General features: G+C 67.7%; 47 protein-coding genes and 3 pseudogenes (1 of these 50 only partly in view). 19 read left to right on the top strand and 31 right to left on the bottom strand.

From position 1 onward, the window contains the following. Window positions 1–79: 79 nt before the first annotated feature. Together WS46_RS03110 and hutC are read left to right on the top strand one after the other, a co-directional pair. Window positions 80–841 carry an SDR family oxidoreductase gene (locus tag WS46_RS03110; protein ID WP_059689260.1) on the top strand — a complete coding sequence of 254 codons (762 nt, stop codon included), beginning with the start codon at window positions 80–82 and terminating at the stop codon, window positions 839–841. 44 nt (window positions 842–885) lie between these two features. Then, complete coding sequence (gene hutC / locus WS46_RS03105; protein WP_059689259.1) at window positions 886–1,623, top strand: histidine utilization repressor; 738 nt, start codon at window positions 886–888, stop codon at window positions 1,621–1,623. A gap of 100 nt (window positions 1,624–1,723) precedes the next feature. Here the strand turns inward: hutC and WS46_RS03100 are convergent, their stop codons facing one another. After that, window positions 1,724–2,578, bottom strand: coding sequence for a phytanoyl-CoA dioxygenase family protein (locus WS46_RS03100; protein WP_059689258.1), 855 nt, complete (start codon window positions 2,576–2,578; stop codon window positions 1,724–1,726). A 31-nt stretch (window positions 2,579–2,609) separates the two neighbouring features. Further along, window positions 2,610–3,413 (bottom strand): ABC transporter substrate-binding protein, encoded by an 804-nt coding sequence (locus tag WS46_RS03095; protein ID WP_059528891.1) that lies wholly within the window; start codon window positions 3,411–3,413, stop codon window positions 2,610–2,612. Window positions 3,414–4,029: 616 nt separating this feature from the next. Between WS46_RS03095 and WS46_RS03090 the strand changes: the two genes are divergently transcribed. Continuing rightward, window positions 4,030–4,896 carry a LysR family transcriptional regulator gene (locus WS46_RS03090; RefSeq protein WP_059689257.1) on the top strand — a complete coding sequence of 289 codons (867 nt, stop codon included), beginning with the start codon at window positions 4,030–4,032 and terminating at the stop codon, window positions 4,894–4,896. Between the two features lie 59 nt (window positions 4,897–4,955). Here the strand turns inward: WS46_RS03090 and WS46_RS03085 are convergent, their stop codons facing one another. The 3 genes from WS46_RS03085 to WS46_RS03075 form a co-directional block, all read right to left on the bottom strand. Further along, window positions 4,956–5,393 (bottom strand): nuclear transport factor 2 family protein, encoded by a 438-nt coding sequence (locus WS46_RS03085; protein WP_257129914.1) that lies wholly within the window; start codon window positions 5,391–5,393, stop codon window positions 4,956–4,958. 106 nt (window positions 5,394–5,499) lie between these two features. Further along, complete coding sequence (locus WS46_RS03080; protein WP_059689255.1) at window positions 5,500–6,684, bottom strand: amidohydrolase family protein; 1,185 nt, start codon at window positions 6,682–6,684, stop codon at window positions 5,500–5,502. Between the two features lie 75 nt (window positions 6,685–6,759). Further along, complete coding sequence (locus WS46_RS03075) at window positions 6,760–7,959, bottom strand: amidohydrolase family protein (protein ID WP_059689254.1); 1,200 nt, start codon at window positions 7,957–7,959, stop codon at window positions 6,760–6,762. A 430-nt stretch (window positions 7,960–8,389) separates the two neighbouring features. Between WS46_RS03075 and WS46_RS03070 the strand changes: the two genes are divergently transcribed. The 3 genes from WS46_RS03070 (at window position 8,390) to WS46_RS03060 (ending at window position 11,678) form a co-directional block, all read left to right on the top strand. Next, window positions 8,390–8,995 carry a glycine zipper 2TM domain-containing protein gene (locus tag WS46_RS03070; protein WP_059528908.1) on the top strand — a complete coding sequence of 202 codons (606 nt, stop codon included), beginning with the start codon at window positions 8,390–8,392 and terminating at the stop codon, window positions 8,993–8,995. Between the two features lie 496 nt (window positions 8,996–9,491). After that, complete coding sequence (locus WS46_RS03065) at window positions 9,492–9,998, top strand: GNAT family N-acetyltransferase (RefSeq protein ID WP_059689253.1); 507 nt, start codon at window positions 9,492–9,494, stop codon at window positions 9,996–9,998. A 321-nt stretch (window positions 9,999–10,319) separates the two neighbouring features. Beyond that, window positions 10,320–11,678, top strand: a complete 1,359-nt coding sequence (locus WS46_RS03060; RefSeq protein ID WP_059689252.1) for an aspartate aminotransferase family protein — start codon at window positions 10,320–10,322, stop codon at window positions 11,676–11,678. Window positions 11,679–11,735: 57 nt separating this feature from the next. On the opposite strand, the gene WS46_RS03055 is transcribed toward WS46_RS03060, so the two are convergent. The 5 genes from WS46_RS03055 to WS46_RS03035 form a co-directional block, all read right to left on the bottom strand. Then, on the bottom strand, window positions 11,736–12,953 hold the full coding sequence (locus WS46_RS03055) for a serine hydrolase (protein WP_059689251.1): 1,218 nt from the start codon (window positions 12,951–12,953) through the stop codon (window positions 11,736–11,738). Window positions 12,954–13,024: 71 nt separating this feature from the next. Next, entirely contained in the window at window positions 13,025–14,221 is a 1,197-nt protein-coding gene (locus WS46_RS03050) for a serine hydrolase (RefSeq protein WP_059689250.1), read from the bottom strand. 64 nt (window positions 14,222–14,285) lie between these two features. Further along, window positions 14,286–15,701, bottom strand: a complete 1,416-nt coding sequence (gene hydA / locus WS46_RS03045) for a dihydropyrimidinase (protein WP_059689249.1) — start codon at window positions 15,699–15,701, stop codon at window positions 14,286–14,288. 10 nt (window positions 15,702–15,711) lie between these two features. After that, window positions 15,712–16,440 (bottom strand): aspartate/glutamate racemase family protein, encoded by a 729-nt coding sequence (locus tag WS46_RS03040; RefSeq protein WP_059689248.1) that lies wholly within the window; start codon window positions 16,438–16,440, stop codon window positions 15,712–15,714. 51 nt (window positions 16,441–16,491) lie between these two features. Beyond that, the gene (locus WS46_RS03035) at window positions 16,492–17,790 is read right to left on the bottom strand and encodes an MFS transporter (protein WP_059689247.1); all 1,299 of its coding nucleotides are present in this window, start codon (window positions 17,788–17,790) and stop codon (window positions 16,492–16,494) included. A 172-nt stretch (window positions 17,791–17,962) separates the two neighbouring features. On the opposite strand from WS46_RS03035, the gene WS46_RS03030 reads away from it, so the two are divergent. Further along, on the top strand, window positions 17,963–18,676 hold the full coding sequence (locus tag WS46_RS03030; protein ID WP_059689246.1) for a GntR family transcriptional regulator: 714 nt from the start codon (window positions 17,963–17,965) through the stop codon (window positions 18,674–18,676). Between the two features lie 93 nt (window positions 18,677–18,769). Here WS46_RS03030 and WS46_RS03025 read toward each other — a convergent pair whose 3' ends face one another. The 15 genes from WS46_RS03025 to WS46_RS02955 all read right to left on the bottom strand — a co-directional run bounded on the left by WS46_RS03025 (window position 18,770) and on the right by WS46_RS02955 (window position 37,397). Then, the gene (locus WS46_RS03025) at window positions 18,770–19,387 is read right to left on the bottom strand and encodes a PolC-type DNA polymerase III (RefSeq protein ID WP_059689245.1); all 618 of its coding nucleotides are present in this window, start codon (window positions 19,385–19,387) and stop codon (window positions 18,770–18,772) included. A gap of 160 nt (window positions 19,388–19,547) precedes the next feature. Beyond that, window positions 19,548–21,272, bottom strand: a complete 1,725-nt coding sequence (locus WS46_RS03020; protein ID WP_059689244.1) for a tannase/feruloyl esterase family alpha/beta hydrolase — start codon at window positions 21,270–21,272, stop codon at window positions 19,548–19,550. 28 nt (window positions 21,273–21,300) lie between these two features. Beyond that, the gene (locus WS46_RS03015; RefSeq protein ID WP_059689243.1) at window positions 21,301–22,449 is read right to left on the bottom strand and encodes a porin; all 1,149 of its coding nucleotides are present in this window, start codon (window positions 22,447–22,449) and stop codon (window positions 21,301–21,303) included. A 67-nt stretch (window positions 22,450–22,516) separates the two neighbouring features. Beyond that, window positions 22,517–23,722, bottom strand: coding sequence for a 3-(3-hydroxy-phenyl)propionate transporter MhpT (mhpT, locus tag WS46_RS03010; protein WP_059689242.1), 1,206 nt, complete (start codon window positions 23,720–23,722; stop codon window positions 22,517–22,519). Window positions 23,723–23,874: 152 nt separating this feature from the next. After that, complete coding sequence (locus WS46_RS03005; RefSeq protein ID WP_059689241.1) at window positions 23,875–25,782, bottom strand: feruloyl-CoA synthase; 1,908 nt, start codon at window positions 25,780–25,782, stop codon at window positions 23,875–23,877. Beyond that, the gene (locus WS46_RS03000) at window positions 25,779–27,227 is read right to left on the bottom strand and encodes an aldehyde dehydrogenase (protein WP_059689240.1); all 1,449 of its coding nucleotides are present in this window, start codon (window positions 27,225–27,227) and stop codon (window positions 25,779–25,781) included. Before WS46_RS03000 ends, WS46_RS03005 begins: the two co-directional genes overlap by 4 nt. Before the next feature lie 47 nt (window positions 27,228–27,274). Next, on the bottom strand, window positions 27,275–28,105 hold the full coding sequence (locus tag WS46_RS02995; RefSeq protein ID WP_059448873.1) for a p-hydroxycinnamoyl CoA hydratase/lyase: 831 nt from the start codon (window positions 28,103–28,105) through the stop codon (window positions 27,275–27,277). A gap of 230 nt (window positions 28,106–28,335) precedes the next feature. Beyond that, on the bottom strand, window positions 28,336–28,839 hold the full coding sequence (locus tag WS46_RS02990; protein WP_059689239.1) for a MarR family winged helix-turn-helix transcriptional regulator: 504 nt from the start codon (window positions 28,837–28,839) through the stop codon (window positions 28,336–28,338). 171 nt (window positions 28,840–29,010) lie between these two features. Further along, window positions 29,011–29,910 (bottom strand): SMP-30/gluconolactonase/LRE family protein, encoded by a 900-nt coding sequence (locus WS46_RS02985; protein ID WP_059689238.1) that lies wholly within the window; start codon window positions 29,908–29,910, stop codon window positions 29,011–29,013. Window positions 29,911–29,961: 51 nt separating this feature from the next. Then, the gene (gene araH, locus WS46_RS02980; RefSeq protein WP_044847378.1) at window positions 29,962–30,981 is read right to left on the bottom strand and encodes an L-arabinose ABC transporter permease AraH; all 1,020 of its coding nucleotides are present in this window, start codon (window positions 30,979–30,981) and stop codon (window positions 29,962–29,964) included. A 25-nt stretch (window positions 30,982–31,006) separates the two neighbouring features. Beyond that, window positions 31,007–32,554 (bottom strand): L-arabinose ABC transporter ATP-binding protein AraG, encoded by a 1,548-nt coding sequence (gene araG / locus WS46_RS02975; RefSeq protein ID WP_059689357.1) that lies wholly within the window; start codon window positions 32,552–32,554, stop codon window positions 31,007–31,009. A gap of 20 nt (window positions 32,555–32,574) precedes the next feature. Next, complete coding sequence (locus WS46_RS02970) at window positions 32,575–33,579, bottom strand: arabinose ABC transporter substrate-binding protein (RefSeq protein WP_059689237.1); 1,005 nt, start codon at window positions 33,577–33,579, stop codon at window positions 32,575–32,577. 81 nt (window positions 33,580–33,660) lie between these two features. Then, complete coding sequence (locus WS46_RS02965; RefSeq protein ID WP_059689236.1) at window positions 33,661–34,590, bottom strand: Gfo/Idh/MocA family protein; 930 nt, start codon at window positions 34,588–34,590, stop codon at window positions 33,661–33,663. A 24-nt stretch (window positions 34,591–34,614) separates the two neighbouring features. Beyond that, window positions 34,615–35,544: a dihydrodipicolinate synthase family protein gene (locus WS46_RS02960; RefSeq protein ID WP_059689235.1), complete on the bottom strand. Its 930-nt coding sequence runs from the start codon at window positions 35,542–35,544 to the stop codon at window positions 34,615–34,617. 101 nt (window positions 35,545–35,645) lie between these two features. After that, complete coding sequence (locus tag WS46_RS02955; RefSeq protein WP_059528963.1) at window positions 35,646–37,397, bottom strand: IlvD/Edd family dehydratase; 1,752 nt, start codon at window positions 37,395–37,397, stop codon at window positions 35,646–35,648. A 114-nt stretch (window positions 37,398–37,511) separates the two neighbouring features. Between WS46_RS02955 and WS46_RS02950 the strand changes: the two genes are divergently transcribed. Beyond that, a complete protein-coding gene (locus WS46_RS02950; RefSeq protein ID WP_059689234.1) occupies window positions 37,512–38,462 on the top strand; it encodes a LysR family transcriptional regulator in 951 nt (316 codons plus the stop codon). A gap of 753 nt (window positions 38,463–39,215) precedes the next feature. Here WS46_RS02950 and WS46_RS35035 read toward each other — a convergent pair. The 5 genes and pseudogenes from WS46_RS35035 to WS46_RS02930 form a co-directional block, all read right to left on the bottom strand. Beyond that, the gene (locus tag WS46_RS35035; RefSeq protein ID WP_156443068.1) at window positions 39,216–39,635 is read right to left on the bottom strand and encodes a hypothetical protein; all 420 of its coding nucleotides are present in this window, start codon (window positions 39,633–39,635) and stop codon (window positions 39,216–39,218) included. Next, the gene (locus tag WS46_RS33315; protein ID WP_179949113.1) at window positions 39,632–40,822 is read right to left on the bottom strand and encodes a DUF6402 family protein; all 1,191 of its coding nucleotides are present in this window, start codon (window positions 40,820–40,822) and stop codon (window positions 39,632–39,634) included. The genes WS46_RS35035 and WS46_RS33315 overlap by 4 nt, the downstream gene beginning before the upstream one ends. A 240-nt stretch (window positions 40,823–41,062) precedes the next feature. After that, window positions 41,063–41,458: pseudogene (locus tag WS46_RS02940) on the bottom strand (recombinase family protein); the annotation flags it as partial. After that, window positions 41,457–41,715, bottom strand: a pseudogene (locus WS46_RS02935) (glutathione S-transferase family protein); the annotation flags it as partial. The pseudogenes WS46_RS02935 and WS46_RS02940, both read right to left, overlap by 2 nt. 53 nt (window positions 41,716–41,768) lie before the next feature. Then, window positions 41,769–42,245, bottom strand: a complete 477-nt coding sequence (locus WS46_RS02930; RefSeq protein ID WP_059689232.1) for an OsmC family protein — start codon at window positions 42,243–42,245, stop codon at window positions 41,769–41,771. Window positions 42,246–42,339: 94 nt separating this feature from the next. Between WS46_RS02930 and WS46_RS02925 the strand changes: the two genes are divergently transcribed. Continuing rightward, window positions 42,340–42,981, top strand: a complete 642-nt coding sequence (locus tag WS46_RS02925; protein ID WP_059689231.1) for a GntR family transcriptional regulator — start codon at window positions 42,340–42,342, stop codon at window positions 42,979–42,981. A 115-nt stretch (window positions 42,982–43,096) separates the two neighbouring features. Here WS46_RS02925 and WS46_RS02920 read toward each other — a convergent pair whose 3' ends face one another. Further along, window positions 43,097–44,131 (bottom strand): LacI family DNA-binding transcriptional regulator, encoded by a 1,035-nt coding sequence (locus tag WS46_RS02920; protein ID WP_059689230.1) that lies wholly within the window; start codon window positions 44,129–44,131, stop codon window positions 43,097–43,099. Between the two features lie 190 nt (window positions 44,132–44,321). Between WS46_RS02920 and WS46_RS02915 the strand changes: the two genes are divergently transcribed. From WS46_RS02915 to WS46_RS02870, 10 genes and pseudogenes are all read left to right on the top strand, one after another. Further along, entirely contained in the window at window positions 44,322–45,470 is a 1,149-nt protein-coding gene (locus tag WS46_RS02915) for an ABC transporter ATP-binding protein (RefSeq protein ID WP_059689229.1), read from the top strand. Between the two features lie 8 nt (window positions 45,471–45,478). Further along, on the top strand, window positions 45,479–47,464 hold the full coding sequence (locus tag WS46_RS02910) for a beta-galactosidase (protein WP_059689228.1): 1,986 nt from the start codon (window positions 45,479–45,481) through the stop codon (window positions 47,462–47,464). Between the two features lie 63 nt (window positions 47,465–47,527). Beyond that, window positions 47,528–48,787 (top strand): ABC transporter substrate-binding protein, encoded by a 1,260-nt coding sequence (locus WS46_RS02905; RefSeq protein ID WP_059529124.1) that lies wholly within the window; start codon window positions 47,528–47,530, stop codon window positions 48,785–48,787. Window positions 48,788–48,841: 54 nt separating this feature from the next. Beyond that, complete coding sequence (locus WS46_RS02900; RefSeq protein ID WP_059689227.1) at window positions 48,842–49,801, top strand: carbohydrate ABC transporter permease; 960 nt, start codon at window positions 48,842–48,844, stop codon at window positions 49,799–49,801. 26 nt (window positions 49,802–49,827) lie between these two features. Then, on the top strand, window positions 49,828–50,679 hold the full coding sequence (locus WS46_RS02895; protein WP_039318652.1) for a carbohydrate ABC transporter permease: 852 nt from the start codon (window positions 49,828–49,830) through the stop codon (window positions 50,677–50,679). Window positions 50,680–50,920: 241 nt separating this feature from the next. Next, a pseudogene (locus WS46_RS02890) lies at window positions 50,921–51,451 on the top strand (heterodisulfide reductase-related iron-sulfur binding cluster); the annotation flags it as partial. A gap of 23 nt (window positions 51,452–51,474) precedes the next feature. Then, on the top strand, window positions 51,475–51,879 hold the full coding sequence (locus tag WS46_RS02885) for a heme-binding protein (protein WP_059528988.1): 405 nt from the start codon (window positions 51,475–51,477) through the stop codon (window positions 51,877–51,879). 42 nt (window positions 51,880–51,921) lie between these two features. Then, a complete protein-coding gene (locus WS46_RS02880; RefSeq protein WP_059689226.1) occupies window positions 51,922–54,096 on the top strand; it encodes a malate synthase G in 2,175 nt (724 codons plus the stop codon). Between the two features lie 548 nt (window positions 54,097–54,644). Then, the gene (locus tag WS46_RS02875) at window positions 54,645–56,207 is read left to right on the top strand and encodes a sensor domain-containing diguanylate cyclase (RefSeq protein WP_059689225.1); all 1,563 of its coding nucleotides are present in this window, start codon (window positions 54,645–54,647) and stop codon (window positions 56,205–56,207) included. A gap of 130 nt (window positions 56,208–56,337) precedes the next feature. After that, window positions 56,338–57,671 carry the 5' portion of a cache domain-containing protein gene (locus WS46_RS02870; protein WP_059528996.1) on the top strand. 46 nt of this gene lie beyond the right edge of the window, so 1,334 of the gene's 1,380 nt are visible here — the first part of the coding sequence; its start codon is at window positions 56,338–56,340; its stop codon lies off the right edge, out of view.

Below are 57,671 nucleotides of genomic sequence, written 5' to 3'. Positions count from 1 at the left end.
ATCGCCCGTCCCGCACGCCGTGCCGCGGCGCATGCGCGCCACGCGTCAACACGCTTCATCCGTTCACTCATTCACCACCATGACCACATCCATCTCAGCGCCGCACGTGCGCGCCATCGTCACCGGACACACGCGCGGCCTCGGCGCGTCGCTTGCCGAACAACTGCTGCAGGAAGGCATCGCCGTGCTCGGCGTGTCGCGCAGCCGTCATCCGTCGCTCGCCGCGCGGGCCGGCGACCGTTTCGCCGACATCGAGCTCGACCTGTCGGACACGTCGGCCGTCGCGGCCTGGCTCGCCGGCGACACGCTGCGCCGCTTCGTCGACGGCGCGTCGATCGTGCTGCTCTTCAACAACGCGGGCGTCGTCGATCCGATCGGCTCGCTCGACGCGCAGGACCCGGCGCTCGTCGCGCGCGCGGTCGGCGTGAACGTCGCGGCGCCGCTGATGCTGTCGGCCGCGCTCGTGCAGGCGGCGGCGCCGACCGAATGCCGGATCCTGCACGTGTCGAGCGGCGCCGCGCGCAACGCGTATGCGGGCTGGAGCGTCTACTGCGCGACCAAGGCGGCGCTCGATCATCACGCGCGCGCCGTCGCGCTCGACGCGAACCGCGCGCTGCGGATCTGCAGCGTCGCGCCGGGCGTCGTCGACACGGGCATGCAGGCGACGATCCGCTCGACCAGCGAAGCGAACTTCCCGATGCGCGAGAAATTCGACCAGTTGAAGTCGAGCGGCGCGCTGTCGACGCCCGAGGCGGCCGCGCGGCAATTGATCGGCTATGCACTGAGCGACGCATTCGGTTCGGTGCCGACGGCCGACGTTCGCGAATTGCCCGCAACCTGATCCGGGATAGAATTTCGCGGTTGCCTTCCCCCGAGGATCCCCCGATGGTCACGAAGACCACCGCTCCGTTCCAGCAGATCAAGACGCTCGTCCGCCAGAATGTCGACGCGGGCGACTGGCGCCCGGGGGACCGCATTCCGTCCGAACTCGATCTTGCCGCGCAATTCGGCGTCGCGCGCATGACGGTCAACCGCGCGCTGCGCGAGCTGACCGAGGAAGGCGTGCTGAAACGCATCGCGGGCGTCGGCACCTTCGTCGCCGAGGTGAAGCCGCAGTCGAACCTGCTGATGATTGCGCACATCCGCGACGAGATCCGCACGCGCGGCCACGAATATCGCTGCCGCGTGCTCAGCCAGTCGCGCGAGCCTGCGTCGTTCGACGTCGCGGCCGCGTTCGGGCTGGCGGTCAACACGCCGGTCTTTCACGTGGTGTGCGTGCACGAGGAAAACGGCCGCCCGATCCAGTTGGAGGATCGCTACGTGAACCCGGCCGCCGCGCCCGAATTCATCGACCAGGATTTCCAGGTCGAGCCGCCGTCCGAATACCTGTTCAACAACGTGTCGCACTACGAACTGGAGATCGAGCACGTGGTCGACGCGTCGCTGCCGACCGGCGAACAGGCGCGGCTGCTCGACATGCGCGCCGACGAGCCGTGCCTCACGCTCACGCGCCGCACCTGGACGAACGGACTGCCCGTCACGTTCGTACACTTCCTGCATCCCGGCAACCGCTATCGGCTCGGCTCGCGCTTCAAGCCGGGCGCCGGGCGGCACCAGACCTGAACCTCCCGCGACGCTCGAAAACGACCACGCGCGGCGTCCGCTTCATCGCGAAGCGGACGCCGCGCGCGTGATGTCACCTGATGTCGTCGCGATCCGCCGCTTACGCCCGGATCGCCCCGACCTGCCCCGCGCCGTGCGACCACACGACCGGAAACAGCGGATGCTCGAGCGGCGCGCCGTCCGGCAGTTCGTCCGCGAGCCCCGGGAAATCGGGCGACGTCTTCCAGCGGCGCGGCGCGTGACGGATGTCGTCGCCGACGAAGCGGATCGAAAACGCGCGCCGGCGGTTCTGCGTCCCGCCCGACGCGTGCAGCGTCAGCATCCGGAAGCACACCATGTCGCCCGGCTCGAGCGCCCAGTGGCGGATCGGGAACGCCGAACGGTCGGCCTCGATGTCGGGCAGGTCGGCGAGGCTGCCTTCCGGAAACCACTTCGCCTCCTTGTCCATGAACGTGCGCGGCATCAGCCACGGCCCCCGGTGCGAACCCGCGACGAACTCCAGCGTCGATTCGAGCGGCACCGGATCGACCGGAATCCACATGCTGACGTTGTCGTCGCCTTCGATGTTGTAGTACGGCTGGTCCTGATGCCACGGCGTGCGCTGCCGCGTGCCGGGCTCCTTCACCAGAAGATGATCGTGATGCAGCCGCACCGTCCGCGTGCCCATCAGCGCGGCGGCCACCGACGGCGCGGGCGAGCGCACGATGAAGTCGCGGTACGCGTCGTTGTGCTGCCAGTTGCAGAAGTCCTCGAAGAACCAGCCCGGGTCGTCGGGCCGGCTCGCGACCTTCGCGCGCTCGCTGGGCTGCGCGAGGTTCGCGTCGATGCCGGCACGCAGCGCGGCCACTTCGTCGGGCGAGAAGATGCCCTTGATGCAGACCGCGCCTTCGTCACGGAAGGCGGCGATCAGTTCGGGCGTCACGGCTGTCGCGACGCGGTCCTGGATACTCGTCATGGCTTGCCTGTCGATTGAATGCGTCACGGGGTCACGGTGCGGCGGTCAGCTGCTGCTTCGCGCCGTAGATGTCGAAGTCGAAATATTTCGCGGCGATCTTCTGGTACGTGCCGTTCGCGCGGATCGCGGCGATCGCGTCGTTGAGCCGCTTCTTCATCTCGGCGTCGCCCTTGCGCACGCCCATCGCGACGCCGTAGCCGGTGATGCGCACGTCGGTCACGTCGGGGCCCGCGAACGCGTAGCCCTTGCCGCGCGGTGTCTTCAGGAACGAATAGCCGGCCTGCGTCTTGTCCTGGAAGGTCGCGTCGAGACGGCCGTTCACCAGATCCTGATACACCTGGTCCTGATTCTGGTACGACACGATCGTCACGCCCTTGGTCGCCCATTCGGCCTTCGCGTACGCCTCCTGCGTCGTGCCCTGGTCGATCCCGACGCGCTTGCCGGCAAGCGACGCGGCGGTCGGCAGCAGCTTCGAGCCGGCCGGCGCGACGAGCGCACCCGGCGACGCGTACAGCTTGTTCGAGAAGTCGATCTGCTTGAGCCGCTCGTCGGTGGCCGTCATCGCGGACATGATCACGTCGAACTTGCGCGCGCGCAGCGCCGGAATCATCCCGTCGAAGCCCTGCTCGACCCACACGCATTTCGCGCGCAACTGCTCGCAGATCGCGTTGCGCAGGTCGATGTCGAAGCCGGCGAGCGAACCGTCGGGCTGTTTCGCCTCGAACGGCGGATAGGTGGGATCGATGCCCCAGCGGATCGTCGCCGTGTCCTGCGCGACCGAGACGAGCGGCGCGAACGCCAGCGCGGAAACGACGAGCTTTGCAGTGCGGTTCATGGTGTGTCCTTGTGGTCTCGACGCGGCGGGCGAGCGCCGGGCGTCCGTTGGGGAGCGTCGTGCCGGCAGGCCCGGCGCGGTACGCGAAAGACTGGGACTTCGATGAAACTGCGATGCAGTCTAGACCGCTCGATTTTCGAGTGCAAGCCGAAGAAATGGAGGCGGAGTGGACGGGCGGGAATTACGCGGGGAAATCGCGCAGAAAGAGCGATCTAACCCACCAAATATAGAAACTTGCCGGGAGTTTGTGGGTGTTCAGGCGTTTACCCGGTGCCACGCGCAGCCAGCAGAGAGCATATCTGATCGGATATCCACAAGCCGGGACGATCAGAAATCGCCGGCAAATCAGACCGTCGCCCTTCGGGAGTTACCTTGGCCGCGATTCCGACCTATACCGCATCGATGCCACGGTCGAAGCGACTCATGTGATCGGCGTTCATACCCGCCCGCACCGCTTCCACATCATTGCCGCCCGTGCACCGCAATCAGCCGCGCCGCGCAGCCGGTCACCGGGCGCCGGGTCCGGCGAAACCGCGATTGCCCACGGGCTCGGCCCATGTTAAAAATCGTCGCGCGTATTTGAAAATGAAATGTTGCAAGCCGAAAAAGTGCGGATATGAATAGACCTTTGTTCGACCTCGACCTGTTGCGCGCGCTCGTGATGGTCGCCGACTGCGGCAGCTTCACGACCGCGTCCGCGCGCCTGCATTCGACGCAGTCGACGGTCAGCCAGAAGGTGCGGCGGCTGGAGGAAATCGCGGGGCATCGCCTGCTCGACCGCGGCACGCGCGACGTGCGGCCGACCGACGCCGGCGTGACGGTGCTCAGCTACGCGCGGCGCATGATCGCACTCAACGACGAGATGCTGGAGGCGCTGTCGGGCGCGACCGTCGCGCTGACGATCCGGCTCGGCGTGCCCGACGATTTCGCGGCGGGCCGCACGACCCATGCGCTCGCCGCGTTCAAGCGCGATCATCCGCAGGTGAAGCTCGAGGTGATGTGCGGGCTGAGCCGCGACATCTGCGCGGCCTACGATCGCGGCGAGCTCGATCTCGTGCTGATCAAGCAGCGGCGCGACAGCCGCGAGGCGGTGGCGCGCTGGCCGGAGAAGCTGCGCTGGATCGACAGCGCGCAACATCCGACGATCGAGCTCGATCCGGTGCCGATCGTCGTGTTTCCGCCGCGCGGGCTCTATCGCGACGACATGATCAAGGCAATCGAGGAACGCGGCCGCCGCTGGCGGATCAGCTTCACGACGTCGAGCCTGAGCGGCATCCAGGCGGCCGTCGCGGACGGCCTCGGCATCAGCGTGCTGCCGGCGCGCGTGGTGACCGACGACCACGTGGTGCTGACCGAGGAACACGGCGGCTTCGCGCCGATCGAGAACATGGACATCGCGATCCTGCATCGGCCGACGGCCGATCCGATGGTCAGCGAACTGACGAAGGCGCTCGCGGCGATGCTGGAGCACGAAGAGGATTGAGCGCGGCGATGCGGGTCGGCATCAGCCGAGCAACCGCGTAACCGGGAAATGCGCGCGCGTCAGAACATCGTGTTCCCGTTTGCCGCCTGCTCCGGCACCGGCTGGTTCACGTCCCAATGCTCGACGATCTTGCCGTGCTCGAGCCGGAAGATATCCATGATCGCGCTACCGCGCGTGCCGGGTTCGCGCACCGCGTGCACGTGCAGGATCACGTAGTCGCCGTCGACGAACGACCGCTTGATCTCGCTGTGCGACTGCGGATACTTGTCGCGCAGAAACGCGACGAACTGGCGGAAGCCGTCGCGGCCGTCGGCCGCGTTCGGGTTGTGCTGCACGTATCGGTCGCCGACATAGGCGAGCGCGGCATCCGCATCCTTCTCGTTCAGGCCTTTCTCGTAAAACGCGAGCACCGTGCGGCGATTCGCTTCCTGCCGCGCGTCGTCGGGGCCGGCCGCCATCGCATGCGCGGCGGTCGCCGCGAACGTTGCCGCCGCCATCCATCTGGCGGCGCGTGCCGCCCTCGTGCGCGTGCATCGCATCGTCGTCTCCCCGGAGATCAGGCTGAAGAAGGCCCGATCATACCGGCACGATGCGGCGCTCGGCTCAGACCAGCACGCCGTTGCGCGCGACGATCTTCCCCGACGACACGACAAGCCGCCGCGTCGGCCGCGCGACGACGGCCTCGGCGAACGTCAGTGCATCGACGAGCACGACGTCCGCACGCTTGCCCGCCTCCAGACCGTAGTCGGCGAAGCCGCAGCCGCGTGCCGCGCCGTGCGTCACGCAATCGAGCGCGACTTCGAGCGCGTCGTCGCGGCGGAAATCGTTGCGCATGCCGATCAGCATCGCGCGTTCGAGCATGTCGGGCGAACCGTACGGCGTCCACGTATCGCGCACGCCGTCGTTGCCGCCGATCACGGTCACGCCGGCCGCGCGGCACGCGGCGACCGGCGGCACCGGCACCGCGGCCGGCGCGGTCGTGACGATCGCGACGCCGAGTTCGGCCATCCGCGCGAGCAGCGCGTCGCGCTCGCACTCCGCGATGTCGCCGAGGCAGAAGCCGTGGCTGATCGTGACCTTGCCCTGCATGCCGAGCGCGGCGGTGCGCTGCAGGATCAGGTCGAGCGAGTACGCGCCCATCGACCCGCGCTCGTGCAGGTGCAGGTCGAGCCCGCGGCCGTGACGCTCGGCAATCCCGAACAGCACGTCCACTGCCTCGACCGGATCGCCTTCGATCGCGCACGGGTCGAGCCCGCCGAGCAGGTCGGCGCCCGCGCCGAGCGCGTGCTGAAGCAGCGCGGCGGTGCCGGGCCGCTTCAGCACGCCCGACTGCGGAAACGCGACGATCTGGATCTCCACCTGGCCGCGCAGCGTCTCGCGCGTCGCGAGCACGCCGTGCAGATGCCGCAGCCCGGCCTCGGTGTCGATGTCCACGTGCGTGCGGATGCGCGTCGTGCCGGCCGCGAGGAACGCGCGCGACAGCGCGAGCGATGCGGCGCCGGCATCATGGCCGCTCGTCGCGCGGTAGTTGCGTTCGTTCTCGATGCGGTCGACGAGGCGCGGCCCCACCGCGTTGCGATACCACGGCATCCCCCAGTGGGTCTTGTCGAGGTGCGTGTGGCCTTCGACGAGGCCGGGCAGCGCGAGCGCACGCGCGCCGTCCTCGATCGCGCAGCCGGCGGGCGCGTCGAGCGACGGGCCGACGCGCGCGATGCGCTCGCCTTCGATCAGGATGTCGAGCGCTTCATCGGCGTGCGTGCGGACGTTGCGGATCAGCAGGTTCGTCATGTCGGTTCCGGTGTGGTCGGTCAGTGCAAGGGCGTCACGATGCACGCACCGCGACGCGGTCAGGTCGTTATCGCGTTATTGCGTGAAACGCTGTGCCGGCGCGAACGGCGCACCGGTATCGCTTTCGCCGCGTCGGAACACCCAGCGTTCGGCCGGCACGCCGGCGACGGCGGCCGCCGCATTCGGCGCGCGCACCGCGATGAAGCTCGCGTCGCAGCCGACCGCGATGCCGTAGTCGGCCTTGCCGATCGCACGCGCGCCGGCATGCGTCGCCATGTCGAGCGCGATGCCGAGCGCTTCGTCGGTGTAGAAACCCGAGCGGTAGCCGACCATCATCGCGCGCTGCAGCATGTCGCCGTTGCCGTACGGCCACCACGCATCGCGGATGTTGTCGTTGCCGGCGAACACGTGCACGCCCGCATCGCGCAGTTGCCGCACCGGCGGAAATGCGCAGTCGCCCGGCGCGTTGGTAAGGATCGACACGCCGGCGCTGGCGAGTGCCGCGGCCGCACGCTCGACGTCGCCATGATCGACCTGGCCGAGCGCATACGCGTGGCTCACGTTCACGCGGCCGCCGAGGCCCGCCGCGCGCGTGCGCGCCGCGATCCGCAACAATTGCGCGATGCCGGTCTCGCCCGGTTCGTGCAGGTGGATGTCGATCTTCGCGCCGCGCTTCTCGGCGATGCCGAACACGATGTCGAGCTGGCCGTCCGCGTCGCCGTCGAGCGTCGTCGGGTCGATCCCGCCGACCACGTCCGCGCCATCGCGCACGGCCGCATCGAGGATCGCGGCGGTGCCCGGACACGTCACCACGCCGGCCTGCGGGAACGCGACCAGTTCGATGTCGACGATCCCGCGCCATTGTTCGCGCGCGGCCATCACGGCCTGCAGGTTCGACAGGCCCGTCGTCGCGTCGACGTCGACGTGGCTGCGCATCGCGATCGTGCCGAACGCGGCGGCCTGCGCGATCAGCGCATTCGCGCGTTCGACGATCGGCGGCGCGGCCGCGAGCTGGCGCTTCTCGACCGCGAGCCGCTCGCGCAGCGAGCCGACCGGTTCGTGCGGCACCCAGCGGTCGCCGACGAAGCTCTTGTCGAGATGGATGTGGCCGTCGACGAAGCCGGGCAGCACGACGCGCCCGCCGAGGTCGATCGTTTCCGCGCCGGGCGCGGCCGTGCAATCGGCCCCGATCGCGACGAAGCGGCCGTCATGGACGGCGAGGTTGACGGGCTGGCCGCCGGCATCGACGGCGTTGGTGAAGAAGCGATCGGTCATGACTCGGAATGGGTGGGGCGGTTGCTGCGCGACGCCGGCGCGGACGGGGGAAAGCACCGCGGCCGGCATGGCACGACCGTCGGCAGGGAATGCGGTCACGATATCGGACGGGGCGGCCAGTGGCCAATTAAATGTCGCGATGCCGCGCATTCGATTTCGCGATGTGCGGACGGGCCGTCCCGTCGGGCCCGGCATGGCGATGGGGTGCGATCATCGGGGCGGCGCCCGCCTTGCCGATAAACGGGCATCGGCGCGGTCGCGGTCGGGCGTATCGCGCCGCCGCGCCCGGCCGCGATTTGCGCGGCAACAGACTTTACACGTTGTTACCCGGCCGCACCGGACGCGCAATCGCCCTTTCCTTATACTCACGCCGAGTTCGCCACCCGTCCCGGAATTCGTCGGCGAACACGTTGCCGATGCAGGAAACATCATGATGCGCATGCCTTCCACGAAGACCGTTCTGTTCGCCTCGCTCGTCGCCGTGGCGGCGCTTCCGCTGACCGCCTGTGTCGCGCCGGGCTACTATGGCGCGCAGCCGGGCTATCCGCAGCAGCAATACGCGACGCCCGGTTACGCGCAGCCCGCGTATTCGCAACCCGGCTACGTGCAGCAGCCGGCGTATCCGAGCCAGGCGCCGCAGTACGACCAATACGGCAACCCGCAGTACGGCGGCCAGTACGGCAACGGCTACGGCACGCAATACGGCACCGTCGCGAACATCCAGCCGGTCAGCGGCTCGATCGGCGCGTCGGGCGTGGCCGGCACCGTCGTCGGTGCGCTGGTCGGCGGCCTGGTGGGCAACCAGTTCGGCCGCGGCCACGGCCGCGATGCGGCCACCGTGATCGGCGCGCTCGGCGGCGCCGTCGCCGGCAACCAGATCGGCCAGCAGATGGGCGCGGCCCAACCGCCGAGCAGCTATCGGATCGACGTGCAGGTCAGCGACGGCTCGACGCGCTCGTTCGACGTGCAGTCGCCGGGCAACCTGCGCCCGGGCGATCGCGTCCAGATCAACGGCAATCAGCTGTCGCGGTATTGACGTGAGTCGCATGCGCCTGAGCTGATCGGGCGCATCGCGAACGTCTCGCCTCACGTCGCGTCGGCATTTCGCGCGTCTGACACCATGCGCCGCTTCGGCGCAACGCATGGGCGCGCCTCGCTTCATCCCACTCCCTCCGCGCGGCATGTTTGTCGCGTACGGCATGGCGTCGTCACGCACCGCACGTCGCGCGCCACACGCGGTCGGGCTCGCATCGAACGCAGCGGCCGGTATGTCCGCATCCGGCTCGTTTCCACTTGCATCCGTTCGACACCGAGTGCGCGATTGCCCGCAGGCATCGCGAACGCTCATCGATTCTCCACGCGTCACCTCCATCGCCCTTTCGCCCATCGGTGCCGTGTTGCTTCACGCATGCCGATGCGGCACGTCGAACGCACGAGCAAGCGCATGCGTTTCCGCTTAGCATTGCCGATGCCCTGCCGCGCATCGCGCCGCAGATTCCGATATCCCGGCACACCAACGACAATCCCGACCAATGATCGCGATCCGCCTGCTCGACGCCGCCGACGCGGCGCAATTCCAGTCCGTCCGCCTGCGCGCGGTCGACACGTCGCCGACCTCCTTCCTGCCGACTCGCGACGAAGAAGCAGGCGTCCCGATCGATGAATTCGCGACGCGCATCACCCCGACCCGCGAGCGCGCCGTGTTCGGCGCGTTCGACGGCGCAACGCTCGTCGGCATCACGGGCGTGCGCCGCGATGCGCGCGCGAAGGTCGCGCACAAGGCGACGATCTGGGGCGTGTTCGTCGACCCCGCGTATCGCGGGCGCGGCATCGCGCAATCGCTGCTCGACAGCGCGACCGCGCACGCAGCGCACGCGTGGCAGTGCACGCAACTGGTCCTGTGCGTGAACGCGATCAACGGCACCGCGGAACGGCTGTACGCGTCGCAGGGGTTCGTCCGGTTCGGCACGGAACCGCGGTCGCTGTTCGTCGACGGCCGCTTCTACGACGAACACCACATGGTCAAGACGCTGGCATGACCCATCGCGTTCGCGCGCACCGGCCGGCCGCACGCGAACGCCCCTCTACGCCGCTCCGTCACCGCTTGTCGGTGATCGTCACGTTCGTCAGCGTCATCGCGCTCACGTTGAACGCATGGATCGGCCCCGGCGCGCCGATCGCCTGTGTGCGCCCACTCACTTCTCAGCCATAGAGAAAAAGACATACGTTGTCGTATCTTTATGCGCAAAAACTCCATGCCTGATGGATACGCGGTCAGGCCCGAATCGACCGCGCGCATGGAATATGACAAGCTCGCGGAAGCATCACCCGTCCATGCAACCCCGTCACAGGAGCCTCAATTGCAGACCCGCCACGGAGTCGACCTCCTCCGCGCCCGCGCACTGTTCGATCGCGAGCGCCGTGCATTCACCGAAGCCATGCCGATCTCCCGCGCGTTGTCCGCGGAAGCGTCCGAGCATTTGCTGTTCGGCGTGCCGTTGCACTGGATGCAGGACTGGTCGACGCCGTTCTCGCTGGTCGTGAAGGAAGCGCGCGGCGCGACCTTCACCGACGTCGACGGTCATCGCTACGCGGACTTCTGTCTCGGCGACACCGGCGCGATGTTCGGCCATGCGCCCGAGCCGGTCGCGCGCGCACTTGCCGAGCAGGCGACGCGCGGCTACACGACGATGCTGCCGAGCGAGGACGCGGCGTGGGTCTCGCGCGAACTCGCGCGCCGCTTCAAGCTGCCGGTCTGGCAATTCGCGCTGAGCGCGAGCGACGCGAACCGCTTCGTGCTGCGCTGGGCGCGCGCGGCCACCGGCCGCAATACGATCGTCGTGTTCAACGGCTGCTATCACGGCACGGTCGACGACGTGTTCGTCGATCTCGTCGACGGCCGCCCGGTGCAGCGCGACAGCCTGCTCGGGCAGTCCTACGACCTGCTCGCGAACACGCGCGTCGTCGAGTTCAACGATCTAAACGCGCTCGAAGCGGCGCTGAAGGACGGCGACGTCGCGTGCGTACTCGCCGAGCCGGCGATGACGAACATCGGGATGGTGCTGCCCGATCCGGGCTTCTGGGAGGCCGCACGCGAACTGACGCGCCGCTACGGCACGCTGCTCGTGATCGACGAAACGCACACGATCAGCAGCGGCCCCGGCGGCTACGCGGCCGCGCACGGTCTCGAACCGGACGCGCTGGTGGTCGGCAAGCCGATCGCGGGCGGCGTACCGTGCGCGGTCTACGGGTTCAGCGCCGAATTCGCGGCGCGCGCGAAAGAGGCGAAGCTGAACGCGCCGCCCGGCCATTCCGGGATCGGCACGACGCTCACCGCGAACATGCTGGCCATGCATGCAATGCGCGCGACGCTCGCCGAGGTCGCGACCGATGCCGCGTATGCGCACATGTTCGAACTGGCCGCGCGGCTCGCGACCGGGCTCGAACGGGCGATCGCGAAACACGGGCTGCCGTGGTGCGTGACGCGCATCGGCGCGCGCACCGAGTTCCAGTTCACGCCCGTGCCGCCGCGCAACGGCACGATCGCGGGCGAACAGCTCGACAGCGAGCTCGAGCACATCGTGCATCTGTACCTGCTGAACCGCGGCGTGCTGATCACGCCGTTCCACAACATGATGCTCGTGTGCCCGCAAACGACGGCCGACGATGTCGATACGCTCGTCGCACAGTTCGACGCATGCCTGGGCGAACTGGCGTGACGTGATGCAGCGTGCGTTCGGCTCGCCCGCGGCGGCAAGCCGAACGCACGCCCGGCGCTACTTCGGCAGATCCGTCGGATCGACCTGCGTGCCGGGCACGCCGGCGGTGCGCGCGCTCGCTTCAAGCTCGTCGCGCAGCGCCGCGCGCGTGTCGCCGCCGCCGGAATCCTGCCCCGACGCACTGCCGCCATCGAGTGCCGGCAGGATGTAGCCGTTCACCATCCGGCGGAACAGCTTCACGTTCTCCGCATCGCGCAGGCCGCCGTCCACCGGCAGCACGCCGGTCATCACGATCACCGTGTTGCGCTTCGGCAGCACCGTGATGAATTGCCCCTTGAAGCCCATCGCGTCGAATTCGGGCTCGCTCGCGACGATGTTGTTGATCCACCAGTAGTAGCCGAAATGCGGCGACACGCGCGGCGACGTCATCTGCGCGATCCACGCCTGCGGCACGACCTGACGCCCCTGCCAGCGCCCGCCGTCGAGCACGAGCATGCCGATCTTCGCCATGTCGACCGCGCGCAGCCGCAGCCCCCAGCCGGCCGATACGAGCCCCGTGCTGTCCGCGCGCTCCCATGCGGCGCGCTTCATGTCGAGCGGGCCGAACAGATGCGCCTGCGCATAGCGCTCGACGGGTTCGCCGGCCGCCGCGCTCAGCATCGCCGACGCGAGGATCGGATTCACGTCGGTGTACTCGAACGCGGTGCCGGGCGCGACCTTCGGCGCCGCCGACGCGGCGAGCTTCAGCCGGTCCGGCGCGGTGTAGTAGATCGGATCGTCCTTCGGGCTGAAGTCGTAATGCAGGCCGCTCGACATCGACAGCACGTGCTTCAGCTCGATGCCGCGCTTGTCCGCGAGCGCGTCGCCGAGATCGGGGCGCCATGCGGCGAGCCGCGCGGCCACCGGCTCGTCGAGATGCACGGCACCGCGATCGACCAGGATGCCCGCGACGAGCGACGTCACGGCCTTCGTCACCGAATACAGTTCGTAGGTCGAATCGCGCGACGCGTTCGCCCCGTAGCGCTCGAAGATCAGCTTGCCGTCCTTCACGACGAGCAGGCTGTACACGTCAAGCTTCTGCTCGCGAATCCAGCGCGACAGCTCGACGAGCTTGCGCGAATCCACACCGACGTCTTCGGGCGCGGCCACCGCGATGCCGGTTTCATGCAGCGGCGGCAGCGCATCGTCCGCATGCGCCACGGACAGCACCGGCGCCGACGCCAGCACGCCGCCGCCGATCAGCAGCGCCGCCACCCGCGCGAGCAGCCGTCGCATGAAAGGCGCCGCGGGACGCCGCCCATCGCGACGCCACGTGGGCGAATGGTCAATTACATGTGCAATCCTCATCAAATCTCCGGCGCATCGTTGAACGCGGCGGCGGTGCCGGGCACACCCTTCGTCCGACGGCTGCGCGCGAGTTCGTCGCGCAGCGCCTGCGTGGTTTCCGCGCGCTCGACCGGCGGCTGCGCAGGCGTGAGCGCCGGCAGGATGTAATCGCCGACCATCCGTCGATACAGGTTCAGATAGGTCGCGTCGCGCAAGCCGCCGTCGGTCGGCAGCAGGCTCGTCATCACGACGACCGCGCGCTGCGCGGGCAGCACCGTGATGAACTGCCCCTTGAAGCCCATCGCGCCGAATTCCGGCGTGCCGTGTTCGACGACGTGGCCGATCCAGCAGTAATAGCCGTAGTCGGCCGCGGCCGGCGACGGCGTGGTCATCTGCCGGACCCAGCCGGCCGGCACGATCTGCTTGCCGTTCCAGCGGCCGTTGTCGAGCAGCAGCATGCCGATCTTCGCCATGTCGACGGCGCGCAGCCGCAGGCCCCAGCCGCCCGCCACCGCGCCGGTGCCGTCGGCGCCGCTCCAGCGGTAATGCGCGAAGCCGAGCGGCTCGAACAGCCGTTGGCGCGCGAAGTCGTCCTCGCGTTCCCGCGCGGCGATCGACACGGCCGTGCCGACCAGCACCGGGTTCACGTCGATGTAGTCGAAATGCGTGCCGGGCGCCTGCGCGGCCCGGCTCGTCACCGCGACACGCAGCCGGTCGGGCGCGTCGTAGTACAGCGGATCGGTGCCTTCGCGCGTCGTGTAGCGCAAGCCGCTCGACATCGACATCAGATGCCGCAGCTCGATGTCCTGCTTGTCCGCGAGTTCGCTCGCGAGATCGGGCCGCGCGGCCGCGATCAGCGGCGCGACCTTCGTCGACGGGCCGAGCTTGCCCTCGCCGTCGAGAATGCCGGCGAGCAGCGCGGTGATCGTCTTCGTCACCGAATACAGCTCGTAGTTGTTGTCGCGCGTGAGGCCGTCGCCGTAGCGCTCGAACACGATCCTGCCGTCCTTCACGACGACGAGGCTGCGCACGTCCATCCGGTCGCGGCGCAGCCATTCGGACATCCGCACGAGCGGCGCCGAATCGACGCCGGCCGCTTCGGGCACGACGCTCGGCAGGTCCTGCGGGGCGCCGCCCGCGGCCAGCGCCGGGCCGCCGCACGACCCGGCGACGATCGCGGCGGCCGCGATGCCGCGCATTGCGAGGGAAACGCTCATCCTTGCTCCTGTTGAAACGCGCGCCCGCCACGTCGGGCGGGCTGTCGCGTCGAATCCCGGGAAATCAGTCGAGACACGGCTTGCCGGCCGGCAGGAAGCGCCCGCGCCCCGGCTCCGCCGCGAGCAGCCGGCCGTCCTCGACGAGCAGTTCGCCGCGCGACAGGCAATGACGCGGCCAGCCCGTCACCTCGATCCCCTCGTAAGGCGTGTAGTCGACCGCATGATGCAGCGACGCATTCGCGATCCGCACGCGCTTGTCCGGATCCCACACGACGATATCCGCATCGGCGCCGACCGCGATCGTCCCCTTGCGCGGATACAGCCCGTACAGCTTCGCGGGCCGCAGCGACGTCAGCTCGACGAACTGATGCAGCGACAACTGCCCCTTGCGCACGCCGTCGAACAGCAGCGGCAGGCGCGTCTCCAGGCCCGGGATTCCGTTCGGGATATGGTCGAACGACACGGCCTGCCCGCCCGGATGCTTGCCGCACGGATCGTCGTAGTTGAACGGCGCGTGATCGGACGAGAATACCGAGAATACGCCCTGCTTCAGCGCCTTCCACACGGCCTGCTGGTTGGCCGGATCGCGCGGCGGCGGGCTGCATACGCATTTCGCGCCTTCGTAGCCGTCGTGCCCGTGATGACCGAGATCGGCTGCCGTCAGATACAAATACTGCGGGCAGGTTTCGGCCAGGATCGGCAACCCGCGCGACTGCCCCCAGCGGATCTGCTCGATCGCCTCGGCGCCCGACACGTGCACGATCAGGATCGGCACGTCGACGAGTTCCGCGAACGCGATCGCGCGATGCGTCGCCTCGCGCTCGACCACCGCCGGCCGCGCATGCGCATGGAAATGCGGCGCGACGTGGCCGTCGCCGAGCAGCCGCTCGGTCAACCAGCCGATGCAGTCCGAGTTTTCCGCATGCACCATCACGAGCGCGCCGTGCTCGCGCGCGACCGACAGCACGTCGAGCATCTGCCGGTCGTTCAGCTTCAGGTCGTCGTAGGTCATGTACACCTTGAACGACGTGTAGCCGTTCGCGATCAGCCGCGGCAACTCCTCGGCCAGCACGTGCGGCGTCGGATCGGCGACGATCAGGTGAAAGCCGTAGTCGATCAGCGCGCGCCCTTCCGCGCGCCGGTGATAGTCGTCGACGGCCGCCTGCAGCGACTGCCCCTTCGCCTGCGCGGCGAACGGCACGACGGTGGTCGTGCCGCCGCACAGCGCGGAGCGCGTGCCGGACAGGAAGTCGTCGGCCATCTTCAGCCCGTCGGGCATCGGCTGGTCGAGATGGCAGTGCGCATCGACGCCGCCCGGCATCACCAGCATCCCGGTTGCATCGAGCTCGCGCGGCGCGCGCGGGAGCCCGTGGCCGAGCATGGCCACGCGCCCCGCGCGGATGCCGATGTCGCACGAGAACCGGTCCGCCGCCGTCACGACGTCCGCGTGACGGATCACGAAATCGAGATCGTTCGACATGGCGTGCGCCTCAGATCACGTCGCTGAAGAGACGCCCCCAGCCCTTCACCTGCCGCGTGTCGTAGTCGGCGAGCTGCAACGACTTCCACACCACGGTCGAGATCGTGTCGTAGATCGGAATGCCCGTCTCTTCCTCGAGCGCCGGCACCAGGTGCGCGGCGTTCAGGTTCGTGCAGAAGATCGAGATCGCGCGCGGGCCGGCCTTCGCGACTTCGCGCACCATCCCGCCGATCTGGTCGCCCGTCACTTCGGAGAACGAGAAATTGACCTTCAGGTTCAGGTGGCGCTCGGCGATGCAGTTCAGCCCCGAGCGGCGGTAGTTGTCGACGATCTTCGTCTGCACGTCGTCCAGGTACGGCGTGACGAGGCCGAACTCGTGCGCGCCAGTCTTCTTCAGGATCTCGTTGAGCGCGAGCACGGAGGTCGTGGCCGGAATGCCGGTCGCTGCGGTGATGCGCTGGCACAGCCGCTCGTCCGCCTCGAAGCCGAGCCAGCCGGACGACGTGCCGTTCCACGCGATCACGTCGACCTTCGCGTCGGCGAGCAGCATCGCGGCCTGGATGATCTTGTCGTCGTCGAACTGGCCGAGCGCCTGGCCCGTCAGCGAGATCTCGGTGACGGGAAAGCGCGCGAAGTGCGCGGACACGCCCGGCAGGCCGGCGACCATCGCGCTCGTCAGCGGTTCGAGCGACGTGTTGGACGACGGGGTGAGCATGCCGAGCAGGGTACGTTTCTTCATGATGGGTTTCTCTCTACCTGTGAATGCAGTCGATGCAGTGAAAGGGGTCGGTCAGACGGGGAGCTTGTTTTCGTAGTCGATCGCGCTGGAGCACGCGAGCAGGCCGACGCCGGCCGCCGCGAACACCATCAGCGCAAGGAAATAGGAACCGGTGAACTGCACGATCGCGCCGACGACGATCGGCACGGTGATGCCGCCGATGTTGCCGCCGAGGTTCATGAAGCCGCCGAGGAAGCCGATCTTGTCGCGCGTGCCGAGCGACGACGGAATGCACCAGTACAGCCCGCACCAGCGCAGGAAGAACAGCGTCGACGACAGCAGCGCGACGCACACGACCGGGCTCTTCACGTAGGCGACGGAAAAGATCGACACGGTCGCGATCACGGCCGCGATGCCGAACAGCGTGCGCATCACGACGTTCGGCCGGCCGCCCGCGGCCTTCCACTTGTCGGCGATCCAGCCGCCGAGCAGTTCGCCGACGAAGCCGCAGAAAAAGATGATGAAGGTCGAGCCGCCCATCTGCTTGATGTCGAAGCCGTGCACCTTGTGCAGATAGTTCGGCATCCACGTGAGCAGCCCGTAGAACACGCTGTTGAAGCACATCCAGCCGAAGAACATGCACCACACCGAGCGGTACTTGAAGAAGTCGCGCGAGCGGCCCGACGCATCGGCCGGCTCGGCCGCGAGGTCGCTCGCGTGCGACGCCTCGATGTAGTCGGCTTCGAGATCGTTGACGCCCGGATGCTCGCGCGGCGTGTTGCGGATGTAGTACCACGCGAGGAAACCGGCCAGCACGGTGCCGACCCCGGCCACCGCGAACGCGAGCCGCCACGAGCCGAGCAGTGCGATGAGCCCGGCGATCAGCACCGCGCCCAGGGCCGCGCCGAGCGGCGCGCCGCCGTCGAGCAGCGTGGCGCCGCGGCCGCGCTCGGTCTGCGTCATCCAGATCGCGTTGAGCTTGCCGCCGGCCGGATAGATCGGCGCTTCGGACGCGCCGAGGCCGAGGCGCGTGAGCAGCAGCGCCGGCGCGCTCGTGCACAGCGCGGCGATGGCCTGGAAGAAGCCCCAGAACACGGTCGCCGTCGCGATCACGATGCGCGGCTTGAACCGGTCGGCGAGCATCCCGCCCGGGATCTGCATCACCGCATAGGTCCAGAAGAACGAGCTGAGGATCAGACCCTCCATCGCCGGCCCGATGTTGAACTCCTGCGAGATGTAAGGCATGGCGACGGACAGCGACGCGCGATCGACGTAATTGATCGCGATGAGGCTCAGCATGACGACGAATATCTTCCAGCGGACGGCGGATTTGCCGACCGTCAGGCCGGCGACACCGGAGGTTGAAGACATGGACGGACTCCAGGAGTGAACGAGGATGGTCAGGACGTCGCGCAACGTGGAACCGAGTATAGGATTAGAAATTTATAATTACCGTTAGCGTAAACACTTGGTTTCATTGAATTTGTTTGATCACTACGATGGTGCAGGGTAAGCCCCGATATCGTGATAAGCTTGCCCCATCATGAGCCAGACACCCCGCAATCCCCTGCTTCTGCGCACCCGCGGCATGGCCGCGGAGATCGCCGCGCGCCTGCGCGTGATGATCGACGAAGGCGAATTGCCGCCCGGCGCGCGGATCGACGAAAAGGAACTGAGCCTCGCGTTCGACGTGTCGAAGACGCCGCTGCGCGAAGCGCTGAAGGTGCTCGTCGCGGAAGGCGCCGTCACGCATCGCCAGTACATCGGCTATCGCGTCGCACCGATCGACGTCGACGATCTCGTGTCGACGTTCGAGCTGCTGCACGGGCTCGAGGCGATGGCGGGAGAGTTGCTGCGCAAGCGCATCGCCGCGTCGACGCTCGCCGCGTTGCAGGCGAAGCACCGGCGGATGGTCGAGTGCCACGAGGCCGGCAAGCGCGTCGAATATTTCCGGCTGAACCAGCAGATTCATCAGATGATCGTCGACGCGGCGGGCAACCCGGTGCTGTCGGGCATCTATGCGTCGCTGATGTCGAAGGTGCACCGCGCACGCGGCGCCGCGAACGCGGACACGCTGCGCTGGGCCGAATCGCTGCACGAGCACGAAGCCATCATGGCCGCGCTCGCCGATCCCGACCACACGCAGCTGCCGCAGGTGCTGCGCAGCCATTCGGAAAACACCGCGCGCGAAGTGCTGGCGATCCTCGATCGCACGAGCACCGCCAACGCGCCGGGCAAGCGGGCGGCCGAAGCGTAAAGCCGGCTGCGTGCCGGCCGCCCTTGCTCCTGCGGCAGCCGCGTGAAGGTCGGGCTCGAGGTGCCGGTGGAGATCGGAGACTGACGACCGGCGTCAACGCCGGTCGGCGGCCAATGAACCGAAAAACGTCGCGACCTTGGCCTTGCTCGTCGTCTGCAAGCGCGACATGAGCCCGTGATCGACCTGTCGCAGCCCGTAAGTCTCGCCGATGTCACGCTGCATCCGGCACCACAGATGGCTCGCGATCTCCGCGTCGACCATCGCGCGGTGGGCGCGGCCTGTCTTCGGCAGCCGCAGCATGTCGGCGAGGCTCGACAGCCGGTGACTTTGCGCGTGCGGGTAGATGCGCCGCGCGACGAGCATCGTGCACGCGAACGCGTGCTCGGCCGCCACGCCGAGCATGCCGAGCTCGGCCTGCCAGAACCGCTTGTCGAAGCCGGCGTTGTGCGCGACGACGGGGCGGCGTCCGACGAATGCGGCGGCTTCCTTCATGACCTTCGACACCGGCGGCGCCGACGCAATCATCTCGTTCGTGATGCCGGTGAGCGCGACGACGTCGGACGGAATGCGGCGCCCAGCGTTCATCAGGCTCTGGTAGCGGTCGACGATCTCGCCGTCGCGCAGCAGAATCACGGCGATCTCGGTCGCCCTGTCGCCCATGTTCGGGGAAAGCCCGGTTGTTTCGAAGTCGAGTACCGCTACGGTTTGCATGGTCGAATCGGAGGAGGGATACCTGGCGCGCCACGTCGATCGGGACGCGTCGCGCCGATGGAAAAGCGCCATAGTATCCCCGGATGCGGTGTGCGGCGGCAAACGCCGTCGTCGTGCGTGGCGCATCGCCATGTCCGTTCAGGCCGGCACGCCCGCTGCGTCAGCGACAACTGAAGCTCGCCGCCGAATTCACGTCGCCCGACCCGTTGTAGCGCGCGACCTGCGGATACGGACACAGCGGACGCGTGCGTCCCGCGCCCCACGACGTCGGCACGTCCGCATTCGGCACCGCGTTCGTCGTGTCGCGCGCCGTGGCGACGATCGCCGTGGGCGCCTGCCCCTGCTCGACCCACGCGACGAGCGGCGTCAGCATGTCGAATTGTTCGGCTGCCGGCCCGCCCGAACAATGGTTCATGCCCGGCACCGGATAGAAGCGCGCGAAGTCCGACGCGTCGCCGCCGTTCGCCTGCGCGAGCCGGCCGTACCAGTCGCTCGTGTCGTTGTACGAGAACACCGGGTCGCCGGTGCCGTGATAGACCAGCAGCTTCGCGCCGCGCGACTTCAGCGCGGACAGGTTGGTCTCGTCGGGCGGCGTCATGAACGACCACGCGGATTGCGTATAGACGCCGCTCGTCGCGAAGATCGCCGGCGCGTCGTTGTCCATGTCGAAGCCGAGCGCGAAACCGGCGAGGTTCGCGAGCGTCGCGGCGGTTTTCGGCGGCGTCGTGAACGTGAACGCCATCGCGGCCGGATCGAGCGTGACCGAGTTCGACTGCTTCCACGCGGCCCAGCCGCCGGCCGCGATGCCCGGATCGTACGGAAAGCTCGCGTAGAGCGCCGTGCCCGCGCTGTTGCGCGCGCCCGCGAACACGTTTTCGAGCGCGCTCTTCTGCGCGGTCGTCAGGCAGGCGCCGGTGCGCGTGCCGTTCGCGCAGGTCGGGATGTCCGTCTCGACGCTGAAATGCGCCTGGCATGCGCCGACGTCCTGCACCATCCCGTCGACCACGCCGTCGAGCGCATCGCACTTGTCGAGAATCGTCGCGCCGACCAACCGGCGCTCCGTGTCGGTGAAGCCGCTACGGATGTCCGGCAGCCCGTTCGCGCCGGTCGCCGACGCGATCTTCGCGAACTGCTGCGCGCCGTACATCTCGCCGATCGCCGCCTTCGGCAGGTGGAAGCCCGGGTCGCCCGCGATGATCCCGTCGTAGTCGCCCGCGTTGCGCACGGCCGTGACCATCGCGTGACGGCCGCCGTTCGAGCAGCCGCCGAAATAGCTGCGGTCGGGCATCTTCCCGTATGCGAGCCGGATCACCTGCTTCGCCATCGGCGTGAGCGCGTCGACGGCGCCGTAGCCGTAGTCGAGCCGCGCCTGCGGGTCGAGGCCGAACAGCGGGTTCTGCGCGGCGCTGTGCCCGGAATCCGAGCTGATCACCGCGAAGCCCATGTTCAGCGCGTCGGTCAGCGGGCCGCCGCCGCCGATCTCGCCGGTCGCGGTCATGACGTTGCCGTCGAGCCCGCCGTTCGCCTGGTAGAAGAAGCGGCCGTTCCACGCTTTCGGCAAACGCATCTCGAAGCCGATCGCATAGGTCTGGCCGTCCACCGCGCTCACGCGCTCGTTCATCTTCCCGTCGATCACGCAGTGTTCGGCGATCGGCTTGCCGGCCACCTTCAGCGCGCCGGCGGCCGCGGTCGTCACCGACGTGAACGACGTGTTCGCATACGACAGCTTCGCGGCGAGCGCGTCGCAGGCCTGCGTCATCGCGGCCGGCGTCGCGGCGCTCAGGTGTGTCGGCGTGGCGTTGACCGAATCGTCGCCGCCGCACCCGGCGAGCATGGCCGCCGCCGACAGCGGCGCAATGCAAAGGAATGCAGATTTTCCGTTCAAGATATCTCCCCTTCGTCAGGCTGCCGGATCAGAACATGTGCCGCACGCCGACCATCGCGCCGAGCTGCCCCATCCCCGCGCCGGGCGTCGTGCCGGGCCCGCCGCCGCTGACCGCGTAGCGTGCATGCGCGCTGTTCCACAGATACGAGGATTGCGCGTAGACGGCCGTGCGCTTGGTCAGCAGATAGGTCGCGCGCAGCGTGGCCATCGTCGCGCGCGTGTCGTGCGCGCTGTTGACGATCCGGTAGCCCTCGCCGTCGACGACGAAGTCGGGCTTGATCGCATACGATGCACCGAGGAAGAACAGATCCGAATGCGCGCCGGGCGCGGCCGGCGAACCGGTCGACACGCGCCGCCCGATCCAGCCCGCGCCGATGCGCGCGCCGGCCGCCTGCGCATACGCGCTCACGTGCGTGCGCGCGTCCTTGCCGACGCTGCTGGTGAAGGCGACCGGCGCGACGCCGTCGAAGAAGTTCGCGGCCGCGCCGGTGCCGCCGCGCTGCTCCTCGTACGACGCCGCCGCACCGAAATACGCGCTGTCGTACTTGAGCATCACCGACCAGTTGCGGCACTGGACGGCATCGCCCGGCACCTGCCCGGCGCACGTGCCCTGCCCCGGCGAGTTGCCGGTTCCCGCGCCGTCGCGGCCGAACGAATACGCGGCGCCGAGCGTCACGCCGCGATACGTGCCGACGTAGGTCACCGCGTTGTCGGCGCGGCCGTTCGGCACGTATGCGTCGAACGAGCCGAGCCCGTAGATGTCGGGGCCGATGATGTCCGCGCCCTGCAGCGCGAGATAGGTCATCGTGTACTGGCGGCCGAACGCGAGCGTGCCGAAGCCGCTCTTCAGCCCGACGAACGCCTGCCGCCCGAACAGTCGGCCGCCCTGCCCGAGATCGCCGCCGCGCACGTTGAAGCCGCTTTCGAGCGTGAACACCGCCTGGTAGCCGCCGCCGAGATCCTCGGTGCCGCGCAGGCCCCAGCGCGACGGCAGCTCGCCCGTCACGCCCGGCATGCGCACGACGTGATCGCCGGCCGCGTTCGCGTGCGACACGAACTCGACGCCCGTATCGATGATCCCGTACAGCGTCACGCTGGATTGCGCGTGCGCACCCGGCGCGGCGAGCGCGCAGCACGCGCCGGCGGCCAGCAGGCCGTTCCTTGTCTTCGTCTTCATAGCGTTGCGTCTCCAGACCGTGTTGAATCGCGCGCTCTGACGGCGCGCATTGAAAAAACGAAGCGTTTCAGTCGCCGGCTTGCGGGCGGCGAATCAGCGCGAATGCAGCGAAGGCCGCGACGAGCGTGACGGGGATGCTCGCGCCGATCACGACGGGCGCGCTGCGGCCGGCGGCCAGCAGCGTCGCGGCCGCGAGCGGCCCGACGACGGAACCGAGCCGGCCGACGGCCACCGCCGCGCCGACGCCGGTGCCGCGCATCGCGGTCGGGTAGTAGATCGCCGCGAGCGCATACAGCACCGACTGCCCGCCGACCACGAACATCCCCGCCGCGAACGCGGCCGCCGAGAGCGACGCGAAGCCGGGCGCGGCCGCGAGCGCGGCGAGCGACAGCACGATCCCGACATACATGCCGCCGACCACGCGCGACGCGCGCATCCGGTCGAGCGCCGCGCCGATGCCGAGCGCGCCGAGCCCCGCGCCGACGTTGAACGCGATCTGCACGAGGCCGACGTGCGCGCGATCGAGCCCGCGCGAGGCCATCAGCGACGGCAGCCAGTTCAGCAGGAAGTAGAGGACGATCAGCGTGCAGAAATAGCTGACCCACAGCGCGACCGTCGACGTCGTGCGGCCGTCGCCGAACAGCGTGCGCGCGACGCTGGTGCGCGCGGCCGGCGTGCCGGCGACGTCGAGATACGCGCGCGATTCCGGCAGGAACAACGCCAGCAGCGGCACGAGCAGCAGCGGCCCCACGCCGCCGACGTAGAAGATGTGGCGCCATTCGGTGTCGCCGGCGAGCAGCACGCCGATCAGCGACGCGATCACGCCGCCGAACGGGATGCCGCAATACATCGTCGCCACCGCGCTGCTGCGCGAGCGCGGCTCGACCGCTTCGGACGACAGCGCGATCAGGTTCGGCATCGCGCCGCCGAGGCCGATGCCGGTCAGCACGCGCACGACGACGAGCATCGCGAAGGTCGACACCTGCGCGGTGGCGATCGACAGCAGTCCGAACAGCATGGCCGACGCGATCAGCACGCGCTTGCGTCCGATCCGGTCGGCGAGGCGCCCGCCGAGCATCGCCCCCGGCAGCAGCCCGAAGGTGCCCGCGCTGAACGCGATGCCCATCTGCGACACGGAGAGCCCGAATTCGCGCGCCATGCGCGGCGCGGCGACGCCGACCGACTGCAGGTCGAGCCCTTCGAGGAGTGCGATCGCGAAACACAGCGCGAGCGTGGTCGCGACCGTGGGTTTTTCGGCAACGTAAGTGTTCATCGTGTCTCCAGTCCCATGTCTTGTAGTCGGTCGGCCTGCATCGGCAGGCCTTATCAGGCAGCCTGATTCACTGGCCGCAAGAATGCCTGCCGGTATCGTGGCCGGCAGGTCGTTGTCGCTGCTTGCTTCGGTTTGCTTCGGTTGGCTTGCGCCTACGCGTAAATCACGTCGGGATCGCGCCGCGCCGGGTCGTACAGCGCGTCGATCGTCGCCGCGCGATGCTTCTGCACGGCCGCCTGGTTCAGCGAACCCTTGTCGGTCACTTCACCGAGATCGAGCGACGGCGGCGTATCGATCAGCCGGATGCGCGCGACGAACGTCGAACCGCCGCTTGCATGCCGGTTCAGCACGGCAAGCCACGACGCGAACGCCGCGCGCACGGCCGGCGCGCGCAGCACGTCGGAAACCGGTGCATCGGCTGCGAGCCCCGCCAGCGCGCGGCATGCGTCGATGCGCGGAAACACCAGCAACCCGATGTCGTCGCGGTTGATCCCGGTGACGACCACGTCCTGCACGTACGGCGCGCCGCTCGACACCGCGTTCGCCCGCAACGGCCCGACGCTGACGAAGGTGCCGCTGCTCAGCTTGAAATCCTCGGTCAGCCGGCCGTCGAACAGCAGCCCGAGTTCCGGCCGCTCGGGATCGGCGAAGACCCCCGCATCGCCGCTGCGGTAATAGCCCTCGTCGTCGAATACGTCGCGCGGATCGACGTCGGCATGCCAGTAGCCGCGCATCACGTTCGGCCCCTTGAAGCGCAGTTCGAGCTTGCCGCCGCACGGCACGAGCTTCGCGTCGCAGCCGGGTGCGGGCAGGCCGATGTAGCCGGCGCGCATCAGCGGCCCGGTGGTGAACAGGCACGACGGCGACGCCTCCGTCATCCCGAGGCCGGCCATGATCCGGATGCGCTCGCCACAATGCGCGTCGGTCACGCGGTCGAGCCGGTCCCACGCGGCCTGCGACAGCCCCGCGCCGCCGAAGAAATACAGCTTCACGCGCGAGAAGAACGTGTCGCGCAGCACGGCATCGCGTTCGAGCGCGGCGGTCAGCTCTTCCCAGCCCTTCGGCACGTTGAAGTAGATCGTCGGCGCGATCTCGCGCAGGTTGCGCACGGTTTCGTCGAAGCGGCCCGGCACCGGGCGGCCGTCGTCGATGTACAGCGTGCCGCCGTTGTACAGCGCGATGCCGAGGTTGTGACTGCCGCCAAACGTGTGATTCCACGGCAGCCAGTCGACCAGCACCGGCGGCTCGCGCGTCAGCTCGGGCATCGTCTGGCGCAGCATCTGCTGGTTGCTGCACAGCATCCGGTGCGTGGTCGGCACGGCCTTCGGCTGCTTCGTCGACCCCGACGTAAACAGGATCTTCGCGAGATGATCGGGGCCGATCGCTTCATGGATCGCGTCGATCGTGCGCGGAACGGTCGCGAGCAGGCGCGACAGCGGCACGACACGGCCCGCCGCGACGCCATCGGCATCCGCATCGTTCGCGACGATCAGCGCCGCATCGGCCGGCAGCGTCGCGTCGAGCGCACGCGCGAACGGCGCGCGCTCGGCGACGAACACCGCGCCCGGCCGCAGCACGCCGAGCGTGTGACGCAGCTTGCCGTAATCGGTCGACACCAGCGAATACGCGGGCGAGATCGGCGCATACGGCACGCCGGCCAGCATCGCCGCGAACATCAGCTGCAGATGCTCGAGATCGTTGCCGGACAGCACCGCGAGCGGCCGCTCGACCGACAGCCCGAGATCGACGAGGCCCTGGCCGAGCGCGCGGGCACGTTCGAGCATCTGCGCGTAAGTGATCTCGATCCAGCGACCGTCGGCGCCGCGCCGCGCGGCGAGCACGCGGTCGGGATGCGCGTGCGCGCCGCGCACGAGGCAGTCGGTCAGGCGCGTCGGGTAGTCGCCGAGCGGTTCGCGCGAGCGCAGGTACCACGTGCCGTTTTCCTCGCGACGAATCTCGGCCGCGCCGACCGCGACGGCCGCCGCGCGATAACGCACGCCGCCGGTGTCGTTCGCCGGCCCGCTTACGGGCGTCGCAACATTCATCGTCGGCTCGCTCATATCGGGTAGTGACGCGGTGTGGTCTGCACGGTGATCCAGCGCAGCTCGGTGAATTCGGCGATCGACGCGCGGCTGCCGAAGCGGCCGTAGCCGCTCGCCTTCGTGCCGCCGAACGGCATCTGCGCTTCGTCGTGCACGGTCGGCCCGTTGATGTGGCAGATCCCCGATTCGATCCGGCGCGCGACCGTCATCGCGCGTGCGATATCGCGGCTGAACACGCTCGCCGACAGCCCGAACTCGCTGTCGTTCGCGAGCGCGACCGCTTCGTCGTCGCTGTCCGCGCGCAGGATCGCCACCACCGGCGCGAACGATTCCTCGCGATACAGCCGCATGTCGCGCGTGACGCCGTCGACGATCGCGGGCTGCATCGTCGCACCCTCGATCCGGCAGCCGAGCGGCAGGCGCGCGCCGTGCGCACGCGCATCCTCGACGAGCGACGCGGCACGCGCGGCCGCGGCCGCATCGACCATCGTGCCGAGCGCATGGCCCGCCAGCGGATCGCCGGCGACCAGCGAGCGCGCCTTGTCGGCCAGCCGTTCGACGAGCGCATCGGCGATCGGCCGCGCGGCGATCACGCGCTCGGTCGACATGCAGATCTGCCCCTGGTTGAAGAACGCGCCGAACGCGATCGCGTCGACGGCCGCATCGAGATCGGCATCGTCGAGCACGAGCACCGGCGCCTTGCCGCCGAGTTCGAGCAGCACGGGTTTCAGGTGCGCGGCCGCATGGCGCGCGATGATGCGCCCGACGTGCGTGGAGCCGGTGAAGTTGATCCGCTTCACGTGCGGATGCGCGATCAGCCGCTCGACGAGTTCGGGCGCATCGGCCGCCGCGTGCGTGATCACGTTCACGACGCCCGCGCCGAGCCCGGCCTCCTCCAGCACCGCGCCGATCAGCGCGTGCACGCCCGGGCATGCCTCGGACGCCTTCAGCACGACCGTGTTGCCGCATGCGAGCGGCATCGCCAGCGCGCGCGTGCCGAGGATCACCGGCGCGTTCCACGGCGCGATGCCGAGCACGACGCCGCACGGCACGCGCATCGCCAGCGCGAGATTGCCGGGCACGTCGGACGGGATCACGTCGCCGTCGATCTGCGTCGTCATCGACGCGGCCTCGCGCAGCATGTTCGCCGCGAGCGTCACGTTGAAGCCGAGCCAGCCGGGCGTCGCCCCCGTTTCGGCGACGCCGGTCGCGATGAACGCGTCGATGCGCGCGTCCATCAGGTCGGCGGCCTTCAGCAGGCGGCGGCGCCGTTCGGTCGGCGCGAGCGCCGCCCATGCGGGGAACGCGCGATGCGCGGCTTCGATCGCCGCGTCGGCGTCGGCCGGGCCGGCCGCCGGCGCGCGCGACGCGAGCGCGCCCGTCGCGGGGTTGAATCGGTCGAAGGTTCGGCCGTCGCGGGCGGTGCACCACTCGCCGGCGATCAGCATCCGTCTGTCGGTCATGTCGTCTCCTGCCTTGCCTGTCTCTGTCGGTTGCGTCGGCGCGTGTATCAGCGCTTGTATGCCTGCAGGCCCGGCTTGATCGTCTTGTCGTCGAGGAACTGCTTCAGCCCCTGCTCGCGGCCGCGCTCCGGATCGCGCAGCTGCGCCTGGTCGAGCTTCGCATACAGGTAATCCTCGCACTGCTCCCACGTGAGTTCGCGCGAACGCTTGAAGCCGTGCTTCGCCGCGCGCAGCACGACCGGGTTCTTGTCCATCAGCCGCGCGGCGAGCGCGATCGTCGCGTCGCGCAGGCCGGCCAGCGGCACGCTGCTGTTCACGAGGCCCATTTCGGCTGCCTCGACGCCGGTGAACGTGTCGCCGGTCATGATGTAGTGCAGCGCGCGGCGATGCCCGACCGTGTCCGCCATCGCCTTGCTGACGAGGTTGCCCGGCGGGATGCCCCAGTTGATTTCGGACAGCCCGAACACCGCTTCGTCCGCCGCGATCGCGAGGTCGCACGCGACGAGCGGCGAGAAACCGCCGCCGAAACACCAGCCGTTCACCATCGCGATCGTCGGCTTGTTGTACATCCGCAGGCGGCGCCACTGCCACTCCGACGCGTCGCGCCGCACCTTTTCCTGCAGCGCGTCGGAGCCGCCGTCGATCTCGCGGAAATATTCCTTCAGATCCATGCCGGCCGTCCACGCCGCGCCCGCGCCGGTCAGCACCAGCACCTTCGCCTCGTCGTCGAATTCGACCGCGTCGAGGACCTCCAGCATCTCCCGGTTCAGCGTCGGGCTCATTGCGTTGCGCTTCTCGGGGCGGTTCAGCGTGACCCACGCGATGCCGGCCTCCACCTTCACTTCAACGGTCTGCCAGCGGTTGTCGTACTTGCTCATGTCTGTTCCTGTCGTTCGTTCCTGTGCGATTCGGTGCGCAGCATTCCTGCTGCGGACGGCTTCATTTAATATCAGGCTACCTGATATTGCAAGCGGCACGAGCGCCGGTGTAAACCCGGAGCGGAAAGCGGCGGCGACGCTGGAATCGGGGAACGGTCAGGCGACCGGCGAGCGGGCGGGAACGCGAACACGGGCCGCACGGGCCGGTGTCGTGAAGGTTCGGGAAAGGGTCAGCTGCGCAGATTGCGCGCGAACAGTTCGAGCGTGCGCTGCACGTGCGTGGCGTCGTCGATGGAGACGTCGCCGAGCATCCGCGTCTCGAGCGGACGCAGCACGGCTTCGCATTCGCGCAGCATCGCCGCGCCTTCGTCGGTCAGCGTCAGCAGGATGATGCGGCCGTGCGACGGGTCGGCTTCGCGCGTGACGAAACCGCGGGCGGCCATCACGCTCATCACCTCGTTCGCCGATTGCGGCGTGATGAACGAGCGTTCCGCCAGTTGCGCGTTCGACGACGCGCCGCGCGCCTCGAGCACCGACAGCGCCGTGTATTGCGCGAGCGTGATGCCGAGCGGCGCCAGCGCGTCGGTCATGTGGCGGCGCAGCAGCCGTTCGAGACTGCCGACCACGTAGGTCAGGCGCTGCGGCACGCGGGCCTTCTGCTTGTCGCCCGTCGCGCGGGCGGCGTTTTTCGCGGCGTTTTTCGGGTTCGCGGGCTTGGTCGGTGCGGAACTCATGGTGCGGGCGGGATGGAATTGCGGGCCATCTTACCAGCACGTCGGGGAGCGAACGGCGTGTTCCGGCAAGCCGGACCGCCTCCGTGCGCGCGTGCATGCGCGGCTGACCGCGCGCCGGATCGCCTGGCTCGCTGCGTCGGACGCATCCCATGAACGGGATCCGACACGCGGTCAGCCGCGCGGCGCCCCCGCGAATCTTGCGGTCGGCAGCCCCGTGTAGCGCGTCCGGGCGACGAATACGCCACCGGCGTGCGCATCGCTCGCCAGCGCGTCGTCGCTCAACCCGACGCGCGCGCTCGTCACGTACAGTCGGCCTTCGCCGTCGAGCGTCACGCAGCTCGGCTGCGCGGTCGGCACGGTCACGCGGTCCGTCTCGACGCCGTCCGGCCCGTAGCGCACCACGCGCCGGCCGCCCCACTGCGCGTTCCACAGCCCGCCGTCGCGATCCATCGTCGAGCCGTCCGGGTCGCCGTCCGCATCGGTCAGTCGTGCGAACGGCCGCGCGTTGGCCACGTCGCCGCCCGCGCGGTAATCGCAGACGAAAATCTCGCGCACCATCGAATCGCAAAACGTCATCTTCGCGCCGTCCGGCGAGAACGCGATGTTGTTCGCTATCGCCGCCGCCGGCAATGCAAGCCGTTCGAGCGTGAGGTCCGGATTGAGCCGGTAGAAGCCGCCGACCGCGCGCGGCGGGTCGCCGCCTTCGTCCTTCATCCCGAACACGAACGCGCCGAACGGATCGCAGCGGCCGTCGTTCAGTCGCGTCGGCAGATCGGGTTCGACGTCGACGATCCGCGTGAATTCGCCGCTGCGCAGGTCGAAAAACGCGAGATGCGTCGCGAGCCCGACGAGCAGCACATGCGGCTCGTTCGTCAGCGCGAAGCACGCGAGCCGCTCCGGCATCGGCCACTGCGCGAGGTCCGAGCCGTCCGCGCGGCAACGCCACAGCCGCGCGCCTTCGATGTCCGTCCAGTACAGCGCGTGCGTCGCGTCGCACCACGTCGCGCCTTCGCCGAGCGTGTTGCGGCTGTCGACGAGCAGCGCCGCCGCGCCCGGATCAATCTGTTGCATGCCGTCTCCCGATATCTGTCGCCTTCGCGGGCGGACGCGCGTTCGTCAGGGTCAGATCTTCATCGCGCGCCGCTGGTTGCGACGATACTGGTCGAACAGCACCGCGAGCAACAGAATTCCGCCGCGTATCAGATATTGGTAAAAGGTCGGCACGTTCAGCAGGCTCATCGCGTCCTGCACGGAACCCATGATCAGCACGCCGACCAGCACGCCGGAAATCGTCGCGACGCCGCCCGTCAGCGACACGCCGCCGAGCACGCACGCGGAGATCACGCCGAGTTCGAGGCCGACCGACGTCTTCGGATCGCCGAGGCTCATCCGCGACGCGAGCATCACGCCGGCGAAGCCGGTCACGAGCCCCTGCAGCACGAATACCGCGATCTTGATGCGCATCACCGGCAGCCCCGCGAGCAGCGCGGCCTCGCCGTTGCCGCCGACGGCCAGCACGTTCTTGCCGAACACGGTCTTGCGCAAGAGGAAACCGAACACGACGAAGCCGACGATGTTGCTCCAGATCGGATACGAAATGCCGAGGAACGACCCGCCGCCGAGATCGAAGAAGCGCTCCTCGGAGATCATCACCGCGTCGCCGTTCGACGTGATGAACGCGAGCCCGCGCACGACTTCCATCATCGCGAGCGTGACGATCAGCGAATTGATCCGCCAGCGCGCGATCAGCACGCCGTTGACGAGCCCGACCGCGCCACCCGCGAGCACGCCGGCCGCGATGCCGAGCACGACGCTGTGCGTCGCGGTGATCAGCGTCGACGCGACGACGCCCGAGAACGCGACGATCGACGCGACCGACAGGTCGACTTCGCCGAGCGCGAGCACGAACATCATGGTCACCGCGATCGAGCCGATCAGCGTGACCGACAGCAACAGGCCCTGGATGTTGCGCGGCGTGAGGAAATCCGGCACGGTCAGCGACAGCGTCGCGAACAGCACGAGAAACACCATCACGATGCCGGAGCGGTTGATCAGTTGCCACACGCCGCCGCGCGCTCGCGCGGGCGCGGCCGCGGCATCCGGGGACGGGGAAGTACGTTGGGGTTGCATTGCCTGGCTCATATCGGTTGCTTTCCGGTTGACTGCGCTAGCGCGGCAGCGCGAGCTTGATCAGCGCGTCGGGCGTCGACTGCGCCTTCGCGACCTCGCCCGCGATCCGCCCTTCCTTCATCACGACGATGCGGTCCGACACGCCGATCACCTCGGCCAGGTCGCTCGACACGATGATCACCGTGCGGCCCGCTTCCGCGAGCTCGTAGAACAGGTTGTAGATTTCCGCGCGCGCGCCGACGTCGATGCCGCGCGTCGGCTCGTCCATCAGGAACACGTCGATGCGCTCGGCCAGCCAGCGCGCGAGCACGACCTTCTGCTGGTTGCCGCCCGACAGCGCGCCGATCGGCGTCTCGCCGTCGCGGGTCTTGATCGCGAGCCGCTCGATGTAGCGTTGCGCGAGTTCGCGTTCGCGCCGCGCGTCGAGCAGCACGCGCGCCGGGCTGAAATGGCGGCGCGCGCTGATGTTCAGGTTGTCGGCGACCGACGCGATCGCGACGATGCCTTCCTGTTTGCGGTCCTCCGGGCACAGCGCGATGCCGGCACGCACCGCTTCGCGCGGGCTCGCGAACGCGACGCGCTTGCCGCCCAGCTCGACGTGCCCGCCGCTCGGGCGCGCCGCGCCGTACAGCAGCTTCATCAGCTCCGAACGCCCCGCGCCGACGAGCCCGAAGAAGCCGACGATCTCGCCGCGCCGCGCCGCGAACGACACCGGCTCGGACAGGCCGGGCCCCATCAGCCCCTTCGCCTCGATCAGCACGTCGCCGGCCGTGCGCGGCCGGTAGCCGTACACGTCCTCGATCGAGCGGCCGACCATGCAGCCGATCAGCCGGTCCCGGTCGAGATCGGCGACGGATTCGAACGTCTCGATCCGACGGCCGTCGCGGAATACCGTCACGCGGTCGCACAGCGCGTCGACTTCCTCCATCCGGTGCGTGACGTAGATGATCGCGCGGCCTTCCGCCCGCAGCGAACGGATGATACGGAACAGCTGCGTGGTCTCGCGCGCGGACAGCGAGCTGGTCGGTTCGTCGAATGCGATCACGCGCGCGTCGCGCATCAGCGCCTTGCCGATCTCGATCATCTGGCGCTGGCCGATCGACAGATACTTCACCGGAATGTCCGGATCGATATGCTCGCCGAGCCGCTCGAGCGCATCGAGCGCGCGCACCGCAAGCGCACGTTCGTCGACCACGCCGAGCCGGCTCGGCAACTGGCCGAGCATCAGGTTCTCCGCGACCGTCAGCTCGGGCACCAGATGCAGCTCCTGGTAGATGATCGCGATGCCGGCCTCGAGCGCGGCGCGCGTCGACGCGAAGCGCTGCACCGTGCCGTTAAGCGTCAGCGTGCCGGCCTGCGGCTGGTTCACGCCGGACAGCACCTTCAGCAGCGTCGACTTGCCCGCGCCGTTCTCGCCCATCAGCCCGTGCACTTCGCCCGCGCGCACCGACAGCGACACGCCGTCGAGCGCGCGCACGCCCGGGAACGTCACGGTGATGCCGTCGAGCGCGAGCAGCGCATCGCCGGACGTGGCCACGGCCGCGTCGTCGTGGTCGGACACGGCCGTCATCGTCTGCATCGTCATCGCGTCGTCGCCCCGCACGCTCAGATGCCGAGCTCGGTGCGCACGGCCTGCCAGTTCGTGCGCGTCATCAGCTTGCCGCTCGTCTGCGTGTCGGCGGGCGGCGTCTTGCCGTTACGGATCCAGTCGACGAGGTTCTGCGTGCTGTCCTTGCCGTGGTTCGTCGAGCTGACCGCGATCGTTCCGTAGAAGCCGGTCGGTTCCTTCTTCTGGAATTCGGCGAACGCCTCGCCCGCGCCGTTGATGCCGACGCCGATCACGTCGGCCGCCGGGATGTGCAGCTGTTCGGTCGCGCGCACCGCGCCGAGCACGGTTTCCTCGTTCAGCGCGAAGACCACCCATTTCTTCACGTTCGGATGGCGCGAGAGCACCGGGAAGGCCGCCTCGAGGCCGCCGCTGTCGTCGGTCGTCTTCTGCGGCGCGTCGAAGATGTTCTCCTTGCGGAAGCCGTTCGCGAGCAACGCCTGCGTCGCGCCGTCGGTGCGCAGCTTCGCCGTCGGCAGCTCGTAGTTGGTGATGCGCAGCGCGCCGACTTCCTCGGGCTTCCAGCCGCGCCGCTTCATCTCGTCGGCGATCGCCTGGCCGACCTGGTTGCCGATCTTGGTCGCCGACATCCCGAGATGCGGCACGTTCGTGAGCGGCTTGCCGGTCGAGTCGACGAGCTGGTCGTCGACCGTCACGAACTTCATGTTGTAGCGCTTCGCGCGCGCGGCGATCGCCGGCCCGAGGCGCACGTCGGGCGCGCAGATCACGAAGCCCTGCGCGCCTTGCGAGTTGAGGTTGTCGATCGCGGCCAGCACCTTCTCGCCGTCCGGCGTGCCGATCTTCACGACCGAGAAGTTTTCCTTCTGGCCCAGCGCGGACGCCGCGTTCTGCTCGTTGATGAACCATGCCTGCTCGGGCATCTTCACCAGGAAGCCGATCTTCAGCGGCGCGTCGGCGTGCGCCGCGCCGTGCATCCCGAGCGGCGCAATGCAAAGCGCGGCCAGCAGCGCGCGCAGGGTGTGTCGGCGAATCGTGCGGTTCATGCGGTGTCTCCTTGTATTGGCTTGGGTCTTCAACTACCGTCGTGCGCGGTCGCGCTCGCGATGGCGCGCGCCGGCACGGTGTCAGCGGCCGAACGCGTCGGTCCCGACGCGCCGCCCGAACAGAAACGCATCGGCGACGAGCCGCAAGGGCCGCACGTCGACGTCGCTTTCGCCGCGCGCGATCAGCGCGCGGAACTGCGCATACAGCGCCGGATACTCGCGCTGCGGCCCGATCTCGACCGGCTCGCCGCCGATCGACAATTGCGCACCGCCGCGGCTGATCGCGAGCACGCCGTCCGACGTGTCGACCGCGATTTCCCATTGCTCGACGGGGCCGTGCCGCCAGTCGAATTCCGCGCGCACGGGCACGCCTTCCGTATCGGCGCAATCGAGTTCGGCCGCGATCGGCATCTGCGCGTCGCTTGGCACGTAGAGCGTCGCCTCGCGCAACACGAGTTCGCGCGGCAGGATCCGCGTGACGATCGACAACGCGTTGATGCCGGGATCGAACACGCCGAGGCCGCCGGGCTCCCAGATCCACTGCTGGCCCGGATGCCAGCGCCGCACGTCTTCCTTCCAGCGCACCTGCACCGCGCGGATCGTGCGCGTCGCGAGCCACGCGCGCGCCGGTTCCACCGCGCTCGCGCAGCGCGAATGCCAGGTCGCGAACAGCGTGAGGCCGCGTTCGCGCGCGAGCGCGTCGAGCGCGGCCACTTCGCCGAGCGTCGCGCCCGGCGGCTTCTCGAGCATCACGTGCTTGCCGGCTTCGAGCGCGGCGCGTGCCTGCGCGTAGCGCACCTGCGGCGGCGCGCACAGCGACACCGCGTCGAGTTCGGGCTCGGCGGCCAGCAGCGCGCGCAGGTCCTGATAATTGCGCACGCCGCTGACTTCCGCGTGACGGCTCGCGCACGCGGTCAGCACGAAACCCGGTTCGGCGGCGATCGCCGGCAGGTGCTGGTCGCGCGCGATCTTGCCGATCCCGATCACGCCCAGCGAAATCACGTTGCTCATCTGCGTTCCTCCTTCGCCACTTGCTCAGTGCGCCCAGCGCAGCACGAGCGGATCGAGCCGGCGCGCGATCGCGATCAGCTCCGCGCGCGTGTCCGGATGCAGTTCCGGCATCGGATGCCGCGGCCGCTCGCACGCGATCACGCCGCCTTCACGCATCAGCGCCTTCGCGGTGAGGATCCCGGACTGGCGGTTCTCGTGATTGATCAGCGGCAGCCACGCCTGATAGCGCGCGAACGCATCGTCGTGCCGCCCTTCGCGGAAGGCTTCGAGGATCGGCCGGATGCCGTCCGGAAACCCGCCGCCCGTCATCGCGCCGGTCGCGCCGGCATGCAGGTCGGCGAGCAGCGTGATCGCTTCCTCGCCGTCCCACGGCCCTTCGATCGCGTCGCCGCCGAGCCGGATCAGCTCGCGCAGCTTGTTCGCCGCGCCGGGCGTCTCGATCTTGAAGTACGCGACCTGCTCGATCTCGCGCGCCATCCGCGCAAGGAACGGCGCGGACAACGCGGTGCCGCTCGCGGGCGCGTCCTGGATCATGATCGGGATGTCGATCGCGTCCGACACGCGCGCGAAGAAGTCGAAGATCTGCGCTTCGGGCACGCGGAACGTCGCGCCGTGATACGGCGGCATCGCCATCACCATCGCAGCGCCGAGCTGCTGCGCGCGCAGGCTGCGCGCCGCGCACACCTGCGTGCCGTAGTGCGACGTCGTGACGATCACCGGCACGCGGCCGGCGACGTGTTCGAGGATCGTGCGCGTGAGCACGTCGCGTTCGTCGTCGGTGATCGCGAATTGCTCGGAGAAGTTCGCGAGGATGCACAGGCCGTCGGAGCCCGCGTCGATCATGAAGTCGACCGCGCGCTTCTGGCTCGCGAGGTCGAGCTCGCCGGTGTCGGAAAACGTCGTCGGGACGACGGGGAAAATGCCGCGATAACGCGGCGTGCTGCTCGATGTCATGGTTCGGTCCTGCGTCGGCCTCGAGGCGAGGCCATCAAGCGTTCACGGTTTCATATCGCCACTTCGCGTCGCGCGGGACATCGCCCGCGCCCGCCTGCCGCTCAATGCGAATGACTCGGCACGTCGGCACCGCGCATGCCGACCAGGAAGTCGAGGTCGCACCCCTCGTCGGCCTGCAGCACGTGATCGATGTACAGCCGCGCGTAGCCGCCCTTGCCGAGCTGGCCGGCCACGCCGGGGGCCGCGGTCGGATCGACGTCCGACAGGCGGCGCTGCAGTTCGTCATCCGTAATGTCCAGGTGCAGCGTGCCGGCGTCGCAGTCGAGTTCGATCCAGTCGCCGTTGCGTACGGCGGCCAGCGGCCCGCCCGCGGCGGCTTCCGGCGCGACGTGCAGCACCACCGTGCCGTAAGCCGTGCCGCTCATCCGCGCATCCGAGATCCGCACCATGTCCTTGACGCCCTGGCGCAGCAGCTTCGGCGGCAGCCCCATGTTGCCGACCTCCGCCATCCCCGGATACCCGCGCGGCCCGCAGTTCTTCAGCACCAGCACCGAGCTGGCATCGACGTCGAGCGCTTCGTCGTTGATCGTCGCCTTGTAGTGATCGAGGTTCTCGAACACCACCGCGCGGCCGCGATGCTTCAGCAGCTCGGGGCTCGCCGCCGACGGCTTCAGCACCGCGCCGCGCGGCGCGAGATTGCCGCGCAGGATGCAGATGCCGCCGTCCGCGATCAGCGGCCGGTCGAGCGGGCGGATCACCTCGTCGTCGTAGTTCGGCGCTTCGCGCACGTTGTCCCACAGCGACTTGCCGTTGACCGTCAGCGCGTCCGGGTGCGGCAGCAGCCCGCCTTCGCCGAGCCGGCGCAGCACGGCAGGCAGCCCGCCCGCGTAATAGAACTCCTCCATCAGGAAGCGCCCGGACGGCATCAGGTCGACGATCGTCGGCGTGTCGCGGCCGATGCGCATCCAGTCCTCCAGCTCGAGCGGCACGCCGATGCGGCCCGCGATCGCCTTCAGGTGGATCACCGCGTTGGTCGAGCCGCCGATCGCCGCATTCGCGCGGATCGCGTTCTCGAACGCGGCGCGCGTCAGGACCTTCGACAGCACGAGCCCTTCGAGCGCCATCTCGACGATGCGGATGCCGGACATGTGCGCGAGCACGTAGCGGCGCGAATCGACGGCAGGAATCGCGGCGTTGTGCGGCAGTGCGACGCCGAGCGCCTCGGCCATGCACGCCATCGTCGACGCGGTGCCCATCGTGTTGCAGGTGCCGGCCGAGCGCGACATCCCGGCCTCGGCCGACAGGAAGTGGTGCAGGTCGATCTCGCCCGCCTTCAGCGATTCATGCAACTGCCACACGGCCGTGCCCGAGCCGATGTTCTTGCCTTCGAGCTTGCCGTTCAGCATCGGCCCGCCCGACACGACGATCGCCGGCACGTCGCAGCTCGCCGCGCCCATCAGCAGCGCCGGGGTCGTCTTGTCGCAGCCGGCGAGCAGCACGACCGCGTCGATCGGGTTGCCGCGGATCGCTTCCTCGACGTCCATCGACGCGAGGTTGCGCGTGAGCATCGCCGACGGCCGCAGGTTCGACTCGCCGTTCGAGAACACCGGGAACTCGACCGGGAAGCCGCCGGCTTCCGAGATCCCGCGCTTCACGTGCTCGGCGAGCTTGCGGAAGTGCGCGTTGCACGGCGTCAGTTCGGACCACGTGTTGCAGATGCCGATGATCGGCCGGCCGTCGAACTCGTGATCGGGGATGCCCTGGTTCTTCATCCAGCTCCGGTACATGAAGCCGTTCTTGTCGTTCGTGCCGAACCATTGGGTGGAGCGCAGCCTGGGTTTTGTTGCCGACATCGTCAGTCCTGTGGTGACGGGATACCGGCGCAGTCTAGGCAGAATTTTGATAACTGGCTAATGACGTTTTAGGCGATTACGATATCGATTCCGATATCGATATAAACCCGTACGATGCAAGAAGCCAGCCCGTGGGGAAACCGCAACCGCCTGAAGACCCGCCAGCTCCTGCTGCTCGTCGCGCTCGCCGACGAAGGCAGCATTCACCGCGCGGCGGCCGCGCTGAACATGACGCAGCCGGCCGCGTCGAAGCTGCTGCGCGAGCTCGAGGAATCGATCGGCGCGGTGCTGTTCGAGCGGCTGCCGCGCGGGATGCGGCCGACGCTGTATGGCGACGTGCTGATCCGCCACGCGCGCGCGGCGCTCGGCAGCCTCGACCAGGCGCGCGAGGAACTGGCCGCGCTGAAGGCCGGCCATCTCGGGCACGTGGCGGTGGGCGCGATCACGTCGCCGGGGCTGCGGCTCGTGCCGCCGGCCGTCGCCGCGGTGAAGGGCACGCATGCGAACGTGCGCGTGTCCGTCGCGATCGACACGAGCAACGCGCTGCTCGAACACCTCGCGCAGGACAAGCTCGACATCGTGCTCGGCCGGCTGTCCGCCGAACACGACAAGCTGCACCTGCGCTACGAGCCGCTGACCGGCGAGCCGGTCGCCGCGGTCGTGCGGCCCGGCCATCCGCTGCTCGCGCAGGCGCCGCTGTCGCTCGCCGACGTGCAGCGCGCCGCGTGGGTGATGCCGCCGGCCGGCAGCGTGCTGCGCCATCGCTTCGAGCTCGTGTTCCAGCGCGCGAGCCTGGCGCCGCCCGCAAACGTCGTCGAGACGGCCGCGCTGCTGTTCATCACGCAGCTGATCGAGCAGAGCGACATGATCGCGGTGCTCGCGGAAGATGTCGCGCTGTACTACGCGCGACACGGGATCGTCTCGGTGCTGCCGCTGGAGATGGATTGCCGGATGGACGATTTCGGGATCATCACGCGCACCGACCGGCTGCATTCGCCGGCCGTCGAGGTGATGGCGGATGCGATTCGGGTGGCGGCGAGGGAGGTTTACGGGGTCGGGGTGTAAGGCGGCGGCCTCTGGTTCGCGTGGGCCGCGTGCCCGTTGAAGGGCTCCTTGCGAGTACGGTGAAGGCATGCATTTTTCCTTTATTGTTAACGGTCTATGCATTGCGTGTCTGTGCGTACTGATTCCAGAAAAAGAAAAGGGGCCGCGCGGCCCCCTGTTCTCATCGTTGACGCAACAACCCCTTAGCTAGCTGCCGCATGCCTGAAGCGTCGCGCTCAGTGTAGAAATTCCGGCTCCGCCTTTTTAGCCTGCACTACGATCTACGCTGACAGAGCCGTCCTGACGACGTTCTGGACCGGCGGCCCCCACGCCTGAATCAATGCCGCCCGCGATTGCGCACGGGCGGCGCTCCAAACCCTGCTACCCACACCCCTCCTGCATACTGAACACCGCCCAAGGTCCATCGTGCTCGGAAGGCTCACGACACACACCCAGCCGCGCTATGGCCGTCTGATACAGGCGGTCGAATCCTGCTTCACCCAACTCGTCTACCCTCTCCAACTCATCCTCATAGTGGCGCAGACCAAGCGCTTTCCACTCGTCGCGCATGAAGTCAAAACGCCCACCGATTGAATGAGAACGCGCCCCCTTCTGAATCTTCAGGAATCGGGCCTCTGAGGCTTTGGCTTGTGAGTTCGTCGCGGGGATTCTGAGGCCGTCAGCAGCCTGCTAAGGTAGCTGGAGAGATGTACGTCGCATTGGGCAAGCGAAGCTCGCCAGCCCGCGGGAACAAGCCACATGGAGGCGGGTATATCAATGGCTTTTGAACTGGGTTTGATTAAGTGGGACAAGCCGAGGGCGGTTCGCTAAAATTCTATCCATCAGGGATGGCGGCAAATTGAAATACGACCCATCTCCGTCCTCACCTCCCTTTTGAAACTGCACGTAGTCCCTCCCCCAGAATAAATCCGGAACCGGCGAGTCAAAAGTTGTTATTGCCAAAATTTTACCGGTTTTGTTGTCGTAAAGTCTGGCGACAAATGCAAAGTCGGCAATGTTAAACGGTTGCTCGCTAAACCGCTCATAGGTTGAGTCGCACAGTGTGGCATAGTATTTATTATCCGGGGAAATTGATTTTTTGCAGTATTTCCCAATCGGACTTCTATCAAACCCCCACATGTAACATGCCCATACGCCTGCAGCGACAAATAATATTGCTTTGCTCGGTTTCATAGGAAGACACGAATTGGTTTATCTAGGCGGACAAATTTCTTTTCTGAAAACAGAATGAAGTCCCCACCTCGCCCATGCTTTTTTTGCCATGCCCTGAAGTCGCTGTTGTGGACCGGATAGTAAAGGTTGCCTTTTTTCCTTGCGTCTCCGAGGGCGACGGGATAATCGAGATATGGGACACGAGAAGATAACGAGCCAACGAAAGCGTACGGGACTACAATGATTCCGTTTTCACCCCAGTGGCCCAAGTACTGCGATGGGTCCCCATCCTTATCCTCAAAGGTATAACCATCTCTTACATAGACCCAAATGGCATTTACTTCGACACATCGACTCCGACTATACTCGTCAATATAGAAGTTGGCTTGCGCAACTGCCGCGTATAGGTTGAAACTCCCTAACGCAGCAAACAAATCGTCTGGAACGCCTTTGTTTTCTTCGCTGAAGTGTATAAACGATTTTAGTTTATCTCCCAGGGTTCCGTCGATAGATGTGAATTGAAATTGGAACAGTTTATGCAGCACTCGAATATCATCTTTAAATACTTCCGATGTTGCAAAGAAAGTATAGCGGCCGTAGTACGCAGACAATTCATCCCTTAATTTCCCGCGCGCTCTTTCTGAATAAATTCCAATTCCAATCAACTGATCGTACTTTTCTTTCGCTCTCCGATGCTTCAAAACCCAGTCTAGCTTAACGATTGAGTAGTCGTACATGTCATCAGCATAGGGTTTCCCGTTCTGGTCGATCGCAAATCTTTGATTATTCGAATCGGTTGAATAATTGAGCCTACCAGCAAACCATCGCTCCATGAGTTTTGCCCCGATCGGCATCATTTCCCCGCGCATGGCCGCTGGAATCTCCTGAATATCGAAGGGTGGAACGGTCGGTTTGACCTGGACCGGGGGCGAAGGCTTGGGTTGCTTTGGCGGATCGGGGGTATCCAGCCATTTCTTGAATCGTGAAAAAGCGTTACCAATCCTTTCGAAGTCGTCGACCATCTTGTCCAGCGAATCCCGCTTGGGTGCCGGAGCCGGTTTGGGTGTCGGTGGTTTGGGTGGCTCTGGGGGTAACCGCGGCGCCATGTCCATCGAGAGCTTGGCCTTATGCACGATGCGCGCGCCGTCCCGTTTTCGCCATCGCCAAAGCATTTTGTTGATTTCGTAGTAGGACAGTAACTCTGACATGTGCTCTCCAAAAATCCAGCGAAGGGGCTAGGTTAGGTTTGAGTTTCACTCGCGGGCTGCTGTTCTTGCAAGCCGAATACCTTCACCTCACTTCAGCACATTTGCCTACAGAATACCTCTCACTTTCAACGCCAGCTGACTATTGTTTCTATTTCCATACACGACCGACTTTTGAAATAATCGGTCTTTATTTAATTGTCAGCCCCGGGTTTTCCAACGAAAAAAGTCCGCTCTCGACAATCAGAAGTAACACCAGTGGGTAACGTGCACTGCCCCCTCCGAATCGCGCACTTGTTCGACCACGTTTTTAACCATCTTCACAAGCCTGGCGCGGGCACCAACTGCACGCTTCAACCCCGCTTGCGTGCGCTCGATCAACAGGTCGCGCCCGAATTCCGCCACTGCACCCAACACGCTCATCGTCACCTTGCCCGCAGCGCTGGTCCAATCTACGCCGCCCAATGCAAGTCAATGGACACGCACACCCATACCGTCCAGCTTTTCGACCGCTGCTCGCCCATCCATAGCATTACGGCCCAAACGATCCAGCTTCGTTACGATCAACACGTCGCCCGATTCCATACGATCCACCAATCGAGCGAAGCCCTTGCGTTCCATTGCCACCACGCTTCCCGAGCCACATGAGCCACGTATAGAAGCGCGCGCTCGGGCGCACCGAGCGCCGGTGCAAGCCGCGCCGGATGCGTATCGGCCAGATGCAGGCAAATCGCGTCAGTCTCGTACAGCACGAGGTCGCCGTCGACCAGCACCGGAATTAGCTCGTTCGGATTCAGCGCGAGGTACTCGGGCGACTTGTGCTGGTCGCGCGTGCGGGCGACGAGCGCCAGCTCGAACGGCTTGCCGATTTCTTCCAGCACGAAATGAGGCGCCATGCTCGTGTTGCATGGATAGTAGAAAAGCCTCAACGACTTCTCCCCGGCGTGCGTCAGGCGGCAGCGCACTCGATCACCGGTTCGCACCGGATCGGGAAATTCACCGAATTCGCCACATAGCACTTCGCATGCGCGTCATGATGCAGCCGCTCGGCCAACTCGCGATCGTCGCCCGCGCGGATCGTCACACGCGGGTGCAGCACGATTTCGGTGAAGCGCCCCGGCTCGGGGCTGTCGAGCATCGTCGCTTCGGCGTCGTCGACATACGCGAGCACGCGGACGCCCGCATCCGAACACAGATGCAGATACCAGAGCTTGTGGCACGCCGATACCGACGCCAGCAGCAGGTCTTCCGGATTCCAGCGCGCCGCGTCGCCGCGGAACGCCGGATCCGACGAGCCCGGAATGTCCGGCTTCGAACCCGCGCGGATCACATGTTCGCGGCCGTATTCGCGATACCCCGACGTACCGGTTCCCCGGTTGCCGGTCCACTCCACTGCCACGCGGTACTTGTGTTCGCCATGCGCCATCTCGCTCTCCTCTGCTGTCGGAACGTGAGGCCGTCATTGTGGCACCGGAATGTCGCTTGGTATACCATTATTCCAAAATGAGGAACCCGGAAGCATGGAAGCCAGACCCGATTCCACGGCGGACGCCGTGGCCGCATCGTTGCGGGAGATGATCATCAACGGCGAGTTGCACGCAGGTGAGCGGCTCGTCGAGCGCGACCTCGCCGAGCGCTTCGGGATCAGCCGGATTCCGATGCGCGAGGCGATCCAGCGGCTGGAGCGCGAAGGACTGCTGGACATCTTCCGCAATCGCGGCGCGGTCGTGCGGATGCTGAGCGCGTCCGACGTGCAGGAAATTTACGACATGCGCGCGCTGCTCGAAGGCGATGCGATCTACCGCAGCGTGAAGCGGCTCGACGACGAAACGCTCGCGCGTGCCGAACTCGTGCACCGGCTGCTCGGCGAATCGAACGTGCCGCGCCGCCAAGGCGAACTGAATCGCGAATTCCATGCGTTGCTGTATTCGTGCTGCGGCAACGCGCGGCAGTTGAAGGCGATCGCGGAACTGCGCAGCCAGGTCGAGCGCTACGAGCGCCTGCAGGCCACGTTGCTGGCCGATACGCCGTCGTTCCAGGTCGAGCACGACGCAATCCTGCAAGCATGCCGCGAACGCAATGCACGTGGCGCCCGCGCGATGACGGTCGCGCATCTCGATTCGGCCCGGCGCATCGTGATGCGGCTCGTCGAAGGCGGGTGACGATGCCGGGCGATCCGGCCCGGCCTCGTCATTGCGTCCACCGGTTCGCGGCTCGCCCCATGTGCAGCTTCCAGCCCGCGCCCGGTACCGGAAAAACTCGCGCCCCCGTCGACGTCTACGGCATCGCGCGCCGCCCCGGCGCCGCCCCCGTCGTACCCCGCACCACCAGCCGCGGCACCGGCGCCGTCCGCACGCGCGATGCATCGTCGATGTGCCCGCCCGCCTCGCGCAATGCGTTGAGCAGTTCGACCGCGAGCCCCGCGGCCTCGGCGGTCGGGATCGCAACGGTCGTCAGCGTGGGACGCGTGTCGCTGGCCAGATGAATATCGGTGATGCCGACGATCGACAGATCGTCGGGCACGCGCCGGCCGCGATCGGCCGCGGCGTGCAGCGCGCCGATCGCGGGCAGGTCGTTGGTCGCGACCAGCGCGGTCAGCTCCGGATGCGCGTCGAGCAGCCAGCCCGCCGCGCGCACGCCGCCTTCGATCGAATCGGGTTCGGCCGCGACGATCGATGCGTCGAGCCCGGCTTCGCGCATCACGTCGACGAAGCCGTCGTAGCGCGCCGCCTGCACGCCGCTCGCCGAGCCGCCGACGATCACGCCGATTGTTCGATGCCCGAGCTCGAGCAGATGCCGCGTCGCGATCCGCCCCGCCTCGCGGAAATCCACGGCCACGCACGGCAACCCTTCGGGCGGCGCATCGGGCCGCTCCCACAGGCACAGCACGACCGGCACGCCGCGCCGCGCGACGTCGACGAGATCCGGCAAATGCAGGTTCGCGTTGGTCACGAGAATGCCTTCGGAAATCGTGCCGGCGATCTGGTCGAGATACGCGCGCCCCTGCAACGGATCTTCGTTGGTATTGCAGACGATCAGGAATTGTCCGTTGCGGCGCACCGCGCGTTCGACCGCGAGCGCGAATTCCGGATAAAACGGGTTGGCGATGCTCGACACCATCAGCGCGACCGTCGGCGCGCGCCCTTCCGCCAGCGCCCGCGCGGCCAGATGCGGCCGGTAGCCGAGCGCCTGCACGGCGTCGAGCACCCGCGCCCGCGTGGCTTCGCCGACCCGGCCGCGGTTGCGCAGCACGTTCGAGACCGTCGCGGCCGTCACGCCGGCGCGGCGGGCCACTTCATCGAGTGTCGCCATGATGTGTCCACTATATGAGATGCCGATCCAGTATTTGCTTCGCTCACCGAAGCGGCGCACTATCGCCGCACACCCTGCCGCCCGATCAACGGGCGCGACTCGGCCACGATCGCTATCGGCGCTTTTTTTGATCGCGATGGTTAAGCGCTTAAGCATCGACGAGAGCGCATTAGAACATGGAGCGGAGACAATGGCGAGCATCTCGATGCGGCGCGTGCAGAAAGCCTACGGCGAGCACGCGCCGGTCATTCGCGACGTCGATCTGGAGATCGGCGCGCACGAGTTCTGCGTGTTCCTCGGTCCGTCCGGCTGCGGCAAGTCGACCCTGCTGCGGATGATCGCGGGCCTCGAGGACCTGAGCGACGGCGAGCTTTCGATCGACGGCCGCCGCGTCGACGACGTGCCGGCCGCCGAACGCGGCGTCGCGATGGTGTTCCAGAGCTACGCGCTGTTTCCGCACATGACGGTCTACGAGAACATGGCGTTCGGGCTGAAGCTCGCGCGCGTGCCGAAGGCCGAGATCGACCGGAAGGTGCGCGACGCCGCGCGGATCCTGCAGCTCGACACGCTGCTCGAGCGCAAGCCGAAGGCGCTGTCGGGCGGCCAGCGGCAGCGCGTCGCGATCGGTCGCGCGATCGTGCGCGAGCCCGGCGTGTTTCTGTTCGACGAACCGCTGTCGAACCTTGACGCGGCCTTGCGCGGCCAGACGCGCATCGAGATCGCGAAGCTGCACCGGCAGTTCGAACGCGCGAGCGTCGTCTACGTGACGCACGACCAGACCGAGGCGATGACGCTCGCCGACAAGATCGTGCTGCTGCACGCCGGCGCGGACACCGCGCGGCACGGCAGCATCGCGCAGGTCGGTGCGCCGCTCGACCTCTATCACCATCCGGCCAGCCGCTTCGTCGCCGGCTTCATCGGCTCGCCGCGGATGAACTTCCTGCCGGCCATCGTCGTCGCCGGCGACGCGCAGCGCACGATCGTCACCGTCGTGCCGTCCGGCGAAACCTTCACGCTGCCGCGCGACGGTTCCGCACTCGCGGTCGGCGCGGCCGTCACGCTCGGCATCCGCCCCGAACACCTGACGCTCGGCGCCGCGCACGACGCGACCACGCTCGCGCGCGACGTCGTGCTCGTCGAGCGTCTCGGCGAGCAGACCTACGTTCACCTCGACCAGCCCGGCGGCACGCCGCTGATCGCGAAAGTGCCCGGCGACGCGCCGTTGCGTCGCGGCGAGCGCGTGCACGCGCATGCGCCGGCCGCGGCCTGCCACCTCTTCACCGAAGACGGCCGCGCGCTGCCCGCGTGCGCCGACCTTCCCGTCCACCATTACGCATAAGGATCGGCATGCGCCTCGGAGTCTGTTACTACCCGGAACACTGGCCGGAATCGATGTGGGCCGACGACGCCCGCCGGATGAAGGCGCTCGGCATCGCGCAGGTGCGGATCGCCGAATTCGCGTGGAGCCGCATCGAGCCGTCGCCGGGCGAATACGACTGGGGCTGGCTCGACCGCGCGGTCGACGCGCTCTCCGCGGCCGGTCTCGAGATCGTGATGTGCACGCCCACCGCGACGCCGCCGAAGTGGCTCGTCGACCGTCACCCCGACATCCTCGCGATCGGCGCGGACGGCCGGCCGCGCACGTTCGGTTCGCGCCGCCACTACGACTTCTCGTCGCCGACCTATCTCGACGCGTCGCGCCGCATCTGCACGGCGGTCGCCGAACGTTACGGTCGCCACCCGGCCGTGCGCTACTGGCAGACCGACAACGAGCTCGGTTGCCATCAGACGGTCGTCAGCTATTCGCCCGCCGCGCTCATGCGTTTTCGCGCATGGCTGCAGGCGCGCTACGGCACGATCGACGCGCTGAACCGCGCGTGGGGCACCGTGTTCTGGAGCATGGAGTATCGGCATTTCGACGAAGTCGACGCGCCGGTCGGCACCGTGACCGAAGCGCATCCGTCGCACCGCCTCGACTATCGGCGCTTCGCGTCGGACGAAGTCGCGCGCTATCACCGGATGCAGGTCGACGTGATCCGCGCCCATTCGCCGGGCCGCCCCGTCGCGCACAATTTCATGCAGCTCTTCACCGAGTTCGATCACTACGAGGTCGCGCGCGACCTCGACGTCGCGACGTGGGACAGCTATCCGCTCGGCGCGCTCGAGGAGCAATGGTTCGCGCCCGACGTGAAGGCGCGCTGGCTGCGCACCGGCCACCCGGATTTCGCGTCGTTCAATCATGACCTCTATCGCGGGATGTCGAAGCTGCCGTTCTGGGTGATGGAGCAGCAGCCTGGGCCCGTGAACTGGGCGCACTGGAATCCCGCGCCGCTGCCGGGCATGGTGCGCCTGTGGAGCTGGGAAGCGTTCGCGCACGGCGCCGGCTGCGTGTCGTACTTCCGCTGGCGGCAGGCGCCGTTCGCGCAGGAGCAGATGCACGCGGGCCTGCACACGCCGGACGATCGACTCGACGAGGGCGGCCGCGAAGCACAGCGCGTCGCGCACGAGATTGCCGCCGCGATCGGCGCCGATGCCGACGCGAACGGCGCCGTGCGTGCGCCCGTCGCGCTCGTGTTCGACTACGAAGCGAAGTGGCTGCTCGAAGTGCAGCCGCAAGGCGCCGATTTCCACTACCCGCGCTTCGCGTTCGAGTACTACTCGGCGCTGCGTTCGCTCGGCCTCGACGTCGACATCATTTCCGCGCATGCGCCGCTCGACGGCTACCGGCTCGTCGTCGTGCCGCCGCTGCCGATCGTGCCGGACGACTTCGCGGCGCGGCTCGCCGCGTCGGGCGCGCATGCGGTGTTCGGGCCGCGCACCGGTTCGAAGACCATCGACCTGCAGATTCCGCCGACGCTGCCGCCCGGCCCGCTCGCCGCGATCCTGCCGATGCGCGTGTGGCGCGTCGAATCGCTGCGGCCGAACGTGACCGAGCGGATCGACGGCACGCTGCGCGACGGCTCGCCGCTCGCCGGCGACGCACGCCACTGGCGCGACCTCGTCGAGCTGCACGACGACGCACGCAGCGTCGTGCATGCGCGCTTCGCCGACGGTCATCCGGCCTGCGTGTCGCATGGCACGCTGCACTACTGGGCCGCGCTGTTCGACGATGCGACCACCGCGCGCCTGTTCGCCGACGTCGCGGCCGAAGCCGGCCTGACACCGTCGCCGCTCGGCGACGGCGTGCGCGTGAGCCGGCGCGGCGGCCTGACCTACGTATTCAACTACGGCGGCACGCCGCACACGATCGATGCGGTGCCGCCGTCCGCGTTCGTGGTCGGCGCCGCGCAGGTCGAGCCGCAAGGCGTCGCCGTGTACCGAAGCCGTTCGTAGCAACCGCCCCCGGCGCCGCGACGCGCCGGTCAAGCACAACGACACACAGGAATGGAGACATACATGACACATCGCCCCCTTCGCGTCGCCGCCCGGCTTGCGACCGCCGCCGCCATCGCGTTCGCTTCGTTCGGCGCCGCGGCGCCGGCCGACGCGGGCACGCTGACGATCAACATCGCGTTCAAGGGCGCCAGCCAGCGCGCGGTCTGGCAGTCGACGCTCGAGGCGTTCCACAAGGCCCATCCCGACATCGACGTGAAGCCCACCTTCGTCGACGAGGAAGCGTACAAGGTGCAGCTCCCCGCATGGCTCACGACCGTCGCACCCGACGTCGTGAACTGGCACGCGGGCGAGCGGATGGCGTACTACGCGAAGCGCGGGCTGTTCGAGGACCTGAGCGGCGACTGGGCGAAGAACGGCTGGGGCGCGATGTACGCGTCGACGCGCGACGCATCGTCGTACAACGGCAAGCAGTACGCGGCGCCGACCGTCTATTACTCGTGGGGGCTGTTCTATCGCAAGGACCTGTTCCGCAAGGTCGGCATCGCCGACGAGCCGAAGACCTGGGACCAGTTCCTCGACGCATGCAGGAAGCTGAAGGCGGCCGGCATCACGCCGGTCGCGGTCGGCGGCCGCGACGCGTGGACGCTCGCCGGCTGGTTCGACTATCTCGACCTGCGCCTGAACGGCAATGCGTTCCACCAGCAGCTGATGGCCGGCGACGTGCCGTACACCGACCCGCGCGTGAAGAAGGTCTACACGACGTGGAAATCGCTGATCGATTCGGGCTATTTCATCGACAACGCGCTGTCCTACGATCTCGACGGCGCGCAGCCGTTCCTGTTCCAGGGCAAGGCCGCGATGATGCTGATGGGCACCTTCATCGCCGCGGGCTTTCCGCCGAACGTGAAGCAGGAAATGGGCTATTACCGCTTCCCGATCATCGACCCGAAGGTGCCGACCGCCGAGGACGGCCCGGTCGAATCGCTGCACATTCCGACCAAGGCGAAGAACAAGGCCGACGCGCATACGTTCCTCGCGTTCGTCGAAACGCCCGAGATGGGCGCGAAGCTCGCGGAAGGGCTCGGCTCGTTGTCGGCCAACAGCAAGTCGCCGGAACCGGCCGATCCGATCTCGCGGATCGGCTTCCGGATCCTCGCCGATACCCGTGGCGGCGTCGCGCAGTTCTACGACCGCGACATGACGAAGGAAATGGCCGACGAAGGGATGAAGGGGATGCAGCAGTTCCTCGCGAATCCCGCGCAGCTCGATACCGTGCTCGCGCAACTCGAGCAGACCCGCAAGCGGATCTACAAGAAGTAACCGCGTGACCCCTGCGGCGGCCCCGTGCCGCCGCGTCCGTCCAGGAGGCTTGCCGTGTCCAGTCCGATCACGTCCAGACCCGTCGAAACGCCTGCCGCACCGGCCGCCGCCGCGCCGCCGGCCGGCAGGTCGCCCGCCGCACTGCGCGCGCGTCGCCCGTCGCCAGCCGTGCGGCGGCAACAGCGCGCCGCGTGGCTCTTTCTCGCGCCCGCGTGCGCAATGGTTGCCGTCTATGTGATCTGGCCGATCCTGTCGACGCTGTGGCTGAGCCTCTGCAACTGGGACGGGATGACCGAGCGCACGTTCGTCGGTCTCGCGAACTACGCCGAGCTGCTGCACGCGCCGACGTTCTACACCGCGCTGCGCAACAACGTGATCTGGCTCGCGCTGTTCATGCTCGCGCCGCCGCTGGGTCTCGCGCTCGCGCTGTACCTGAACCAGGCGGTCGCCGGCATCCGGCTCGTGAAGTCGCTGTTCTTCGCGCCGTTCGTGTTGTCGGGCGTGGTCGTCGGCCTGATCTTCTCGTGGTTCTACGATCCGACCTTCGGGCTGCTCGCGCTGATCGCCGGACACGGCATCCCGGTGCTCGGCGATGCGCGCTACGCGACGTTCGGCATCGTGTTCGCCGCGCTGTGGCCGCAGACCGCGTACTGCATGATCCTGTACCTCACCGGCCTCACGTCGGTGAACCCGGAACAGATCGAAGCGGCGCGGATGGAAGGCGCGCGCGGCTTCGCGCTGCTGTGGCACGTCGTGCTGCCGCAGTTGCGGCCGACCACGTTCATGGCGATCGTCGTCACGGTGATCGGCGCGCTGCGCAGCTTCGACCTGATTTCGGTCATGACGGGCGGCGGCCCGTTCGAGAGCTCGACCGTGCTCGCGTATTACATGTACGACCAGGCGATCAAGTACTACCGGCTCGGCTATTCCGCGGCGATCGCGGTCGTGCTGTTCGCGATCATGCTCGTCTACATCGTGTTCCAGTTGCGCCGCATGCTGCGCAACGAGCAGTGACCTGACTTTCCGGGGATGCCTTCATCATGTTTCCGACACCCGTTGCCCACTGGAAGCCGGTATCGCGCCGGCTGTACAAGTTGTCGCTGCCCGTCGCGCTGGTGATCTGGCTGCTGCCGATGATCGCGGTGTTCGTCACGTCGGTGCGCTCGACCGAGGAACTGGTCGAAGGCCACTACTGGGGCTGGCCGCGACACTTCTCGATGATCGAGAACTATCGCGACGCGCTGACCACGTCGCCGATGTTGCATTACTTCTGGAACAGCGTGCAGATCACGGTGCCGTCGGTGCTCGGGTCGATCGCGCTTGCCGCGATGGCCGGGTTCGCGCTGGCGACTTACCGGTTTCGCGGGAATGCCGCGTTGTTCGGGACGTTCGTCGCGGGGAATTTCGTGCCGGTGCAGGTGTTGATGATTCCCGTGCGGGATTTGTCGCTCAGGCTCGGGGTATTCAATACGGTCGAGGCATTGATTCTCTTTCACGTCGCGTTTCAGACGGGGTTCTGTACGCTGTTTCTGCGGAATTTCATCAAGCAGTTGCCGTTCGAGCTGATCGAGGCGGCGCGGATCGAAGGCGCCGGCGAATGGACGGTGTTCTGGCGGATCGTGTTGCCGTTGATCCGGCCGGCGTTGGCCGCGCTTGCGATTCTCGTGTTCACGTTCGTGTGGAACGATTACTTCTGGGCGCTGTGTCTCACGCAAGGCGACGAGGCCGCGCCGATCACCGCAGGGGTGGCGGCGCTGAAGGGACAATGGACGACGTCGTGGAACCTCGTCTCGGCCGGGTCGATTCTCGCCGCGTTGCCGTCGGTCGCGATGTTCTTCGCGATGCAGAAACATTTCGTCGCGGGGCTGACGTTCGGGGCGACCAAAGGTTGAATTCGCGCTGACCGCCGATCGTCGATCGCGAATTCGGATCTCCCCCTCTTCATCGAGAGGATTGCCCGCTTCGGCGGGCTTTTTTTCGTTCCGCGCAGCGTGCCGTGACGCGCGGCGCCCGTTCTCCGCACGCCTGGCGAACAATGCCGAAGCGCGTCTGTTACGCGTCGCCCGGCGGCCCTCCCGCAACCTCGCCTCCACGGCCCCGATGTTCCTCTCGTGCGCGACCAGCATCACCGACAACGCGTGGTGGTCCGCGATCGAGGCCGGCGCGGAGGCGATCGTGCTGACGGCGAGCGGCTGCGGCGCGTTCGTGAAGGAATACGGCGACCTGTTGCGCTCCGACCCCGTCTATGCGGACAAGGCGCGGCGCGTCAGCGCACTCGCGCGCGATCTCGCGGAAGTCGTCGCGGCCGAGCCGCTCGACGCGCTGGCCGATGCGACGCAGCGCCGCGTCGCGGTTCATTGCCCGTGCACGCTGCAGCACGCGCAGCAGTTCGGCGGCGCGGTGGAACGCATCCTGACGCGGCTCGGCTTCGATCTGACGAATGTCGCCGACGGCCACCTATGCTGCGGCTCCGCCGGCACCTACGCGGTGACGCAGCCCGAACTCGCCACCAGACTGCGCGACAACAAGCTCGACGCGCTCGAAGCCGCGCGGCCGGACCTGATTGTCACGGCCAACATCGGCTGCCAGACTCACCTGAACGGCGCGGGCCGCACGCGCGTGCGCCACTGGATCGAGCTCGTCGACAACCGACTCGTCAACTGACCGCTGATTCCGGAGGGAACGCCATGAAAACGAAGCCCGAACTCGAACTCGCCGACGTCGACCGCATGCTCGCCGCCGCCCGCGCGGAGGCCGAGCGTCACGGCTGGGCCGTGTCGATCGCCGTCGTCGACGACGGCGGCCACCTGCTCGCGTTCGCGCGCCTCGATGGTGCATCGGCGGCCAGCGCCTGCATCGCGCAGGACAAGGCGCGCGCGGCGGCGCTCGGCCGTCGCGAGACGAAGGCGTATGAGGATATGATCAACGGTGGCCGCACGGCGTTTCTGAGCGTGCCGCTGACAGGATTGCTCGAAGGCGGCGTGCCGGTAACGGTGAGCGGCCGTATTGCGGGCGCGATCGGTGTATCCGGCGTAAAGTCCGAACAGGACGCGCAGATCGCCCGCGCCGGCACACAAAGCGTCGCGGCATAACCAGCCAAGCCGCGCGCGATTTTTTCCCCGGGAGGAATCACGATGATCGACCAAGCAGGACTGCAAGTCGCGCCAGCGCTGAGCCAGTTCATTGAAAACGAAGCACTGCCCGGCACCGGTATCGACAAGGCCGCCTTCTGGAGCGGTTTCTCGGCCCTGGTGCACGACCTCGCGCCGCGCAACCGCGAACTGCTCGCGGAACGCGACCGCCTGCAGTTGGAACTCGACGCGTGGCATCGCGCGCACCCCGGCCCGGTGCGCGACCATGCCGCGTATCGTGCGTTCCTCGAACAGATCGGCTACCTCGTGCCGGTCCCGTCGAACGTCGCGGCAGCCACCGCGAACGTCGACAGCGAGATCGCGACGCAGGCCGGCCCGCAGCTCGTCGTGCCGCTGTCGAACGCGCGCTATGCGCTGAACGCCGCGAACGCGCGCTGGGGCAGCCTGTACGACGCACTGTACGGCACCGACGCGCTGCCCGAGGACGGCGGCGCCGAACGCACCTCGGCTTACAACCCGACGCGCGGCCAGCGCGTGATCGACTACGCCCGTAACGTGCTCGACAACGCGGCGCCGCTCGCGAGCGGCTCGCACCGCGACGCGCTGCGCTATCGCGTGGAGGACGGCCAGCTCGCCGTCGAAACCGGCAAGGGCGTCGTGCACCTCGCGCAGCCGGCGCAGTTCGTCGGCTACCAGGGCGCGGCGGGCGCACCGTCGGCGATCCTGCTGAAGCACAACGGCCTGCACCTCGAGATCCAGATCGACGCGTCGACCCCCATCGGCCGCGCCGATCTCGCGAACGTGAAGGACGTCGTGCTCGAAGCCGCGGTCAGCACGATCATCGACTGCGAGGATTCGGTCGCGGCGGTCGACGCCGACGACAAGGTCCAGCTCTATCGCAACTGGCTCGGCCTGATGCAGGGCACGCTGGTCGAGGAAGTCGCGAAGGGCGGCAAGACCTTCACGCGCCGCCTGAACGCCGATCGCGAATACACGACGCCGGCCGGCGGCACGCTGACGCTGCACGGCCGCTCGCTGCTGTTCGTGCGCAACGTCGGCCACCTGATGACCAACGGCGCGGTGCTCGACCGCGACGGCAACGAGATTCCGGAAGGCATCCTCGACGGCGTCGTCACGGTGCTGTGCTCGCTGCACGACCTGAAGGCGAAGCGCAACTCGCGCACGGGCTCGATCTACATCGTGAAGCCGAAGATGCACGGCCCGGTCGAAGTCGCGTTCGCCGACACGCTGTTCGCGCGCATCGAGGACCTGTACGGCCTGCCGCGCAACACGCTGAAGATGGGCATCATGGACGAGGAGCGCCGCACCAGCGTGAACCTCGCCGCCTGTATCGCGGCCGCCGCCGCGCGCGTCGCGTTCATCAACACCGGCTTCCTCGATCGCACCGGCGACGAGATGCACACCGCGATGGAGGCGGGCCCGATGATCCGCAAGGGCGACATGAAGTCGTCGGCGTGGATCCAGTCGTACGAGCGCAACAACGTGCTCGCTGGCCTGTCGGCCGGCCTGCGCGGCCGCGCGCAGATCGGCAAGGGCATGTGGGCGATGCCGGACCTGATGCACGCGATGCTCGAGCAGAAGATCGCGCATCCGCGCGCCGGCGCGAACACGGCGTGGGTGCCGTCGCCGACCGCCGCGACGCTGCACGCGCTGCACTACCACCTCGTCGACGTGCAGGCCGTCCAGCAGGAACTCGAGAAGACGCCGTATGCGAGCGAACGCGACGCGCTGCTCGAAGGCCTGCTGACCGTGCCGGTCGTCGAACGCGCCGAGTGGAGCGAGGCCGAGATCCTGAGCGAAGTCGAGAACAATGCGCAGGGCATCCTCGGCTATGTCGTGCGCTGGGTCGAACAGGGCGTCGGCTGCTCGAAGGTGCCGGACATCCACGACGTCGGCCTGATGGAAGACCGCGCGACGCTGCGCATCTCGAGCCAGCACATCGCGAACTGGCTGCGCCACGGCGTGATCACCGAGGCGTTCGTGCTCGACGTGTTCAAGCGGATGGCGCGCGTCGTCGATCAGCAGAACGCCGGCGACCCGAACTATCGCCCGATGGCGCCCGGCTATGACCAGTCGACGGCATTCAAGGCCGCGTGCGCGCTGGCGCTGCAGGGCACGTCGCAGCCGAGCGGTTATACCGAGCCGCTGCTGCATCGGTTCCGGCTCGCGTACAAGGCGCAGCAGCACGGCGCGTAAACCCTTGCATGCGGGCTTTCCCGCATGCGGTTTCGCGAAACGGGCGGCCATCGTGGCCGCCCGTTTTCATCCGCGAATTCACGCGGACACCGAAATCGATAATCGGTCCGTATCGCACCGCTTCAAGTTCCCGCTTCAGCGGCCGTTAAAACGGTAAAACCGGCGACCGTGGAATGCGCGCCGCTCCGCGCCTGGCGCAAAGCCTTGCACCGCAACGCTCCACGCGCGATTGGCAAGTATTGGCCACGGCGATAATTTGATCCGGATCAACGGTCCGCAACATTCTCCGCGTATACAAATACGCGCGTTATACTCGGAACAATCCGCGCCGCGGAATTCGTCGGATCGTCGAATCGCGGCCAATCCTCCCGGTGAATGGAGCGATTTTTGCGGTTTATCCGGCCGCAATTTTGGATGATCGGCTCCGGTTCTCCGGTCGATCGGGCGGCGTGCGCATCGGAGACCGCGCACCGGATCGCCGCCGGCAAATCATACGAACAATCGCATCGGCCCGCCGCCTGGCGGCGATGCCCATCGATCCACGGACCATGGCAGAAACCGACTACGCAATGCCCAGCGAATCCGGCCTGACGGGCCGCATCGCCGCGCAATTTCGCCGGTTCCTGCTGCCGCACCTGATCTTCTATTCAGGGTTGCTGATCGCGCTGCTCCTGTTGCTGCTGTGCGCCATCGTGCTGTACGAAGGCCGCATCGACGCACGCGATCGCGCGCGCACCACCCAGCAGAACATCGCGCTGATGGCGTCGTGGGACATCGAGCGCAACATCGAGATCTATTCGCTGTCGCTGCAGGCGGTCGTCGACGGCTCGAACGATCCCGCGGTCGCCGCGCTGCCGATGTCGCTGCGCCGCCAGGTGCTGTTCGACCGCGCGACGACGGCCAAATACCTCGGCGGCATCTACGTGCTCGACGCGAACGGCGACATCGCGGTCGACGGCATGAGCGATGTGCCGCGCAAGGCCAACTTCCGCAACGAACCGTATTTCACGGTGCACCGCGACCACCCGAACGTCGGCCTGTACGTCAGCGATCCGTACCGTTCGCGGCTGCGCGGCGGCTCGCTGAGCATCGCGCTCAGCCGGCGGATCACGAGGCCCGACGGGTCGTTCGGCGGCGTCGCCGTGATGTCGATCCGGCTCGAATATTTCCAGAACCTGTTTTCGCGCCTGGCGCTCGGCGATCGCGGCTCCGTCGCGCTGATCAACACCGACGGCCGGATGGTCGCGCGCAAGCCGTACGATCCGGCGATCGTCGGCCGCGACATCAGCAAGGCCAGCACGTTCCGCCACTTCATGACCGCGAACGAGGGCAGCTTCGCCGATACCGCGTCGATCGACGGCGTTCGGCGCCTGTACGTGTTCCGGCATCTCGAAAATCTGCCGCTGATCATCATGGTCGCGCGCTCGGAAGCCGACACCTACGCCGCGTGGTACGACCGCGCGATCCCGATCGGCTCGGCGATGGTCATGCTCGCGCTCGGCTTCGTCGGCTTGTCGCTGCTGCTCGACGTGCAACTGCGCAAGCGTCACCGCGCGGAAACCGAACTGCAGGCGCTCGCGCGCACCGACGGCCTCACCGGCCTCGACAACCGCCGCATGCTCGACGTCACGCTCGAGCGCGAATGGCGCCGCGCGGCACGCTCGCAACATGCGTTGTCGCTGCTGTTCGTCGACGTCGATCACTTCAAGCGCTACAACGACACGCAAGGCCACCAGGCCGGCGACGACGCGCTCGCCGCGGTCGGCCGCTGCATCGCCGGCTGCCTGCGGCGCCCGGCCGACTATGCGGCCCGCTACGGCGGCGAGGAGTTCGTCGTCGTGCTGCCCGACGTCGACACGCCCGGCGCCGTGACGATCGCCGAAGCGATCCGCACCGGCATCCTCGATCTCGGCATCCGGCACGCCACGGGCTCGTCCGACTGCCTGACCGCGAGCATCGGCGTGACGACCTGCTATCCGGAGCGCGACGACAGCATCCAGGCCGCGCTGAAGCTCGCCGACGACGCGCTGTACCGCGCGAAGGAACGCGGGCGCAACCGGGTCGTCGTGCAGACGGCCGTGAGCGTCGATCGCACGCCGCGGCGCGCCTGAGCCACGACGGGCCGGCACGCCTTCGCCGGGCCTTCCGATCGCCCGCGTGCGAAATCGCCGACAATGTCGGCTCGCCGCCGCCGCGCGACAGACACATGCGCCGGCCGGCCCGCGCCCGCTTCACACCACCATGAGACTCAAGGCAAAGATTTTCCTCCTGGCGATCGTGCCATTCCTGCTCGCGATCGCCGGCATCGGCTTCGGCGTGCGCCAGCAGGCGACGTCGCTCGCGCGCACGCAGCACGCGACGATCCAGGCCGCCTACCTGTCGAGCAAGGAAATCGAGCTGAAGCATTACGTCGAACTCGCGACGAGCGCGATCATGCCGCTGTACGACGCGAGCGGCCGCAATGCGCGCGACGACGCGTTGCTGCGCACGCAGGCGCTCGCGATGCTGCAGAAGATGGATTTCGGCCCCGATGGGTATTTCTTCGTCTACGACCTGCACGGCAATGCGCTGATGCATCCGCGCGAGCCCGAGCGCGTCGGCCACAACTACTGGTCGATGCGCGACCCGCAAGGCGCGCTGACGATCCAGCAGCTGATCGGCGCCGCATCGCACGGCGGCGGCTACGTGCGCTACACGTGGCAGCGGCCGTCGACGGGCAAGCCCGCGCCGAAGCTCGGCTACGTCGTCGCGCTCGAACGCTGGGGCTGGATGGTCGGCACCGGCATCTATCTCGACGACGTCGACACCGCGCTGCAACGCATCGACGCGCGCGCGTCCGCGAACATCGAGCGGACGATGAGCTGGCTCACCGCGATCGCGCTGACCGGCGCGGCGGCGATCGCCGTCTGCGCGCTGGTGCTGAACGTCAGCGAATCGCGCAGCGCCGACGCGAAGCTCAAGCAGCTCGCGCAGCGTGTCGTCGAATCGCAGGAGCAGGAGCGCGAGCGGCTGTCGCGCGAACTGCATGACGGGATCAGCCAGATGATGGTGTCCGCGAAGCTGATGCTCGAATCCGCGCTCGCGCGCTTCGAGCGCGGCGCGACGCGCATGCCCGAAGCCGAGCAGGCGCTCGCGTCCGGCGTCGGGCGGCTCGGCGACACGCTGCGCGAAGTGCGGCGCATCTCGCATGCGCTGCGCCCGGCGATGCTCGACGATCTCGGCCTCGCGGCCGCGCTCGAGCAGCTCGTGCGCGAGCTCGGCGCGGAAAGCGGCATCGACATCGGCTATACGCAGGTCGCGCACAGCGGCGCGCGGCCGTTGCCCGCGCCGGTCAATACGGCGCTGTTCCGGATCGCGCAGGAAGCGCTCAGCAACATCGTGCATCATGCGCAGGCGTCGCGCGCGGCCGTCACGCTCGACGTCGGCGCGCATGCCGCCACGCTGACCATCGCCGACAACGGCTGCGGCTTCGATGCCGAGCGGTCGCAGACCGATGCGCGCCGCGGCATCGGGCTGCGCAACATGCGCGAGCGCCTCGACGCGCTCGGCGGCACATTGACGATCACGTCGCAGGT

This window comes from Burkholderia sp. RF4-BP95 (assembly GCF_001521985.1).
Lineage (GTDB): Bacteria > Pseudomonadota > Gammaproteobacteria > Burkholderiales > Burkholderiaceae > Burkholderia > Burkholderia diffusa.
This window is presented reverse-complemented; position numbering and strand designations above follow the sequence as displayed.

Bases quoted from the DNA above. Each gene is read 5' to 3' on its own strand.
- WS46_RS03110 (WP_059689260.1), top strand. From the start codon at position 80: ATGACCACATCCATCTCAGCGCCGCACGTGCGCGCCATCGTCACCGGA.
- hutC (WP_059689259.1), top strand. From the start codon at position 886: ATGGTCACGAAGACCACCGCTCCGTTCCAGCAGATCAAGACGCTCGTC.
- WS46_RS03100 (WP_059689258.1), bottom strand. From the start codon at position 2,578: ATGACGAGTATCCAGGACCGCGTCGCGACAGCCGTGACGCCCGAACTG.
- WS46_RS03095 (WP_059528891.1), bottom strand. From the start codon at position 3,413: ATGAACCGCACTGCAAAGCTCGTCGTTTCCGCGCTGGCGTTCGCGCCG.
- WS46_RS03090 (WP_059689257.1), top strand. From the start codon at position 4,030: ATGAATAGACCTTTGTTCGACCTCGACCTGTTGCGCGCGCTCGTGATG.
- WS46_RS03085 (WP_257129914.1), bottom strand. From the start codon at position 5,393: ATGGCGGCGGCAACGTTCGCGGCGACCGCCGCGCATGCGATGGCGGCC.
- WS46_RS03080 (WP_059689255.1), bottom strand. From the start codon at position 6,684: ATGACGAACCTGCTGATCCGCAACGTCCGCACGCACGCCGATGAAGCG.
- WS46_RS03075 (WP_059689254.1), bottom strand. From the start codon at position 7,959: ATGACCGATCGCTTCTTCACCAACGCCGTCGATGCCGGCGGCCAGCCC.
- WS46_RS03070 (WP_059528908.1), top strand. From the start codon at position 8,390: ATGATGCGCATGCCTTCCACGAAGACCGTTCTGTTCGCCTCGCTCGTC.
- WS46_RS03065 (WP_059689253.1), top strand. From the start codon at position 9,492: ATGATCGCGATCCGCCTGCTCGACGCCGCCGACGCGGCGCAATTCCAG.
- WS46_RS03055 (WP_059689251.1), bottom strand. From the start codon at position 12,953: ATGCGACGGCTGCTCGCGCGGGTGGCGGCGCTGCTGATCGGCGGCGGC.
- WS46_RS03050 (WP_059689250.1), bottom strand. From the start codon at position 14,221: ATGAGCGTTTCCCTCGCAATGCGCGGCATCGCGGCCGCCGCGATCGTC.
- hydA (WP_059689249.1), bottom strand. From the start codon at position 15,701: ATGTCGAACGATCTCGATTTCGTGATCCGTCACGCGGACGTCGTGACG.
- WS46_RS03040 (WP_059689248.1), bottom strand. From the start codon at position 16,440: ATGAAGAAACGTACCCTGCTCGGCATGCTCACCCCGTCGTCCAACACG.
- WS46_RS03035 (WP_059689247.1), bottom strand. From the start codon at position 17,790: ATGTCTTCAACCTCCGGTGTCGCCGGCCTGACGGTCGGCAAATCCGCC.
- WS46_RS03030 (WP_059689246.1), top strand. From the start codon at position 17,963: ATGAGCCAGACACCCCGCAATCCCCTGCTTCTGCGCACCCGCGGCATG.
- WS46_RS03025 (WP_059689245.1), bottom strand. From the start codon at position 19,387: ATGCAAACCGTAGCGGTACTCGACTTCGAAACAACCGGGCTTTCCCCG.
- WS46_RS03015 (WP_059689243.1), bottom strand. From the start codon at position 22,449: ATGAAGACGAAGACAAGGAACGGCCTGCTGGCCGCCGGCGCGTGCTGC.
- mhpT (WP_059689242.1), bottom strand. From the start codon at position 23,722: ATGAACACTTACGTTGCCGAAAAACCCACGGTCGCGACCACGCTCGCG.
- WS46_RS03005 (WP_059689241.1), bottom strand. From the start codon at position 25,782: ATGAGCGAGCCGACGATGAATGTTGCGACGCCCGTAAGCGGGCCGGCG.
- WS46_RS03000 (WP_059689240.1), bottom strand. From the start codon at position 27,227: ATGACCGACAGACGGATGCTGATCGCCGGCGAGTGGTGCACCGCCCGC.
- WS46_RS02995 (WP_059448873.1), bottom strand. From the start codon at position 28,105: ATGAGCAAGTACGACAACCGCTGGCAGACCGTTGAAGTGAAGGTGGAG.
- WS46_RS02990 (WP_059689239.1), bottom strand. From the start codon at position 28,839: ATGAGTTCCGCACCGACCAAGCCCGCGAACCCGAAAAACGCCGCGAAA.
- WS46_RS02985 (WP_059689238.1), bottom strand. From the start codon at position 29,910: ATGCAACAGATTGATCCGGGCGCGGCGGCGCTGCTCGTCGACAGCCGC.
- araH (WP_044847378.1), bottom strand. From the start codon at position 30,981: ATGAGCCAGGCAATGCAACCCCAACGTACTTCCCCGTCCCCGGATGCC.
- araG (WP_059689357.1), bottom strand. From the start codon at position 32,554: ATGACGATGCAGACGATGACGGCCGTGTCCGACCACGACGACGCGGCC.
- WS46_RS02970 (WP_059689237.1), bottom strand. From the start codon at position 33,579: ATGAACCGCACGATTCGCCGACACACCCTGCGCGCGCTGCTGGCCGCG.
- WS46_RS02965 (WP_059689236.1), bottom strand. From the start codon at position 34,590: ATGAGCAACGTGATTTCGCTGGGCGTGATCGGGATCGGCAAGATCGCG.
- WS46_RS02960 (WP_059689235.1), bottom strand. From the start codon at position 35,544: ATGACATCGAGCAGCACGCCGCGTTATCGCGGCATTTTCCCCGTCGTC.
- WS46_RS02955 (WP_059528963.1), bottom strand. From the start codon at position 37,397: ATGTCGGCAACAAAACCCAGGCTGCGCTCCACCCAATGGTTCGGCACG.
- WS46_RS02950 (WP_059689234.1), top strand. From the start codon at position 37,512: ATGCAAGAAGCCAGCCCGTGGGGAAACCGCAACCGCCTGAAGACCCGC.
- WS46_RS35035 (WP_156443068.1), bottom strand. From the start codon at position 39,635: ATGAAACCGAGCAAAGCAATATTATTTGTCGCTGCAGGCGTATGGGCA.
- WS46_RS33315 (WP_179949113.1), bottom strand. From the start codon at position 40,822: ATGTCAGAGTTACTGTCCTACTACGAAATCAACAAAATGCTTTGGCGA.
- WS46_RS02930 (WP_059689232.1), bottom strand. From the start codon at position 42,245: ATGGCGCATGGCGAACACAAGTACCGCGTGGCAGTGGAGTGGACCGGC.
- WS46_RS02925 (WP_059689231.1), top strand. From the start codon at position 42,340: ATGGAAGCCAGACCCGATTCCACGGCGGACGCCGTGGCCGCATCGTTG.
- WS46_RS02920 (WP_059689230.1), bottom strand. From the start codon at position 44,131: ATGGCGACACTCGATGAAGTGGCCCGCCGCGCCGGCGTGACGGCCGCG.
- WS46_RS02915 (WP_059689229.1), top strand. From the start codon at position 44,322: ATGGCGAGCATCTCGATGCGGCGCGTGCAGAAAGCCTACGGCGAGCAC.
- WS46_RS02910 (WP_059689228.1), top strand. From the start codon at position 45,479: ATGCGCCTCGGAGTCTGTTACTACCCGGAACACTGGCCGGAATCGATG.
- WS46_RS02905 (WP_059529124.1), top strand. From the start codon at position 47,528: ATGACACATCGCCCCCTTCGCGTCGCCGCCCGGCTTGCGACCGCCGCC.
- WS46_RS02895 (WP_039318652.1), top strand. From the start codon at position 49,828: ATGTTTCCGACACCCGTTGCCCACTGGAAGCCGGTATCGCGCCGGCTG.
- WS46_RS02885 (WP_059528988.1), top strand. From the start codon at position 51,475: ATGAAAACGAAGCCCGAACTCGAACTCGCCGACGTCGACCGCATGCTC.
- WS46_RS02880 (WP_059689226.1), top strand. From the start codon at position 51,922: ATGATCGACCAAGCAGGACTGCAAGTCGCGCCAGCGCTGAGCCAGTTC.
- WS46_RS02875 (WP_059689225.1), top strand. From the start codon at position 54,645: ATGGCAGAAACCGACTACGCAATGCCCAGCGAATCCGGCCTGACGGGC.